We start from the raw sequence: 45,056 nt of genomic DNA on the forward strand, positions 1-45,056 counted from the left end.
GGCAGGGCCCGGGCCGGTGCCGACGGCGTCGCCGTGGGAACGGTCACCGGTGCTGCCCCGCGACCGCCGCGCGCGCCCGTTCCTGCTGCACGGCCTCGTCGATGGCCTTCTGCCACAGTCCCGCGACCCTGGTCCGCGCGGACCAGGTGGCGACGATCATGTGCTTCACCAGCTCACGCCCGCTCACCGCGTTGGTCAGCAGGACCGAGCCGACACCCGAGTGCACCCGCAGCCCGGTCATCGCCTGGTAGCCGTAGGCCTGACCGCCGTGGCCGAACTCCACGTCCCCACTGGTGGTGTCGACGATGGTGCTCCAGCCGTAGTTGCGGTCCGACTGCGGCGACAGCATCTGCCGCACCAGCTGCTGGTCGACCAGGCCGCCCGAGTACCCCAGGTAGCCGCGCCGGATCTCGACGGCGAACCTGGCCAGGTCCTCGGCGGTGCTCCACATCCCGGCCGCGGCCGGCTCCGGCTGGACGATGTAGCCGCCCCGTACCTGGGTGCCCACCACGTCGTGTCCCCGGGCGAAGGGCCGCCCGGAGGCGTGCGGGAACATCGGGTCGAAACTGCTGCCCGTCATGCCCAGCGGCGTGAACACCAGACGCTTCACCAGGTCGGGGAAGGCCTCACCGGTGAGGTCGGACATCACCTGCTGGAGCACCGAGTAGTGCACCGAGTTCTGTCGGAACACCTGGCCGGGCACGTCCTGGCGGCGCACCGGCGGTGTCTTGGCCGGCGCCCGCCCGTACAGCATGTCGAGCACCGTCGGCTGCTCGTCGTCGTCCGGGTAGTGGCCCTCGTTCACGGCCGGGTGCGGGGCGAACCCGGCCAGGTTCGCCATCAGCAGCCTCGCCGTGACCGGCTCCTGGAACTCCCCGGGGACCTGCCAGGACGTCAGATCGCGGTTGACGTCCCGGTCGAGGTCCAGCAGACCCTCCGAGACCAGCCGCAGTGCCGCGTAGGTCGTCACGTGCTTGCTGATCGACCCCACCGCGAACAGGGTGTCCGGGGTGACCGGCTCGCTCTGCCCTGCGCCGAGGACGCCGTAGCTGCGGACCGCCGTCACCTGACCGTCGTGGATCAGGGCGAGGCTGGCGCCCGGGATGGCGTGGTCGGCCATCACCTCCTCGGCCCGCAGGTCCGCGAGCACCGACTCGGCCGCGCTGCTCCGGCTCGACCGGCGCACCGGGCGGCGGCCCGACGCGGCGTCGGAACCGTCGTCCTCGCCGAGCAGCACCCGCAGCTCCGCCATCTGCTCGTCGACCAGCCGGCGGACGGTCGCCGCCTCGTGGACGTCCGTACTGTGGACCCACTCGACGTACAGCCGGCCCTCGTACACGTACGCGTCGATCTCCAGCAGGTGCGCCCGCGGGGCCTCGGGGGCGGCCGTGGCCACGACCCGCTCCGCGAGGTAGACCAGCGGCGGCGTCCCGTTCAGGGAGCGGGCCGTCGGCCTGCCGGCGGCGGACCGCGGCGCCGTGAAGGAGAACCGCACCTCCGGTGCCGGGAGGGCGGCCAGCTCCTCGGCCACCTCCGGGTCCGGCGCCAGGTGACGCAGCAGTCCGTATCCCTGCACCGGGTCGGGCAGGGTGCGCATCTGCCGGGCGACCGACTTCAGCGAGGACTGCGCGTCCCGGCCGAGCGGCAGCCGCAGGGTCACGGGGTAGCCGTGGTCCAGCGGGCCGACCGTCCGCGACGGGTCGCCGGCCGTGTCCGCCGTCGCGCCACCACGGGCGTCACCGGCGATCTCGACGGCGATCCGGTCGGCCTGCGCCCAGCGCGCGAGCGTACGGCCCACCGCCGTCAGCACCAGGTGCTCCGGGTTCGCGTCGGCCAGCAGGGACGCGGTCAGCTCGGACGGCAGGGTCGCCGTGACCGTGTTGGCCGTGGCGTGGGTGGTCTCCACCCGGGCACGGTCCACCGGGAGCGCGGCCCCCTTCGGCCGGTCCAGCCACAGCTCGGCCTGGTCCAGCAGCTCGTCGGAGTGCGCCTGCTTCAGCTTCTGCTCCGCCCACCAGTGCAGCGGGGACGCCACCGGCGGCAGCGTCGCCGGAAGGCCCTCGTTGAGCTGCCGGTACGCGGTGTTCAGGTCCTCGACGAGGACCGTCCAGGACGCCCGGTCGACCGCCAGCTCGTGGACGGTCAGCCAGATCTGGTCGGCCGCGCCGCTCTCCGCGCCGAAGCGGATCAGCGTCGCGTCCACCAGCGAACCGCCCCGCGTGTCCAGGCGCGCCCGGCCCTCGACGACCGCCCGCTCGATCCGCGCCGACCGCTCGGCGGCCGGCACCTCGCCGAGGTCCACGACATGGACCAGGGCCTCGGTGTTCGGCTCCGCCAGGTGGGCGCGGCCGTCGGCGGCCTCGTCGAACCGCAGACGCAGCGCCTGGTGGTGCTGCACCACGGCCCGCAGCGCTTCTTCGAGGACGTCCGCGTCGGCCTGCCCGTTCACCGGCAGCTGCACCGTGCGTCCGCCGGTGGCCTGCGCGCCGAGCAGCCGGTGCTGCTCCGCGAGCAGCGCGATCCCGTCCTGCTCCGGCGTCCGACCGCCGTCACCCTGCGCCAGGGCGGCGAGTTCACGCAGGTTCTTGGCCTGCATGACCATCCAGACCGCCAGCGGGAGACCCGCCTCCCGGCCCGCGGACAGCATCCGCAGAGCCCGGATGGAGTCGCCGCCGAGCTCGAAGAAGCTGTCCTCGACGCCGATGCGGTCGATGCCGAGGACATCGGACCAGATGGCCGCCAGCTGCTCCTCCACCATGGTGCGCGGGGCGACGTAGGCCGCCCGGGAGAGCGCGGTGGTGGCGGAGGCCGGGAGGGCCTTGTGGTCGACCTTGCCGCTGTTGGTCAGCGGGATGACGTCCAGGGCGACGAAGGCCGTGGGGAGCATGTACTCGGGCAGCGAGCGGGCCAGGAACTCCCGCAGCGCGACCGTGTCCAGGCCGGAGCCGCCGGCCGGGACCACGTAGGCAACCAGGGACTTGTCACCCTGGGCGTCTTCCTGGGCGGCCACGACGGCGTCGCGGACGGAGGTGTGCTCGCGCAGGGCGCTCTCGATCTCGCCCAGCTCGATGCGGTAACCGCGCATCTTCACCTGGCCGTCGGCGCGGCCCAGGCACTCCAGGGTGCCGTCGGCAAGAACGCGGGCCAGGTCACCGGTCGCGTACAGGCGTGAACCTGCGGGACCGAAGGGGTTCGGGACGAACTTCTCGGCCGTCAGGTCGGGGCGGCCCAGGTAGCCGCGGGCCAGACCGTCACCGCCGATGAACAGCTCGCCGGTCACACCCTGCGGTACCAACTCCAGAGCGCTGTCCAGGACGAAGAGCTGAGTATTGGCCAGCGGGCCGCCGATCGAGACCCGCTCCACCTCCGCCGGGACCTCGCCCCGCGCGGACCAGATCGTCGTCTCGGTCGGACCGTAGACGTTCACCAGGCGACCGACCTTCGGCAGCAGCTCCCGCGCCACACCCACGGTCAGCGCCTCACCACCCACCAGCGCGGTCACCGACACATCGTCGAAGCCCGCCGCCAGCAGCAGACGCCAACCCGACGGAGTCGCCTGGACATGCGTGACCTCGTTGCGGGCCACCAGCTCCACCAGCGCCGTCGCGTCCTTCGCCTGCTCGGCCGAGGCCAGCACGATCGTCCCGCCGGTGATCAACGGCAGGTGCAGCTCCAGGCCGGAGATGTCGAACGACACCGACGTCGAGGCCAGCCACGTGCCCGCATTGTCGCCCGTGACGTCGTCGCGGATCGAACCCAGCAGGTTCACCAGCGCACCCTGCCCGATCATCACGCCCTTGGGGCGACCGGTCGAACCCGAGGTGTAGAGCACGTAGGCGAGGTCGTCCGAGGCGGGAACGATGCCGTCCCAGCTCTCCTCGGAGCCGCCGTCCAGCGCCAGCCACGGACCGGCGTACTCACCCAGGCGCCCGGCCGGGTCGGCGTCGGTCAGGACGAGCGCGGCACCCGAGTCGGTGAGCATGTAACCCACCCGCTCGGCCGGAAGCGACGGATCGACCGGAACATACGCAGCCCCCGCCTTCCACACACCCAGCATCGCCGCCACAACACCCGGACCACGGTCGAGATACAGACCGACCACCGATCCGGACCCGACCCCGCGCCCGCGCAGCCGGCCCGCGATCCGCGAAGACTCGGCATCGAGTTCGCCATACGACACCCGCTCCTCACCGAACACCACCGCGACCGCATCCGGCGAAGCAACCGCACGAGCCCGGAACAGCTCCAGAGCCGAACCCGCACCCCACTCCACCGACGAACCACCACGCACCAGCGCGGCCCGCTCCGCCTCCGCCAGCACCACACCCGACGCGTCACCATCCGGATCCGCCGCCATCGCCTCCAGCACCAGCCGGTACATCCCCGCAAGACGCCCCAGCGCCTCACGGCCGACGACGTCCGACGTCGTGTTGAGCATGATCCGCTGGCCGATCGCCGCGACGTTGAGCGCGAACTCGTTGCCGCCGACGTTCAGGTTGCCGGCCATGTCGACCGTCTCGGTGTCGACCTGGTGGAAGTCGAGGTACTCGAAGAGCACCGCGATGAGCCGGCCACTCTGCCCCGAGTCCCGCTGAACGGCGGGCAGCGGGTACCGGCGGTGGGCCCAGGTCTCCGCTTCCTGCGCGAAGACCCGCTCCACCAGCTCACACCACGTGCCCGACGGGCGGGTGGCGGGGAACGGCAGCGTGTTCAGGTGCATGCCCAGCACCCGCTCCGCACCCGGCGCCTCCAGACGCCCGTGGTAGACCACACCCGCGTGAATGGCCTCCTCCGCACTGAGCATGCCCAGCACCTTCAGGTGCGCCGCCAGCAGCACGCTCTTCAGCGAGGTCCTGGCACGGGCGGCGAGGGTGCGCAGGCCGTCCTCGAGGTCGCCGAAGGCGACGTCCGTCCCCAGCGGCTCGCGGGCCCCGGCGGTCGCCGGGTCGGCCCAGGAGTCGGGCAGCTGCGCAGGAGCGTGGTTGTCCACGATCCCCTGCCAGAAGGCGCGGTCCTCCTCGGAGGCCAGCGACTCCAGCTCCGCCGCGACGAAGTCGGCGAACCGGACGGCCGGCGCCTCGTAGGCGGGCAGCTCACGGCCGTCGCGCAGGTGCTGGTAAGACGCCAGCAGCTCCATGAGCAGCGAGTGGTAGCTCCAGCCCTCGGCGATGGCGTGGTTGTAGGTGAAGGTCAGTCGCCAGGCCTCGTCCGACTCCAGGTGGATCGCGATCCGCAGCAGCGGCGCGGTCCCGAGGTCGAACGCGGCAGCGTGCTCCTTCACCGAGAAGGCCCGCAGCGCCTTGATCTGCTGAGTGGAGTCGAGACCCCGCAGGTCGTGCAGCGCCACCGGCACCTGGGTGTCGGCGTGCACCAGCTGCATCGGCTGCGAGTAGCCGCTCAGGTGCATCGAGGTGCGCAGGGCCTCGTGGCGGCCGGCCACGACGGCGGCGGCCTCCGTGAAGGCGGCGGCGTCGAAGGACTCGGCGTCCGGGATGCGGAAGGAGCTGATGTTCAGGTAGGCGGACTCGCCGCGCTCCTGAGCGGCCACCATCTCGACCAGCATGCCGGTCTGGATCTGCGACAGCGGGTAGGCGTCCACGACGCCCACCGGCAGCAGGGCCCGGTCCTCGGCGCCGATCAGCGCGAACGGCTCCACGGCTGTGACCAGGGACCCACCGACCTCCTGGCCGGAGATGTACGTGCCCAGTTCCGCGATCGTCCCGTGCTGGTAGACCGACCGGACATCCACGTCGTAGCCGGTGGCGCGCAGGGCGCCGACCAGGCGGACGACGCGGATGGAGTCGCCGCCGAGCTCGAAGAAGCTGTCCTCGACACCGACCCGGGCGACGCCCAGGACGTCCGACCAGACCGCCGCGAGCCGCTCCTCCAGCGGGGTGCGCGGGGCGACGATCTCGGCGGTGGCGAACGCGCTCTGGTCGACGGCCGGGAGGGCCTTGTGGTCGACCTTGCCGCTGTTGGTCAGCGGGATGGCCGCCAGCTCCATGAAAGCGGCCGGGACCATGTACTCGGGCAGCGAGCGGGACAGGAACTCCCGCAGCGCGACCGTGTCCAGGCCGGAACCGTCGGCACTGACGACGTAGGCGACCAGGGACTTGTCCCCGTGCGCGTCCTCCTGGGCCGTCACGACGGCGTCGCGGACCCAGGCGTGCTCGCGCAGGGCGCTCTCGATCTCGCCCAGCTCGATGCGGTAACCGCGGACCTTCACCTGGCCGTCGGCGCGGCCCAGGCACTCCAGCGTGCCGTCCGGGAGGACACGGGCCAGGTCACCGGTCGCGTACAGGCGTGAACCTGCGGGACCGAAGGGGTTGGGGACGAACTTCTCGGCCGTCAGGTCGGGGCGGCCCAGGTAGCCGCGGGCCAGACCGTCACCACCGATGAACAGCTCGCCCGTCACGCCCTGCGGCACCGGCTGAAGGCCACCGTCCAGAACGTGCAGCCGGGTGTTGGCCAGCGGACCACCGATCGAGACCCGCTCCACCCCCTCCGGGACCTCGCCCTGAGCGGACCAGATCGTCGTCTCGGTCGGACCGTAGACGTTCACCAGACGACCCACACTGGGCAGCAGCTCCCGCGCCACACCCACGGTCAGCGCCTCACCACCCACCAGCGCGGTCACCGACACATCGTCGAAGCCCGCCGCCAGCAGCAGACGCCAACCCGACGGAGTCGCCTGGACATGAGTGACCTCGTTACGGGTCACCAGCTCCACCAGCGCCGCGGCGTCCTTCGCCTGCTCGGCCGAGGCCAGCACGATCGTCCCACCGGTGATCAACGGCAGGTGCAGCTCCAGACCCGAGATGTCGAACGACACCGACGTCGAGGCCAGCCACGTGCCCGGAGCACCCGGAGTCACGTCGTCACGGATCGAACCCAGCAGGTTCACCAGCGCACCGTGGCCGATCATCACACCCTTGGGACGACCGGTGGATCCCGAGGTGTAGAGGACGTACGCCAGCTCATCGACAGCCGGGACGATGCCGTCCCAGCTCTCCTCGGAGCCGCCGTCCAGCTCCAGCCACGGACCGGCGTACTCTCCCAGGCGCCCGGCCGGGTCGGCGTCGGTCAGAACGAGCGCGGCACCCGAGTCGGTGAGCATGTAACCCACCCGCTCGGCCGGAAGCGACGGGTCCACCGGAAGGTAAGCGGCACCCGCCTTCCACACACCCAGCATCGCCGCCAGGACACCGGGGCCGCGGTCCAGGTACAGGCCCACCACCGAACCGGCGCCGATCCCCTGCCCGCGCAGCCGGCCCGCGATCCGCGACGACCACGCATCCAGCTCGCCATACGACACCCGCTCCTCACCGAACACCACCGCGACCGCATCCGGCGCAGCCGCCGCACGAGCCCGGAACAACTCCAGAGCCGAACCCGCACCCCACTCCACCGACGAACCACCACGCACCAACGCGGCCCGCTCCGCCTCCGCCAGCACCACACCCGACGCGTCACCGTCCGGATCCGCCGCCATCGCCTCCAGCACCAGCCGGTACATCCCCGCAAGACGCCCCAGCGCCTCACGACTCAGGAACTCACCGCTGGTCGCCATGTTGAGGTGGCCGTTGTTGGGGACCACGTTGAGCGCGAACTCGTTGAAGCCGTCGTTGAAGCCGGCGTCGGTGTCGACCGTCTCGCCGTCCACGTGGTGGAAGTCGAGGTACTCGAACATCACCGTGAGCAGGCGCTCGCGGGTGCCGCTGTCGCGCTGGACGGCGGGCAGCGGGTAGCGGCGGTGGGCCCAGATCTCCGCCTCTTGCGCGAAGACCCGCTCCACCAGCTCACGCCACGTCCCGGACGCGCGGGTGGCGGGGAACGGCAGCGTGTTCAGGTGCATGCCCAGCACCCGCTCGGCGCCCGGCGCCTCCAGACGCCCGTGGTAGACCACACCGGTGTGGAAGGCCTGGTCCGAGGTGACCGAGCCCAGCACCTTCAGGTGCGCCGCCAGCAGCACGCTCTTCAGCGAGGTGCCGGCACGGGCGGCGAGGGTGCGCAGGCCCTCCTCCAGGTCGTGGAAGGGGACGCGCAGACCGTGCCGGTCCTGCGGGTCGCGCTCCGGTGCGGCCCACGGCTCCGGCAGCCGCAGCGGCGCGTGCTCCGCCACCACGTCCTGCCAGAAGGCGCGGTCCTCCTCGGAGGCCAGCGACTCCAGCTCCGCCGCGACGAAGTCCGCGAACCGGACGGCCGGCGCCTCGTAGGCGGGCAGCTCACGGCCGTCGCGCAGGTGCTGGTAGGACGCCAGCAGCTCCATCATCAGGGCGTTGTAGCTCCAGCCCTCGGAGACGGCGTGGTGGTAGGTGAAGTTGAGCCGCCACGAGCCGTCCGACTCGACCAGGACGGACATCCGCAGCAGCGGTGCGGCCGTCAGGTCGAAGACCACGGCGCGTTCCTGTGTGAGGTAGGCGGCCTTGCGGCGCTCCTGCTCCTCGATGTCCAGGCCGCGCAGGTCCCACAGCGTCACGGGGTAGTCCGCCGTGGCGTGCACCAGCTGGAGCGGCAGCGCGTAGCCGCTCAGGTGCATCGAGGTGCGCAGGATGTCGTGCCGCTGGACGACGACGTCCACCGCCTGCTGGAAGACCGGCAGCGAGAACGGCTGGTCGTCGCGGATCCGGAAGGAGTTGAGGTTGTGGTAGACCGCCCGGTCCGCCGGGCCGGCGGCCATCGTCTCGACGAGCATGCCGGTCTGGATCTGCGACAGCGGGTAGGCGTCCACGACGCCCTCGGGCAGCGCGGCCCGGTCCTCTTCGCCGATCAGCGCGAACGGCTCCACGGCCGTGACGAGGGACTCGCCGCCCTGGCCGGTGAGGCCGGCCGCCATCGCGGCGATCGTCCGTGACTCGAACACGTCGCGGATCGAGACGTCGTACCCGGCGGTGCGCAGCGCGCCGACCAGCCGGACGGCACGGATGGAGTCGCCGCCGAGGTCGAAGAAGCTGTCCTCGACACCGACCCGGGCGACGCCCAGGACGTCCGACCAGATCACCGCGAGCCGCTCCTCCACCGGGGTGCGCGGCGCCACGTGCTCGACCGTGGCGAAGGACGCCTGGTCGGGCGCGGGCAGCGCGCGGTGGTCGAGCTTGCCGTTGCTGGTGAGCGGGATGGCGTCAATGGCGACGAACGCCGTCGGCACCATGTAGGCGGGCAGGTCGGCGGCGAGGTGCTCGCGGAGCTGTGCGGCAGCCGGTGCGGCGCCCTGCTGCGGCACGTAGTAGCCGACGAGCTGCTTGGCGCCCTGAGCCCCCTCGATGACGGTCACCACCGCGGCGCGGACGGCCGGGTGCCGGCGCAGCGCGGTCTCGATCTCGCCGAGCTCGATGCGGTAGCCGCGGATCTTCACCTGGGTGTCGACGCGACCGAGGAAGTCCAGCGAGCCGTCCGGCAGTCGCCGGGCCAGGTCGCCGGTGCGGTAGAGGCGCGAGCCCGCCGGACCGAAGGGGTTCGGGACGAACTTCTCCGCCGTCATCTCCGGCCGGTCGAGGTAGCCGAGGGCCAGTGCGGGGCCACCGACGTGGATCTCGCCGGGCACCCCGACCGGCACCAACTGGCCGTCGGCGTCGAGCAGGTGGACGGAGAGGTCGCGCAGCGGACGCCCGATGTTGCTGCGGCTCGGCCGCCGGAGGTCCTCGGCGCCGATCCGGTGGTAGGCGCAGTGCATGGTCGTCTCGGTCGGCCCGTACAGGTTGACCAGGGCGGGCCGGTCGAGGCCCATCCGGTCTACCCACGGCTGGAGTTCGGAGGTCTCCAGCTTCTCGCCGCCGAAGCCGACGAGCCGCAGGTCGAGCTGGTCGATGCGCGGGTCACCGTCGCCGGCCAGGGCCGCGAGGGCCCGGAATCCGGTCGGGGTCTGGAGCATCACGGTGACCTGCTCGGCGACCAGGAGGTCGAGCAGCTCGCCGGGCGAGCGGTTGACGTCGGTCGGGACGACGACGACCCGGCCGCCGTGCAGCAGGGCTCCCCACATCTCCCACACCGACACGTCGAAGGCGTACGAGTGCGCCTGGGTGAAGACGTCGTCGGCACCGAAGGCGAACTGCTCGCGTGTCGCGCTGTACAGGCGCAGGACGTTGGCGTGGGTGAGGCTGACGCCCTTGGGCTTTCCGGTGGAGCCGGAGGTGTAGATGACGTAGATCAGGTTGTCCGGGGTGACCGCGATGGCCGGCGCGGTGGCCGGGCGGGTCGCGATCTGCTCACGGCTGTCGCCGTCCAGCAGCACGATCCGGCCGTCGAACGAGTCGGTCACCCGCTCCGCCAGGTCGGCGGTGCTCACCAGGATCCGGGCGCCCGCGTCCTGGAGGATGTAGGACAGGCGCTCGTCCGGGTTCACCGGGTCCAGCGGCAGGTAGGCCGCACCCGACTTCATCACACCCAGCAGCGTCGGGACCAGGTCCAGACCGCGCTCCAGGCACACGCCCACGAGCCGGTCCGGGCCCGCACCCAGGCCCTGCAGGTGGTGCGCGAGCCGGTTGGCCCACGCATCCACCTCGGCGTAGGTCAGCGACTCACCCGCGAAGGTGATCGCGACGGCGTCCGGGGTACGGGCCGCCTGCTCCGCGAACACCTCGTGCAGGCAACCGTCGACCGGCACCTCCACCGTGGCGTTCCACTCACCCAGCAGCAGCCCCCGCTCCGCCTCCGGCAGCAGGACCACCGAAGCGTCCCCCTCCGGGTCGGCCGCCATCGCCTCCAGCACCAGCCGGTACATCGCACCGAAGCGCTCCAGGGCCGCACGGCCGAGCACATCGGTCGAAGTGCCGATGTTGAGGTGGCCGCCGGCGGCGATCACGCTGAGGAGAAACTCGTTGCCGCCCGCGTCGAGGTTGGACGCGGTGTCCACGGTGCCGGTGTCGACCTGGTGGAAGTCCTGGTAGTCGAAGACCATCGAAATCAGGCGCTCGCCGGTGCCGCTGTCGCGCTGGATGGCGGGCAGCGGGTAACGGCGGCGGGCCCAGATCTCCGACTCGCGGGCGTAGACCCGCTCGACCAGCTCACGCCAGGTCCCCGAGGCGCGCAGCGCCGGGAACGGCAGGGTGTTCAGGTGCATGCCGAGCACCCGCTCGGCGCCGGGGGCCTCCAGACGCCCGTGGTAGACCACACCGGTGTGGAAGGCGTCCTCGGTGCCGACCATGCCCAGCACCTTCAGGTGCGCGGCCAGCAGCACGGTCTTCAGCGAGGCCTTGGCGTCGTTCGCCAGGCGGTGCAGCTTCTCCTCGAGGTCGTGGAAGGGCACCCGCGCGCCGAGGTTCTCGGCCACCAGGTCGGCGTCGTCGGCCCAGGTGGCCGGCAGCTCGGCCGGGGCGTGGCCGGCGACGACGTCCCGCCAGTAGGCGCGGTCCTGCTCGGAGGCCAGCGACTCCAGCTCGGCCGCGATGAAGTCCGCGTACCGGACCGACGGCGCCTCGTACGCGGGCAGCTCACGGCCGTCGCGCAGGTACTGGTAGCACTCCATCAGCTCCATGAGGAGGCTGTTGACGCTCCAGCCCTCGGTGACGGCGTGGCAGTGGCTGAGCGTCAGCCGCCAGGCCTCGTCCGACTCCAGGTGGACGGCGAGCCGCATCAGCGGCGCGGCCGACAGCTCGAAGCCGGACGCCAGGTCCTGCTCGGCGAAGACGCGGGCACGCTCCTCGCGCTGCTCCTCGCTCAGGCCCCGCCAGTCGTGCACGGTCACCGGCAGCTGCGCGGCGGCGTGGACCAGCTGGAGCGGCTGGGAGTAGCCGCTGAGAGCCACGGAGGTGCGCAGCAGTTCGTGCCGCTGCGACAGCACGGCCACGGCTTCGCGCAGCGCCTCCGGGGAGAAGGCCTGCTCGTCCGGGATCCGGAAGGAGTTGATGTTGTGGTAGGCCGACTCGCCGCGCTCCTGGGCGGCCAGCATCTCGACCAGCATGCCGGTCTGCACCTGTGACAGCGGGTAGGCGTCCACGACGCCCTCGGGCAGCGCGGCCCGGTCCCCGTCGCCGATCAGCGCGAACGGCTCCACCGTGGTGACCAGCGACCCGTCGGTGGCCTGGCCGGTGAGGCCGGCCGCCATCGCGGCGATGGTGCGCGACTGGAACACGTCGCGGATCGACACCTCGAACCCGGCGGTGCGCAGCGCGCCGACCAGGCGGACCGCACGGATCGAGTCGCCGCCGAGGTCGAAGAAGCTGTCCTCGACACCGACCTTCTCCAGGCCCAGCACCTCACCCCACACCTCGGCGAAGCGCTCCTCCACCGGAGTGCGCGGCGCCACGTGCCGCGAGGCCGCGAACGCCGAGCGGCCCGGCGCGGGCAGCGCGCGGTGGTCGACCTTCCCGTTGGCGTTCACCGGGATGAAGCCGAGGGCGACGAAGGCCGACGGGATCATGTAGTCGGGCAGGATGCCGCCCAGGTGCCCGCGCAGCAGGCCGGCGTCGACGGCCGTGCCGCCGTCGGCGACGACGTAGGCGACGAGGGACTTCTCCCCCGCGGAGTTCTCGTGGACGGTCACCACGGCACTCTTGACGCCGGAATGCTTGTGCAGCGCGCTCTCGATCTCGCCGAGCTCGATGCGGTAGCCGCGCACCTTCACCTGGGTGTCGACACGGCCGAGCGTCTCCAGGGTGCCGTCGGCCAGCCGGCGGGCCAGGTCGCCACTGCGGTACAACCGCGAACCGGCCGGGCCGAACGGGTCCGGAATGAACTGCTCGGCGGTCAGCTCGGGACGGTCCAGGTAGCCGCGGGCCACGCCGGGGCCGCCGATGCACATCTCGCCGACCACGCCCACGGGCACCAACTGGCCGTCGGCGTCGAGCAGGTGGATCCGGACGTCGTGGAACTTGTGCCCGAGGAGACTGCGGGACGGGTGGTCGAAGTCCTCCGTCACGAGCCGGTGCGCGGTGGCGATCACCGTGGTCTCGGTCGGGCCGTAGACGTTGAGCAGCACCGGGTGGTCGAGGCCCATCCGGTCCGCCCACGGCTGGAGCTGGGGGACCTCGACACGCTCGCCGCCGACGGCGATCAGCCGCAGGGCGAGCCGGTCGATGCGCGGGTCGCCGGTGGCCGCCATGGCGGCCACCGCGCCGAACGCGGAGGGGACGTAGGACAGGAAGGTGACCTGCTCGGCGACCAGCAGGTCGACGAAGTCCTCCGGCGAGCGGGTGGTCTCGTTGGACACGACCACCAGACGGCCGCCGTTCAGCAGGACGGCCCACATCTCCCAGGTGGAGAAGTCGAAGGCGTACGAGTGCGAGAGCACGCCGACGTCGCTGCCGGTGAACCCGAAGTCGTCCTGGATCGCCGGGAAGAGCCGCAGGACGTTGGCGTGGCTCGCCATGACGCCCTTGGGCTTTCCGGTGGAGCCGGAGGTGTAGATGACGTAGATCAGGTTGTCCGGGGTGACCGCGGTGGCCGGCGCGGTGGCCGGGCGGGTCGCGATCTGCTCACGGCTGTCGCCGTCCAGCAGCACGATCCGGCCGTCGAACGAGTCGGTCACCCGCTCCGCCAGATCGGCGGTGCTCACCAGGATCCGGGCACCCGCGTCCTGGAGGATGTAGGACAGGCGCTCGTCCGGGTTCACCGGGTCCAGCGGCAGGTAGGCCGCACCCGACTTCATGACACCCAGCAGGGTCGGGACCAGGTCCAGACCGCGCTCCAGGCACACGCCCACGAGCCGGTCCGGGCCCGCGCCCAGGCCCTGCAGGTGGTGCGCGAGCCGGTTGGCCCACGCGTCCACCTCGGCGTAGGTCAGCGACTCACCCGCGAAGGTGATCGCGACGGCGTCCGGGGTACGGGCCGCCTGCTCCGCGAACACCTCGTGCAGGCAACCGTCGACCGGCACCTCCACCACAGCGTTCCACTCACCCAGCAGCAAAGCCCGCTCCGCCTCCGGCAGCGGAACGACCGACGCGTCCCCCTCCGGGTCGGCCGCCATCGCCTCCAGCACCAACCGGTACATCGCACCGAAGCGCTCCAGGGCCGCACGGCCGACGACGGCCGTGGAGGTCCCGATGTTGATGCGCCCGCCCGAGGCCACGACGCTGAGTGCGAACTCGTTGGTCGCGGACGTCAGGTTGGCGTCGACGTCGACCGTGTCGGTGTCGACCTGGTGGAAGTCCTGGTGCTCGAAGAGCATCGTGATCAGGCGCTCGCCGGTGCCGCTGTCGCGCTGGACGGCGGGCAGCGGGTAGCGGCGGTGGGCCCAGATCTCCGCTTCCTGGGCGTAGACCTGCTCCACCAGCTGGCGCCAGGTGCCGGACGGACGGGTGGCCGGGAACGGCAGGGTGTTCAGGTGCATGCCGAGCACCCGCTCGGCGCCGGGGGCCTCCAGACGGCCGTGGTAGACCACACCGGTGTGGAAGGCGTCCTCCGTACCGAGCGAGCCCAGCACCTTCAGGTGCGCGGCCAGCAGCACGCTCTTCAGCGAGGTCCGGGCCCGGGTCGCCAGTCGGCGCAGGTCCTCCTCCAGGTCCTGGTACCGGACGTACACCCGGTGGACGTCCTCGGCGCTGCCCTGGTCGTCGGCCCAGGTCTCGGGGAGCCGGGCCGGGGCGTGGCCGGCGACGACGTCCCGCCAGAAGGCGCGGTCCTCCTCGGAGGCCAGCGACTCCAGCTCCGCCGCGATGAAGTCGGCGTAGCGGACGGCCGGCGCCTCGTAGGCGGGCAGCTCACGGCCGTCGCGCAGGTGCTGGTAGGACGCCAGCAGCTCCATGAGCAGCGAGTGGTAGCTCCAGCCCTCGGTGACGGCGTGGTTGTGGCTGAGGGTCAGCCGCCAGGCCTCGTCCGACTCCAGGTGCACCGCGACGCGCATCAGCGGCCCCACGGCCAGGTCGAAGCCCTCGGCCCGGTCCCGCTCGGCGAACGCACGGCCGTGCTCCTCGCGCTGCTGCTCGTCCAGGCCGCGCCAGTCGTGCACGGTCACCGGCAGCTGCGCGGTGGCGTGCACCAGCTGCAGCGGCTGGGAGTAGCCGCTCAGGTGCATCGAGGTGCGCAGGATGTCGTGCCGCTCGACGACGGCCTCGACGGCCCGGAGCATCGCGGGCTCGTCGAACGGGCGCTCGTCGGGAATCCTGAAGGAGGTGAGGTTGTGGTAGGTGCCCAGGCCGTCGGCCCGGAGCATCTCGACCAGGATGCCGGTCTGGATCTGCGACAGCGGGTAGGCGTCCACGACGCCCTCGGGCAGCGCGGCCCGGTCCTCGGCGCCGATCAGCGCGAACGGCTCCACGGCCTTGACGAGGGACTCGCCGCCCTGGCCGGTGAGGCCGGCCGCCATCGCGGCGATGGTGCGCGACTGGAACACGTCGCGGATGGAGACGTCGTACCCGGCGGTGCGCACCGCGCCGACCAGGCGGACGGCGCGGATGGAGTCGCCGCCGAGGTCGAAGAAGCTGTCCTCGACACCGACCCGGGCGACGCCCAGGACGTCCGACCAGATCGCCGCGAGCCGCTCCTCCACCGGGGTGCGCGGCGCCACGTGCTCGACCGTGGCGAAGGACGCCTGGTCGGGCGCGGGCAGCGCGCGGTGGTCGAGCTTGCCGTTGGGGGTCAGCGGGATCTCCGCCAGCGGCACGTAGGCGGCCGGGACCATGTAGTCCGGCAGCGAGGTGCGCAGGTGGGCCCGCAGGTCGCTCAGGTCGGCACCCTGCTCCGTCAGGATCAGGTAGGCGACCAGGGACTTCTCGCCGAGGGCGGTGGTGTGGACGGTGACCGCGGCGTCCCGCACCAGCGGGTGCCGGCGCAGGGTCGCCTCGATCTCGCCGAGCTCGATGCGGTAGCCGCGGATCTTCACCTGGCCGTCGATGCGGCCGAGCGATTCCAGGGTGCCGTCGGCCAGTCGGCGGGCCAGGTCGCCACTGCGGTACAGCCGCGAGCCGGCCGGGCCGAACGGGTCCGGGGTGAACCGCTCGGCGGTCAGCTCCGGCCGGTCCAGGTAGCCGCGGGCCACGGCGGGCCCGCCGACGAAGATCTCACCCGGGACGCCGACCGGGACGAGCTGCCCCGCCGCGTCCAGGACGTGGATCACGGTGTCGTCGAGCGGGATGCCGACCGGGCTGTCCGCCGGGTGCGCCAGGTCCTCGTCGGTGATCTGGCGGAAGGTGGAGTGCACCGTGGTCTCGGTGATGCCGTACATGTTGATCAGCGCGGGGCGCTGCGCACCGACCCGGTCGGTCCACGGCAGCAGCTGGGCGAGGTCGAGCCGCTCGCCCGCGAAGACGACGGCGCGCAGGTTGAGCCGGTCGATGCGCGGGTCGCCGTCGGCGGCCATGGCCACCAGCGAGCGGAACGCGGTCGGGGTCTGGCACAGGATGGTGGCCCCGGTCCCGACCAGCAGGCTCAGGAACTCGTCGGGCGAGCGGGTGACCGTCGCGGGGACGACCACCAGGCGGCCGCCGTGCAGCAGGGCGCCCCACATCTCCCACACCGACACGTCGAAGGCGTAGGAGTGGAAGAGCGGCCAGACGTCCTGGGCGTCGAAGTGGTAGTGACGCTCACTGCTGGTGAACAGGCGCAGGACGTTGGCGTGGCTGAGGGCGACGCCCTTGGGCTTGCCGGTCGAGCCGGAGGTGTAGATGACGTAGATCAGGTTGTCCGGGGTGACCGCGGTGGCCGGCGCGACGGCCGGAAGCCCGGCGATCAGCGCCTGCTCCGCCTCGTCGTCCAGCACCACGACCCGGCCCTCGAACGAGCCCGTCAGCCGGCCGGCCAGCGAGGACTCGGTCACCAGGATCCGGGCACCCGCGTCCTGAAGGATGTAGGACAGGCGCTCGTCCGGGTTCACCGGGTCCAGCGGCAGGTAGGCCGCACCCGACTTCATCACACCCAGCAGGGTCGGAACCAGGTCCAGACCGCGCTCCAGCGAGACACCCACGAGGTCGTCCGGACCGGCACCCAGCGCGACCAGGCGCTGCGCCAGCCTGTTGGCCCGCTCGTCCACCTCGGCATACGTCAACGACTCGGCGCCGAAGACCACCGCGACCGCGTCCGGAGTACGGACCGCCTGCTCCGCGAACACCTCGTGCAGGCAACCGTCGACCGGCACCTCCACCGTGGCGTTCCACTCACCCACCAGCGAGGCCCGCTCCGCCCCCGGCAGGCACGCCACCGAGGCGTCCCCGTCGAAGTCCGCGACCATCGCCTCCAGCACCAGCCGGTACATCTCCGCCAGCCGCGCCAGGTTCCGCCCGCTCAGCACCTCGGTGGTGCTGCCGATGGAGATCCGGCCGCGGGCCGCGGTGACGTTGACCGCGAACTCGTTCACCCCGTCGCCGATGTTGGCGTCGACGTCGACGGTGTCGGTGTCGACCTGGTGGAAGTCCTGGTGGTCGAAGAGCATCGTGATCAGGCGCTCGCCGGTGCCGCTGTCGCGCTGGATGGCGGGCAGCGGGTAACGGCGGTGGGCCCAGATCTCCGACTCGCGGGCGTACACGCCCTCCACCAGTTCACGCCAGGTGCCGGACGGACGGGTGGCCGGGAACGGCAGCGTGTTCAGGTGCATGCCCAGCACCCGCTCCGCACCCGGCGCCTCCAGACGCCCGTGGTAGACCACACCGGTGTGGAAGGCCTCCTCCGAGGTCAGCGAACCCAGCACCTTCAGGTGCGCGGCCAGCAGCACACTCTTCAGCGAGGTGCGCGCGCGGGCGGCGAGTCGGCGCAGGTCCTCCTCCAGGTCCGCGAACGGTGCGTGGGCCCAGTGCCGCTCGACGGTGCCGGTGCTCTCGCCCCAGCCGGCGGGCACGAGCATGGGCGCGTGCCGGCCGATGACGTCCCGCCAGAAGGCGCGGTCCTGCTCGGAGGCCAGCGACTCCAGCTCGGCCGCGATGAAGTCGGCGTACCGGACGGCCGGCGCCTCCTCGTCAGTGGCCTCGCCCCGGTCGCGCAGCTGCTGGTAGGCGGCCACGATCTCGGTCATCAGGGAGTTGGCGGTCCAGCCCTCGGTCACCGCGTGGCAGTGGCTGAGGACCAGGCGCCAGGCCTCGTCCGACTCCAGGTGGACGGCGAGCCGGACCAGCGGGGCGGCGGTCACGTCGAACGGGGTGGCGCGGTCCAGCGCGGCGAACTCCGCGCGGGCGGCGTCGAGCCCGGCCGCGTCGAGCTCGCGCAGGTCGTGCAGCGAGAGCGGCAGCTCGGCGGTGGCGTGGACGAACTGGAGCGGCTGCGAGTAGCCGGTCATCTCGACCGAGGTGCGCAGGATGTCGTGCCGCTGCACGACGTGCGCGAGGGCGGCGCGCAGCGTCTCCGGCTGGAAGGGCCGGGTGTCCGGGATCAGGAAGGAGTTGAGGTTGTGGTAGACGGCGGTGCCCGGGTTCGCCATCATCTCGACGAGCATGCCGGTCTGGACCTGCGACAGCGGGTAGGCGTCCACGACGCCCTCGGGCAGCGCGGCCCGGTCCTCGTCACCGATCAGCGCGAACGGCTCCACCGTGGTGACCAGCGATGCGCCGGCCTCCTGACCGCTCAGCTTCTGAGCCAGGCGGGCGACGGTCCGCAGCTCGAAGACGTCCTGCACCGTCACGTCGTAGCCGGTGGCGCGCAGGGCGCCGACCAGGCGGACGACGCGGATGGAGTCGCCGCCGAGGTCGAAGAAGCTGTCCTCGATGCCGACCCGGGTGACGCCGAGGACGTCCGACCAGACGGCCGCCAGCCTCTCCTCCACCGGGGTACGCGGCGCCACGTACGCGGACTGCGCGAACGCGTCGGCGTCCGGGGCGGGCAGGGCCTTGTGGTCGACCTTGCCGCTGTTGGTCAGCGGGATGACGTCCAGGGCGACGAAGGCCGTGGGGACCATGTACTCCGGCAGCGAGCGGGCCAGGAACTCCCGCAGCGCGGCCGTGTCCGGAACCGAGTCGTCAGCCGGGACCACGTAGGCGACCAGGGACTTGTCACCCTGGGCGTCCTCGTGCGCGGCCACGACGGCGTCGCGGACGGAGGTGTGCTCGCGCAGGGCGCTCTCGATCTCGCCGAGCTCGATGCGGTAGCCGCGGATCTTCACCTGGCCGTCGATGCGGCCCAGGCACTCCAGAGTGCCGTCCGGGAGGACACGGGCCAGGTCACCGGTCGCGTAGAGGCGGGAGCCGGCCGGCCCGAAGGGGTTGGGGACGAACTTCTCGGCCGTCAGGTCCGGGCGGCCCAGGTAGCCGCGGGCCAGACCGTCACCGCCGATGAACAGCTCGCCGGTCACACCCTGCGGCACCGGGTTCAGGTCCACGTCCAGGACATGGAGCTGGGTGTTGGCCAGCGGGCCGCCGATCGAGACCTGCTCGACGCCGTCCGGGACCTCGCCCTGGGCGGACCAGATCGTCGTCTCGGTCGGACCGTAGACGTTGACCAGGCGGCCGACCTGCGGCAGCAGCTCCCGCGCCAGGCCGGCGGTCAGCGCCTCGCCGCCGACGAGCGCGGTGACGGCGTAGTTGTCGAAGCCGGCCTCGAGCAGCAGGCGCCAGCCCGACGGAGTCGCCTGGACGTGGGTGACCCGGTTTCGGGCCACCAGCTCGACGAGCGCGGCGGCGTCCTTGGCCTGTTCGGCCGAGGCCAGGACGATCTTCCCGCCGGTGATCAGCGGCAGGTGCAGCTCCAGACCCGAGATGTCGAACGACACCGAGGTCGAGGCCAGCCACGTGCCCGGGCGGCCGGGGGTCACGTCGTCGCGGATCGAACCCAGCAGGTTCACCAGCGCACCGTGGCCGATCATCACACCCTTGGGGCGACCGGTGGATCCGGAGGTGTAGAGCACGTACGCCAGTTCGTCGGCGGCCGGGGTGACGCCCTCCCAGCTCACCTCGGAACCGCCGGCCAGCTCCAGCCACGGACCGGCGTACTCACCGAGCCGGTCCGTCGGGTCGGCGTCGGTCAGGACGAGCGCGGCACCCGAGTCGGTGAGCATGTAACCCACCCGCTCGGCCGGAAGCGACGGGTCCACCGGAAGGTAAGCGGCACCCGCCTTCCACACACCCAGCATCGCCGCCAGGACACCGGGGCCGCGGTCCAGGTACAGGCCCACCACCGAACCGGACCCGACCCCCTGCCCACGCAGCCGGCCCGCGATCCGCGACGACCACGCATCCAGCTCGCCATACGACACCCGCTCCTCACCGAACACCACCGCAACCGCATCCGGCGAAGCAACCGCACGAGCGCGGAAGAGGTCGAGGGACAGCTCGCGCTGGTCTGGTTCCGTACGCATCCGAGGCACTGCGGTCTGCTCCAAGTGGGGTATGTAGGCGGCGGTGGCGTCGCCTTCGGGGTCCGAGGCCATGGCTTCGAGTACGAGCCGGTACATGGCGGAGAGCTGTTCGGCGCGATCCCGGCCGAGCTCGTCTGTGCTGGACTTGATCGCGAGGACACCGCCGGTGGCGATGACCGCGAGCGCGAACTCGTTGACGCCGACGCCCAGCCCCGCACCGGCGTCCACGGTGCCGGTGTCGACCTGGTGGAAGTTCTGGTGGTCGAACATCACCGTGAGCAGGCGCTCGCGGGTGCCGCTGTCGCGCTGGACGGCGGGCAGCGGGTAGCGGCGGTGGGCCCAGGTCTCCGCTTCCTGGGCGTAGACCTGCTCCACCAGCTGGCGCCAGGTGCCGGACGGGCGGGTGGCGGGGAACGGCAGCGTGTTCAGGTGCATGCCCAGCACCCGCTCGGCGCCCGGCGCCTCCAGACGCCCGTGGTAGACCACGCCGGTATGAAAGGCCCGCTCCGGGCTGAGCATGCTCAGCACCTTGAGGTGGGCGGCCAGCAGCACGCTCTTCAGCGAGGTGCTCGTGCGGCGCGCCAGCCGGCGCAGCCCGTCCTCCAGGTCGCGGTAGTCGACCTCCAGGCGGTAGGGCTCCTTCGCACCGCCCTGGGCGCGCCACCCCGACGGCAGCTCGAACGGCGTGTGGTCGGCGACGACGTTCCGCCAGAAGGCGCGGTCCTCCTCGGAGGCCAGCGACTCCAGCTCGGCCGCGATGAAGTCCGCGTAGCGGACCGATGGCGCCTCGTAGGCGGGCAGCTCACGGCCGTCGCGCAGGTGCTGGTAGGACGCCAGCAGCTCCATGAGCAGCGAGTGGTAGCTCCAGCCCTCGGCGATGGCGTGGTTGTAGGTGAAGGTCAGTCGCCAGGCCTCGTCCGACTCCAGGTGGATCGCGATCCGCAGCAGTGGAGCGGTCCCGAGGTCGAACGACTCGGCCTTCTCCCGGGCGGTGAAGGCCAGTAGTGCGGCACGCTGCCCGTCGACCGTCAGACCCCGCAGGTCCTCGATGCGGACGGGGATCGTCGCCTCCGCATGCACCAGTTGCAGGGGCTGGCTGTACGTCTCGAAGTCCAGCGAGGTGCGCAGGGCCTCGTGGCGGCCGGTCACGACGGCGGCGGCCTTCGTGAGGGCGTCGAGGTCGAAGGGCGTGGTGTCCGGGATGCGGAAGGAGTTGATGTTCAGGTAGGCGGACTCGCCCCGGCCCTGGGCGGCCATCATCTCGACGAGCATGCCGGTCTGGATCTGCGACAGCGGGTAGGCGTCCACGACACCCTCGGGCAGCGCGGCCCGGTCCCCGTCACTGATCAGCGCGAACGGCTCCACCGCGGTGACCAGCGATGCGCCGCCGTTCCCGGCGAGAACACCGGCGAGGCCGGCGATGGTGGTGTGGGTGAAGACCGTCCGGATGGAAGCCTCGTAGCCGGCGGCCCGCAGGGCGCCGACCAGACGGACGACGCGGATGGAGTCGCCGCCGAGCTCGAAGAAGCTGTCCTCGACACCGACCCGGGCGACGCCCAGGACGTCCGACCAGATGGCGGCCAGACGCTCCTCCAGCGGGGTGCGCGGGGCGACGATCTCGGCGCTGGCGAAAGCGGTCTGGTCGACAACCGGCAGGGCCTTGTGGTCGACCTTGCCGCTGTTGGTCAGCGGGATGACGTCCAGAGCAACGAAGGCGGTCGGCACCATGTACTCGGGCAGCGAGCGGGCCAGGAACTCCCGCAGCACGACCGTGTCCGGAGCCGAGTCGTCGGCACTGACGACGTAGGCGACCAGGGACTTGTCCCCGTGCGCGTCCTCCTGGGCCGTCACGACGGCGTCACGAACCCAGGCGTGCTCGCACAGGGCGCTCTCGATCTCGCCGAGCTCGATGCGGTAGCCGCGCACCTTCACCTGACCGTCGATGCGGCCCAGGCACTCCAGAGTGCCGTCCGCGAGGACACGGGCCAGGTCACCCGTCGCGTACAGGCGGGAGCCGGCCGGCCCGAAGGGGTTCGGAACGAACTTCTCCGCCGTCAGGTCCGGGCGGCCCAGGTAACCACGGGCCAGACCGTCACCACCGATGAACAGCTCACCCGTCACACCCTGCGGCACCAGCTGAAGGCCACCGTCCAGAACGTGCAGCCGGGTGTTGGCCAGCGGACCACCGATCGAGACCCGCTCCACCCCCTCCGGGACCTCGCCCTGCGCGGACCAGATCGTCGTCTCGGTCGGACCGTAGACGTTCACCAGACGATCGACCTTCGGCAGCAGCTCCCGCGCCAGGCCGGCGGTCAGCGCCTCACCACCGACGAGCGCGGTGACGGCGTAGTTGTCGAAGCCCGCCGCCAGCAGCAGACGCCAACCCGACGGAGTCGCCTGGACATGGGTGACCTCGTTGCGGGCCACCAGCTCCACCAGCGCCGTCGCGTCCTTGGCCTGTTCGGCCGAGGCCAGGACGATCTTCCCTCCGGTGATCAGCGGCAGGTGCAGCTCCAGACCCGAGATGTCGAACGACACCGACGTCGAAGCCAGCCACGTGCCCGGAGCACCCGGAGTCACGTCGTCACGGATCGAACCCAACAGGTTCACCAGCGCACCGTGCCCGATCATCACACCCTTGGGGCGACCGGTCGAACCCGAGGTGTAGAGGACGTACGCCAGCTCATCGACAGCCGGGACGATGCCGTCCCAGCTCACCTCGGAACCGCCGTCCAGCGCCAGCCACGGACCCGCGTACTCACCCAGACGACCAGCCGGGTCGGCGTCGGTCAGGACGAGCGCGGCACCCGAGTCGGCGAGCATGTAGCCCACCCGCTCGGCCGGAAGCGACGGATCGACCGGAACATACGCAGCCCCCGCCTTCCACACACCCAGCATCGCCGCCACAACACCCGGACCACGGTCCACAAACAGACCCACAACCGATCCGGACCCGACCCCCCGCCCGCGCAGCCGGCCCGCGATCCGCGAGGACCACGTGTCCAGCTCGCCGTACGAAACCCGCTCCTCACCGAACACCACCGCGACCGCATCCGGCGAAGCAACCGCACGAGCCCGGAACAACTCCAGAGCCGAACCCGCACCCCACTCCACGACCGAACCACCACGCAGCAGAACAGCACGCTCCGCCTCCGGCAACACCACACCCGACGCGTCACCGTCCGGATCCGCCGCCATCGCCTCCAGCACCAGCCGGTACAGCGCACCCAGCCGCTCGAGTGCGGCCCGGCTCACGACGTCCGACGTCGTGTTGAGGGCGATGTGCCCGTCGGAGGCGGTCACGTTGAGCGCGAACTCGTTGCCGCCGATGTCCTGCTGGACCGAGGTGCCGACGCTCGCGGTGCCGAGCTGGCCGAAGTCCTGGTACTCGAAGAGGACGGAGACGAGCCGCTCGCGGGTGCCGCTGTCGCGCTGGATGGCGGGCAGCGGGTAGCGGCGGTGGGCCCAGATCTCCGACTCCTGCGCGAAGATCCGCTCCACCACCTCGCGCCAGGTGCCCGACGCACGGGTGGCGGGGAACGGCAGGGTGTTCAGGTGCATGCCCAGCACCCGCTCCGCACCCGGCGCCTCCAGACGCCCGTGGTAGACCACGCCCGCGTGAATGGCCTCCTCCGCGCTGAGCATGCCCAGCACCTTGAGGTGCGCCGCCAGCAGCACGCTCTTCACCGAGGCCTTGGCGTCGTTGGCGAGCCGGTGCAGCTCCTCCTCCAGGTCGAGGAAGGGCACCCGTACGCCGTGCCGGTCGCGCGTACCGCCCTGCGGGTCGGCCCACGACTCCGGCAGTCGCAGCGGCGCGTGCTCCGCCACCACGTCCTGCCAGAAGGCGCGGTCCTCCTCGGAGGCCAGCGACTCCAGCTCCGCCGCGACGAAGTCCGCGAACCGGACGGCCGGCGCCTCGTAGGCGGGCAGCTCACGGCCGTCGCGCAGCTCCCGGTAGCACTCCACCAGCTCCATCAGCAGCGTGTTCAGGGTCCAGCCGTCGGTGACGGCGTGGCAGTGGCTGAGGGTGAGCGACCAGGCGTCGTCCGACTCGATGTTCACGCCGACGCGCAGCAGCGGGGCGACGGTCAGGTCGAAGGCGCTGTCGCGCTCGTGGGCGAGGCCGGCGGCCTCGCGGCGTTCCTGCTCCGCGGTGTCCAGGCCGCGCAGGTCCTCGACGCGCAGCGGGAGGTCACCGGTCTCGGCGTGGACGAGCTGGAGCGGCTGGGAGTAGCCGTTGAGGTGGATGGACGTGCGCAGCGCCTGGTGGCGGTTCAGGACCTCCCGCAGGGCTCCGCGCAGCGCGTCCTGGTCGAGCGGGCGACCGTCGGCCATCCGGAAGAGGTTGACGTTGTGGTAGACGTCCTTGCCCGCGCCGTCGTCCTGGGCGGCCAGCATCTCGGCCAGCATGCCGGTCTGGATCTGCGACAGCGGGTAGGCGTCCACGACGCCCTCGGGCAGCGCGGCGCGGTCCTCGTCGCCGATCAGTGCGAACGGCTCCACCGCGGTGACCAGCGACCCGTCGGTGGCCTGGCCGGTGAGGTGCTCGGCGAGGGACGCGACGGTGCGGTGCTGGAAGACGTCCCGGACGGTGAGGTCGTAGCCGGCGGTGCGCAGGGCGCCGACCAGGCGGACGACGCCGATGGAGTCGCCGCCGAGCTCGAAGAAGCTGTCGAGGACGCTGATGCGCTGCAGGCCGAGCACCTCGCCCCAGATCCCGGTCAGCTCCTCCTCGAGGGCGGTGGCCGGCGCGCGGTGGCCGCCGGCGGCCGCTTCGCCCGGGGCGGGCAGCGCGCGGTGGTCGACCTTGCCGTTTCCGGTCAGCGGGATGCTGTCGATGGCGACGAAGGCGGTCGGCACCATGTACTCGGGCAGCGCGGCGGCCAGGTGGGCGCGCAGCACCTCCGGGTCGAAGGTGTCGCCGTCGGCGGCGACCACGTAGGCGGTGAGCCGCTTGTTGCCGGGGCTGGGTTCGCGCACGCTGACGACGGTGTCCCCGACGGTCGGGTGCAGGCGCAGGCGGGCCTCGATCTCGCCGAGTTCGATGCGGTAGCCGCGGATCTTGACCTGGTTGTCGATGCGGCCGAGGAAGTCCAGCGAGCCGTCCGCGAGCCAGCGGGCCAGGTCGCCGGCGCGGTAGAGGCGGGACCCGGCCGGGCCGAAGGGGTTGGGGACGAACTTCTCCGCCGTCAGGTCCGGGCGGCCCAGGTACCCGCGGGCCAGACCGTCGCCGCCGATGTAGATCTCGCCCGGCACCCCGACGGGGACGGGGGCGAGGTCGTCGGTGAGGACGTACATGGTGCTGTTGGGGATGGGCTCCCCGAGCGGGATGAGCTCGGCCGCGGGCAGGTCGGTGATCGGGCTGCCGGAGTTGCCGATGGTGATCTCGGTCGGGCCGTACTCCGAGCCGACCATGGTGCCGCCGGGGCCGGCGAGCCGCTGCCAGCGGTCGGCGAGCGAGGTGGGGAAGGTGTCGCCGGCCGCGATCACCAGGCCGGCGAGGCCGTGGGCCTGCTCGGGGGTGAGCTGGTGGGTGAGCAGGTCGAGGTGGCCGGGGGTGAGCTTGATGAAGCTGAACGGGCCGGCCGCCGCGAGGGCGGGGCCGAGGGTGGCGGTGTCGAGGTCCATCGGCATGAGGTGGACCGACTGGCCGGTGATCAGCGGGGTGAAGAGGTCGGGGATGCCGAGGTCGAAGGAGATGGAGGAGAACAGCGGCGCGCCGGCGTTCCCGTGGGCGGCGTACGAACCGACGGTCCACCGCAGGTAGTTGGCGAGGCCGTGCTGGTGGATCATGACGCCCTTGGGGCGCCCGGTGGAGCCGGAGGTGTAGATGACGTAGGCCAGCGCCTGCGGGTCGAGCGGGACGAGGGGGTCGGTGTCCGGCTGCTCGTCGACGAGGTACTGGTCCTGGTCCAGCACGAGGAAGGTGCCGTAGTGGATGCCGGCCAGGGTGGGGATGTGCTGGCCGGTGGTGACCACGATCGACGCCTGGGTGTCCTCCAGCATGAAGCGGAGGCGGTCGATGGGGACGCTCGGGTCCAGCGGGAGGTAGGCGGCGCCGGCCTTCCAGATGCCGACCAGGGTGGGGACGAGGTGGACGTCGCGGTTCAGGCAGACGCCGATGAGCATGTCGGGGCGGGCGCCCAGTTCGAGCACGCACCGGGCGATCCGGTTGGACTGCTCGTCCAGCTCGCGGTAGGTGAGGTGCTCCTCGCCGACGACGACGGCGACCGCGTCGGGGGTGGCGGCGGCCTGGGCGCGGATCAGGTCGACGGTGAGCTGCGGCCGCTCGGCGGCTCCGCCGTCGGCCCAGGTGCCGAGCACCAGGCGGCGCTCCTCCTCGGGGAGGATCTCCAGGGTGGACAGCGGCGCCCCGGGGTCGGCGGTGGCGCTCTCCAGCACCTGGACGTACTGGCGGGCGAAGCGCTCGGCGGTGGTCCGGTCGAACAGCGCGGTGGCGAAGTCCAGCCGGGCGTTGAGCGGGCCGTCCTGGACGTCCTCGACGTCCAGGGTGAGGTCGACCTTGGCGATGCCCTCACCGGATTCGCGCCGCACGGAGACGCCGGGCAGCTCCAGGCCGGCGTCGCGCTGCTCGCGCATGATGAAGTCGACCTGGTAGAGCGGGGTGCGGGAGAGGTCGCGCTCGGGCTGCAGCTCGTCCACGAGGCGGGCGAACGGCACGGCCTGGTGTTCGTACGCGTCGAGGACGGTGCCGCGGCCGGCGGTGACCAGTTCGGCGAAGGACGGGTCGCCGGTCCAGGCGGCGCGGGCCACCAGGACGTTGATGCCGTAGCCGACGAGTTCCTGCAGCTCGGGGCGGTTGCGTCCGGAGACGGTCACGCCGACCGGGATGTCGGTGCTGCGGGTGTAGCGGGAGAGCAGCACCTGGTAGGCGGTGAGCAGGACGACGAAGCGGGTGACGCCGTGCCGGCGGGCGAGTTCGCCGACGCGCCCGGCCAGGTCGGCCGGGATGCTGAACGGCACCGAGGCGCCGCTCGGGTCGCGCAGGGCGGGCCGCTGACGGTCGGTGGGCAGGTCCAGTACCGGCAGACCGGCGAGCTGCTCGCGCCAGTAGGAGAGCTGGCGCTCCAGGGCGGGGCCGCTCAGTTCGCCGCGCTGCCAGGCCGCATAGTCGGCGTACTGGAGGGGCAGCGGGGCCGGCTGGTCGTCCTGGCCGGTGACGGCCGCGCGGTAGAACCGGTCCAGCTCCCGCGTGACGATGCCCACCGACCAGGCGTCGCAGGCGATGTGGTGGAGGGTGACGACGAGCAGGTGGTCGTCGTCGGCCAGGGTGAACAGCTTCGCCCGCACCGGCCACTCGCGCTCCAGGTCGAAGGGGGCGGTGGCCTCCTCCTCCGCCAGGGCGCGGGCCCGCACCTCCCGGTCGTCGGCCGGGAGGTGCGACAGGTCGACGACGGCGATGTCCAGCGGCCGGGCCGCGTCGACCCGCTGCACCGGGCGCTCGCCCACCAGCGCGTACCGGGTGCGCAGGATCTCGTGCCGTGCCACGATCCGGTCCCAGGCGGTGCGCAGGGCGCCGACGTCCAGCGCGCCGGTCAGCCGCAGCGCCAGCGGGACGAGGTACTCAGGGCTCTCGGGGTCCATCCGGTTGAGGACCCACATCTGCTCCTGACCGAACGAGAGCGGCAGCGGCTGCTCGCGGTCGGCGGCGGTGATGGCTGGCCGGTGGTTGCCGCGCTTGCCCGCCAGGCGGCGGCGCAGCAGCTCCTCCCGCAGGTTGGCCGCGTTCTGCTTGGTGGACGACTTGTCGCCGGTGTTCATGATCCCTGGTCTCCCGCCAGCGCTAGTTGTCGATGAGCTCGGAGTCGGCAAGCCGCTCGATCTCCGCCTTGATCTCGTTCTCGATCGCCTCGGCCAGTCCGCGGACCGTAGGCATGTCGAACACCGTTCGAATGGTGAGGTTGACGTCGAACTCGTCCTGGAGCTGCGCGGTCATGCGGATCGCGAGGATCGAGTGGCCGCCGATCTCGAAGAAGCTGTCCAGGACGCTGACCCGTTCCAGGCCGAGGATGTCCGCCCAGATCTCGGCGATGCGCTCCTCGGTGGGGGTGGCCGGCGCGCAGTGGTCGCCGGCCGGAGCCTCGACGGCGGGCAGGGCCCGGTGGTCCAGCTTCCCGTTCGAGGTCAGCGGGATGGCCAGCAGCTCCGAGACGGTGGCGGGGACCATGTACTCCGGCAGCGCCCCGGCCAGGTGGGCGCGGATGGCCTGCGGGTCGGCGGTGCCGCTCTCGGGGACGACGTAGGCGGCGAGGGACTTCTCCCCCCGGTCGTCCGTGCGCAGCACGACCACGGCGTCCCTGATGCCCGGAATCGCGGTCAACTGGGCCTGGATCTCGCCGAGTTCGATCCGGTAGCCGCGCAGCTTGACCTGATCGTCGATGCGGCCGAGGAACTCGATGGCGCCGTCGGGGAGCCGGCGGGTCAGGTCGCCGGTGCGGTACAGCCGGGAGCCGGCCGGGCCGAACGGGTCCGGAACGAACTTCTCCGCGGTCAGGTCCGGCCGGCCGAGGTAGCCGCGGGCCACTCCGTCGCCGCCGATGTGGAGCTCGCCGGCGACCCCGACCGGGGCGAGCCGGCCGTTGCCGTCCAGGACGTAGCCGGTGGTGTTGGGCAGGGAGCCGCCCAGCGGCACCGGCTGGTCGTAGGCGGTGACCACCGGGTGGGCGGTGGAGCCGATCGACGCCTCGGTCGGCCCGTACTCGTTGATGAGCCGGCCTGCGCCGAGGATCTCCCGCCAGTGGTTGGCGGTGCGGGCGGTCAGCGCCTCACCGGCGACCAGGATCAGCCGGGCGAGCCGCTCGCACTGTTCGGCGGTGAGCTGGTGGCTGAGCAGTTCCAGGTGACCGGGGGTGAGCTTGACGAAGCTGAACGGGCCGGCCGCCGCGAGGGCGGGGCCGAGGCCGGACAGGTCCAGGTCGGCCGGCAGGACGTGCACCGGCTGCCCCGTGATCAGGGGGACGTAGAGATTGGTCGCCGGGAGGTCGAAGGCGACGGAGGAGAACAGCGGGGCGCCGCCCTCGCCGGTGACCAGGTCGCGGGCCGCCCAGCGCAGGTGGTTGACCAGGCCGTGCTGGGTGACCATGACGCCCTTGGGCTTGCCGGTCGAGCCCGAGGTGTAGATGACGTAGGCGAGGTGGTCCGGGTCGCCGGGACGCGCCGGGGCGTCGGCGCGGCGGGCCGCAATGGCCTGCTCGTCCCGGTCGACGAAGACCCGGGCGCCGGCGAAGGACTCGGTGAGGGCGGTGAGCGGGGACTCGGTGACCAGGACGGGGGCGCCGCAGTCGGCCAGGACGTGGCTCAGCCGCTCGGCCGGGTTGGCCGGGTCCAGCGGGACGTAGCCGGCCCCGGCCTTCCAGACGCCGAGCAGTGCGGTGACCAGCCCGGGGCCCCGCTCCAGGCAGACGCCGACCAGGGTGTCCGGGCGGGCACCGTTGGCGATGAGGTGGTGGGCCATCCGGTTGGCCTGCTCGTCGAGCTCCCGGTAGGTGAGCACCTGTCCGCCGCTGATCAGGGCGGGGGCGTCGGGGGTCTCGGCGGCACGGGCCTCGAACAGGTCGATGACCGAGCCGGGCTCCCACGTCTGCCGGGTGTCGTTCCAGCCGGTCGACAGCTCCTCTCGCTCGGCGTCGGTGAGGATGTCCAGCTCGGCGAGCGCCGAACCGGGGTCGGTGACGGCGGACTCCAGCAGCCGCAGGAAGTGGTCGGCCAGCCGCTCGATCGTGGCGTGCTCGAACAGCGAACTGGCGTACTCGAAGGCGCCGGTCCAGCTGCCGTCGGCCTCCGCGCGGACGTACAGGGTCAGGTCGGTCTTGGCGACCCGGCGGGCGTCGCGCAGGAAGCCGATGTCCTCGCGGTCGGGCATGCCCGCGGCCAGCTGCTCGTCGTGCATGTTGAACGCGACCTGGTACAGCGGGGTCCGGGAGAGGTCGCGCTCGGGCCGCAGCTCCTCGACCAGGTGCTCGAACGGCAGGTCCTGGTGGGCGAAGGCGGACAGGCAGGAGGTGCGGACGTCCTGCAGGGCGGTGGCGAAGGACTGCCGGTCGTCGAGGCGGCAGCGCAGCACCAGGGAGTTGAGGAAGAAGCCGACCATGGGCTCGGTCTCGGCGCGGGTGCGGCCGGCGACCGGCGCGCCCACCACGACGTCCCACTGCCCGGTGTGCCGGGCGAGCAGGGTGCCGAAGGTGGTGAGCAGGGTCATGAACGGGGTGGCCTCGTGCCGGCGGCCGAACGCCTTGGCCGCGGCGGCCAGCGGGCCGGGGACGGTGAAGGTGACGACGCCGCCGCGCCCGTCGCGCTCGGCCGGGCGGGGGTGGTCGACGGGCAGTTCCAGCGGGGCGGCCCCGGCCAGGGCGGTCCGCCAGTGGTCGAGGCTCTCGGCGAGCCTCTCCTTGCTGCGCCACTCCTGCTGCCAGGCGGCGAAGTCGGCGTACTGCAGGTGGAGTTCGGGCAGATCGGCGCTGCGGCCCGCGCGGTGCGCCTCGACCAGCTCGCGGAACTCGCTCTCCAGGACCGCGGTGGACCAGCCGTCGCAGGCGATGTGGTGGAAGGTGATCAGGAGCAGCCGGTCGCCGTCGCCCTCACCGCAGAGCAGGGCCCGCCACAGGCGCCCGGAGGAGAGGTCGAAGCCGGTGTCGAACTGCTCCTGGCAGGCCATGAGCAGCTCCTCGCGGGTGCCCTCGACGACCTTCAGCTCGATCGGCCGGTGGGCCTCGACGACCTGCAGCGGCTCGCCGTCCTGGCTCAGGTAGCGGGTGCGCAGGGCCTCGTGGCGCTCGCCGAGGGCGTCGAGGGCGGCCCGGACGGCCTCCGGCCCGGTGTCCGCGGCCACCCGCAGGGACAGCGAGGAGACCCATTCCGGGCTCTGCGGCTGCATCGAGTCCATGAACCACAGGCGGCGCTGGCCGTAGGACAGCGGCAGCGCGGTGTCGCGCGGCACGGCGGTGACGGCGGGCGGGGTCGCCCGGTCGGCGCCGCCGTCGGGATCGATCAGGCGGGCCTGCTCGCGCACGGTCACCGCGGTGAACAGGTCGGCGAGGGCGATCTGACGGCCGGTCGCCGCGCGCAGCTGCTCGGCGAGCTGGGTGATGACCAGCGAGTAGCCGCCGAGCTGGAAGAAGTTGTCGTCGGCACCGACCCGCTCCACCTCCAGGAGGCGGGACCACGCCTGGGCGACGATCTGCTCGGCCTCGGTGGCGGGGGCCGTGTAGGGCGGGCGCCCCGCGGTGCGCGGTGCCTGCCGGTCGTCACCGGCGGTGGCGGTGACCTCTCCGGTGCGACCCAGGTACTCCAGGGCGCCGTCGGTGCGCCAGCGGGCCAGGTCGCCGGTGCGGTGGAGGCGGGAGCCGGGGGGACCGTACTGGGCGGGGACGAAGGCCGCCGCGGTCAGGGCGGGGGCGCCCAGGTAGCCGTGGGCGGCACCGAGGCCGGCGACGTGGATCTCGCCGGGGACACCCGGCGGGACCGGGCTGCCCTCCTCGTCCAGGACGAGGACGCGGACGTTGTCGATCGGACGCCCGAGGACGGCGTGGGGCGCGTCCTGCCCGGCGTCGAAGGGGTGGGCGGTGACGGCGAGGGCGCCCGGTCCGTAGACGTGCCAGAGCGCGGCCCCGGGCAGGGCCTTGAGAACCGACCGGCCGAGGTCCGCCTCCAGCGGGGTGCCCACGGCGAGCACGAGCCTGACGGCGGAGCGGTCCGCCGTCTCCTGGCCGCCCGCCAGGTCGGCGAGCAGGTCGGGAGTGGCCGGCAGGACGGTCACCCGCTGTCCGGCGACGAGGTGCGCCAGCCGTCCCGGCTCGGCGGCCTCCTCCGGCGTCGCCAGCACCGCGGTCGCGCCGGCGGCCAGTGCGGTGAACACCGGCCACGGGGCGTCGACGGCGCGGTCCAGGTGGAGGATCCGGTCGGCGGCGCCGATCCCGTGCCGGCGCGCCGTCCAGCGGACCTGGTTGGCCAGGGCCGCGTGCTCGACGACCAGAGCCGTGCCGTCCGGGCCCCGGCTCACCCAGGCGCTCTCCGAGGTCGCCCCGGGGTCGGTCGCCGGGAAGAACGAGATGTCCTCCTCGTCCGCGTCCAGGAGCACCACCCGCACGCCCTCGCCCGCCACCTCGGCCGCGAACCGCTCCAGGGTGAGGACGACGCCGACGGCGCTGCCCTGCTGGATCCGGCGCAGGTGCGCGGCCGGCCCGTCGGCGTCCAGCGGCACGGCGACCGCGCCGGCCCGCCAGACGCCGAGGACGGCCGACGGCAGCTCGGCACTGTGCGGCAGGTGGGTGCCGACCAGGCTCTCCGGGCGGACACCGGCGTCGCGCAGGTAGTGCGCGAGCCGGTTGGCCGCCTCGTCGAGCGCCGCGTAGGTGATCTCCTGGTTGCCGTGGCGAACGGCGACCGTGTCCGGAGCCTGGGCTGCCAGGTCCGCGATGAGACGGGTGAGGGGCGTCTGACGTGCCACGAGTGCTCCGAGCGTGGTCAGGAGGGACGGGGAAAGGGGGTGGGGAGGGGGGAGGGTCAGGCGGCGTTCTCGGCCATGCGCTGACGCAGGCTCAGCGGGCGCATGTCGGTCCACACCGTGCCGATGTGGGACAGGCATTCCTCCTTGGTGCCGCGGGTACCTTCGGCGCGCCAGCCGGCGGGCAGCTCACGCTCGGCCCGCCAGATCGAGTACTGCTCCTCGTCGTTGAGCACGACCAGGTACTCCTGCGCGTTCTGCTCGGACATTTCGCTCCCAATACGTGTCTTCGTCCGCCTGGTGACGGACGGCGGCAATGCTTGAATACCTACTCTCCGAGTGGCCCTATAGGTGGTCTATATCTCACCCCGAGCGGCGCGGACGAGCCCTCAGATATGTGACATGAACACTCAGAATTTACGCATATGCCCAGGTCAGAGCGATTGGATCGGCCCTATATTCAACGGATTGAATTTTGTAGACGGAATATAGAAAAGCGAAAGATCCTCTCTACTCAGTGATTCCGTGCGCTGCCCGCGGCGGAGGTGCCGCCGATGGCGGAGAAAGGGAAAAGGCTGTGATGACGGATCGCCTGGCGTGGAAGCCCCTGGAGATCGGCCCGGAGAGTTCGGGCGTGGCCGGCGACGCGGAGGGACTCCTCGCCGAGCTCCGGCGAACGGATGTCGCCGCGCTGCTGACCGAACGGAAGGCACTGGTGTTCCGGGGCTTCGGCGTCACCGAGGAGACGCTCGGCACCGTCATGGACGAACTGCTGCCGAACCGGGCGGCCTACGTCCACGGGAACTCACCGCGGACCAAGGTCGGCCGGAACGTGTACACCTCGACGGAGTACCCGGCCGAGTTCGTCATCTCGATGCACAACGAGCTCTCGTACGCCCATGCCTGGCCGGAGCGGCTGCTGTTCTTCTGCGCCGTCCAGCCCGGAACCGGCGGGGCCACCCCGGTGGTCGACGCCGCGCTGTGGCTGGAGTCGCTGGACGCCGAGGTGCGCGAGGCCTTCGCGGGCGGCGTCCGCTACACCCAGAACCTGCACGGCGGCCGCGGTCTCGGCAAGAGCTGGCAGGAAACCTTCGAGACCGACGACCCGGCGGAGGTCGAGCGGTTCCTGGCCGGCGCCGAGGCCGAGTGGCAGTGGCGTCCCGGCAACGCCCTGCGCGTGGTCCAGAACCGCCCCGCCACCGTGAGGCACCCGGTCACCGGCGCGGAGGTCTGGTTCAACCAGGCCGACCAGTGGCACCCGGCGATGCTCGGCGCGGACGCCGCCGCCCTGGCCAGGGTGATGCCCGCCGACGAGCTGCCGCAGTCGGTGAGCTTCGCCGACGGCGGCGCCATCCCGCCCGAGTACGTCACCCAGATCCGCGACCGCGGTCTGGAGGCCGCGGTCGACGTGGACTGGCGCACCGGCGACCTGCTGCTGATCGACAACCTCCTGGTCGCCCACGGCCGCCGGCCCTTCACCGGCGACCGCCGCGTCCTGGTGGCGATGTCCAGCTGAGGCCCTGACCGCCCGTACGGCCCCTAGAAGATCGGGAGAAGAGGAAACCCCATGACCACACTGCTGCCTGAACCGGTTCTGGCGCCCGCCGACAACCGGCTCACGCTGACGCTGTCCGAGCAGGAGCGGCGCGAGGTCGCGCTGCTGGCGACGCAACTGGCCTACACCGCGCCGCGGCTGATCGACGACCCCGTGTGGGTGGAAGCGGCACGGGAGCTCTCGTGCCGCCTGCCGCACCGCGTGCAGGAGGTGATCCGCGCCTACCGCCACGACCCCGGCGAGGACGGCATCCTCGCGCTGCGCAACCTGCCGGTCGTCGAGGAGGAGCTGCCGTTCACCCCGGCCGTACCGGACTCGGTCGAGCGCGAGGCAGCCGTGCCGGCCGCGATCGCCGCGCTCGTCGCGCTGAACCTCGGGGAGATCGTCGCCTACCGCGAGGAGAAGTTCGGCGCCCTCGTCCAGAACGTCGTGCCCGTCCCCGGCCGGGAGACCTCGCAGAGCAACGCCGGCTCCGTGCCGCTCGAACTCCACGTGGAGAACGCGTTCCACCCGCACCGCCCCGACTTCGTCGGACTGCTGTGCCTGCGCAACGACCGCACCCGCACCGCCGGCACGCTCGTCACCTCGGTGCGCAACACCCTGGGCCTGCTGCCCGAGCACGTCGTCGAGGTGCTGGGCCAGCCGCGCTTCCGCACGTCCCCGCCGCCGTCCTTCGGCAGCGGGGACTCCGGCCCGGTGCACCCGGTGTTCAGCGGCAGCCCGGCGGACCCCAACGTCCGCGTCGACTTCCACGCCACCGAGGCGCTGGACGAGGAGGCCGGGTCCGCCCTGACCGCGCTGCGCGACGCCTTCCTGCGGACCGCGCGCACGCTCGTCCTCCAGCAGGGCGAGATGGCCTTCGTCGACAACCGGGTCACCCTCCACGGACGCACCGCGTTCGAGCCGAGCTACGACGGCTTCGACCGCTGGCTGCACCGCACCTTCGTGAACCTGGACAACCGCCGCACCCGCGGACGGCGGCCCGGCAACGGCAGCGTCCTGGTGTGAGCGGCGGCGCGCTGGTCGCGGACCTGTTCTCCCCGCCGGTCGAGGTCGCGGAGGCGTTCGCCGACCTCGACGGGGTCCCGCTCTTCCCCGAGGAGCGGGCGGTGCTCACGCACGCCGTGCGGCGCCGGCGCCGGGAGTTCGCCACCGTCCGCGCCTGCGCCCGAACCGCGCTGGCACGGCTTGGGACGCCCCCGGCGGCTCTGGTGCCGGGGCCGTCCGGCGCCCCGTCCTGGCCGCCCGGCTTTGTCGGCTCCATGACCCACTGCCCCGGGTACCGGGCCGCCGCGGTGGCACCCGCGGCCACGGTGGCCTCCCTGGGCCTGGACGCCGAACCCGACGAACCGCTGCCCTTCAAGCTGGGGATGGTGGCGGTCGAGGAGGAGCGGTCGATGGTGGCGGTCCTCCTCGACCGCCGCCCCGACGTGCGCTGGGACCGACTGCTCTTCAGCGCCAAGGAGAGCGTCTACAAGGCCTGGTACCCACTGACCGGCAGCTGGCTGGACTTCGACCAGGCCGTCATCACCTTCGAGGCCGACTCCCCGGTCTTCACGGCCCGTCTGCTGGTACCGGGCCCCGTCGTGTCGGGTGTGCGGCTGGCCGGCTTCGAGGGGGCCTGGTCCGCCTGCCGCGGACTCCTGGTGACGGCGGTCACCGTCCCCGCCGACCCGGCGCTCGCCGGGAGCGGTTGAACACCCACTGCTCGACGCCCACTGCTCGACACCCTGCCCGTCACGACGCCTCCGGCCGCCGCTCCCCGCGCGGACCGGGGGCGTCCGTGCGTCCCCGGGAAGGGTGGTGACGGAGCCCAGACCACCGGGGGTAATGGTCTGGGCTCCGTCCGAACCGCCACCGGCTCCGGCGGCCGCGAGAACGGCGGTCGCCGTGCTGCTCACCGGTGGCGGTGGTCTCTCAGCGGTGGATGTCGATACCGCCGCTGTTGGTCTTCACCATGACGCTGTGCTTGGAGTTCCGGTCGATCGGCAGGTCGATCTTCGGGGAGCTGTTCGCGCTCTGCGCCTGGATGTAGTAGTCCGAGGACGGCAGGGTGATGTCCACGCCACCGTCGTGGGTGGTCACGTTCGCCGTGGTCGGGGCGGCGCGGAAGGCGGCCCGGACCTCGCCGTCCTTCGACGTCGCGTCCATCGTGTCCGAGCCCGCGCCTGCCACCTTGATCTGGCCGCTGCCGCTCTTCAGGGTCAGCGGGCCGGAGGGGTTGGTGAGGTCGATGGCGCCCGAGCGGGTGGTGATGTCGAGGCTGCCGGCCAGGTCGTGCCCGGTGGTCCAGGAGTCACCGGAGGACACCTTCGCCGCGAGCTGGGCGGGCAGCGTGATGTCGAGCTTGATGTCGCAGTCGCCCGAGCACGACTGCGAGACGGTGATGGTCCCGCCGGACGTACTGGTGGTGACGGTCGGCGGGCTGTCGGTGTACTTGCCGGTCGCCGTGACGTGCACCGCGGAGTCGTTGCTGGGGCTCAGTGAGACGCCCGCGTTGGCCGTGTTGACGGTCAGCAGCGTGACGGAGGCGGCGTCGGCCTGGTCGGTCTGGGAAAAGTCCTTTTGACCGGGCAGCACCTTGAGCATCGTCCAGGCGCCCGCCCCGATGACGACGAGCAGGACGAGCAGCGCGGTACCCGTGATGAGCGACTTGTTGTTCTTGCCAGAGGACATGCTTTCAAGCTCCCAAGTAGCGTAGGACAGCCAGGACCCGGCGGTTCTCGCCGTCCTCCGGGTGCAGGCCGAACTTCGTGAAGATGTTGCTGATGTGCTTTTCGACTGCGGCGGGCCCGACGACCAGCTGGGCGGCGATCCCCGAGTTGGAGCGGCCTTCCGCCATGGCGGACAGCACGTCCTTCTCCCGGGGGGACAGCGAGCTCAGCGGGTCCTTCCTGCGGCTGCGGGCCAGCATCTGCTTGACGACCTCGGGGTCCAGCACGGTGTCCCCCAACAGCACCCGCTTCAGCGCGCCGACGAACTCGTCGACGTCCGAGACGCGGTCCTTCAGGAGGTAGCCGACTCCCTGCCCGTCGTCGCCGATCAGGTCGACGGCATAGCTCTGCTCGACGTACGCGGACAGCACGAGCACCCCGACATCCGGCCACCGGTTGCGGATCACCAGCGCGGCGCGCAGGCCCTCGTCCACGAAGGTCGGCGGCATCCGCACGTCGACCACGCACACGTCGGGCCGGTGTGTGGCCACCGCCCGCAGCAGGGCCTCTCCGTCACCGACCGCCGCCAGGACCTCGATGCCCTGTTCCTCGAGGAGAAGCACCATGCCCTGCCGCAGCAGTGCGGAATCCTCGGCGATCACTACACGCATTGCATTTCCACCTCGATCGTGGTCGGTCCGCCCACCGGGCTCGTGACCGTCAGCTTTCCGTCCAGCCCGGCCACCCGGTCCGCCAGACCGGTGAGGCCGCTGCCCCGGGCGGGATCGGCACCGCCGATCCCGTCGTCGCCGATCGCGACCATCAGCCGGTCGCCGATCCGCCGCACCAGCACCCAGGCGCTGGTCGCCGCGGAGTGCTTGCCGACGTTGGCCAGTGCCTCGGTCACCACGAAGTACGCGGCTCCCTCGACGGTGGCGGACGGCCTGGGCTCCACCTCGACGTCGACCGTCACCGGGATCGGCGAGCGGGCGGCCACCGCGGAGAGCGCGGCGTCCAGGCCCCGGTCGGTGAGCACCGGCGGGTGCAGGCCCCGGGTCAGGTCCCGCAGCTCGACGATGGCCTGGCGGGCCTCGTCGCGAGCACTGTCGACCAGTTCCGCAGTGGCCTCCTGGCCGGAACCCTTGAGCCGGGAGCTGACCCGTCCCAGGGTCATCGCCATGGCGACCAGCCGCTGCTGCGCACCGTCGTGCAGATCCCGCTCGATGCGCCGGCGTTCGGCCTCCGCCGCGTCCATGGCCCTGGCCCGGCTCTGCGTCAGGTACTCGACCCGGCGGGTGAGCTCCACGTCCCGACCCGGGGCGAGCAGGGACCGGGCGATGCCCGTGTCCAGGGCCAGCAGGGCGCGCACCGCGACCGGTGACACCGTAGCACCGAGGATCAGGCCCGCCGTCGCGACCGCCAGGGCGGTCAGCGGATTGTCGACGACCAGCGGGCCGATCGCCGCCTGTCCGTTCGGCAGGCCGAAGTAGTAGAAGGGCAGCAGCGCCAGCATCACCGGGCCGGCCCACAGGAGCGCCACCGCGAAGAAGTTCAGCAGCGACACCGGCATCAGCAGGGTGAAGTACGCGGCCTGCCGCCAGACCGGCTCGCTGCCGAGGACCGAGGCCGTGGACTGCAGCGGACGCATCGACAGCTCGGGGGCCTGCTGCCCGGCGATCTCCACTCCGGTGAGCATGGCGAACCTGCTGCGTTCGACCCGCGCCAACCGGTGCAGCGCCCATCCGGCGCCGACCACGAGGGGGATTCCGGTGAGGGCGACGGGCAGCAGCATGATGCCGGTCGCCAGCAGCGCCAGGACGGCGAAGCCGGCCAGCGCCATGACCCCGTCGGTGGCCAGGTGCGCGGACGCCAGCCACAGTTCGGGGGTGCGCAGTGCCCTGAGGGGGTTGTGCGACAGGCCCCGGCTCCCGGGTACGGCCGTCGGCCTCGGGTTGTCCATCATCAGTTCTCAGCCCCGTCGTCCGTCGGGGCCGGCCCATCGGCGCTTCTGCTCGTCCACGGCCGGCCCACGCTCCTTGCTCATCCATCTGCTGAACTCCGGGAAACAGTAGGTGTGGGGGCCGCGTCGGCGGCACAGGGGCAACCCACGGACATGGGGTAGGGAAAACCCACCGCGGGCCCGTGGGTCTCCATGACTGCCCGCAGTGACCGCGACCGGCAGAGTTGTGGACGTACCGACCAACCAGCCGAGAACGGGAAACAGGCCGATGATGACGACCGCTCAGACGTCGCGTGGTGATCTCAACGACAAGTTCGGCGACCTGATCGACGACCGCGTCGCGGAGGCGGTCGACGCGCTGCTCGACGACAGCCTCGACGCGGCGGTCGCCGGGCGGCTCGGCCGGTACCGCCGCCGGTCCTGGCTGCTGATGGTCGTGCTGGTCGCGATCGTGTCCGGGCTGTCCGTGGCACTGGTGGACAGCCCCGGCCCGCTGGCGGCGATGTGGGTGGCGGCCGCGGTCATCTGCGCCTGCCAGGCGCACGTCTGCCGGCCGTACGGTTCGTGGCGGTAGGCGGTCATCAGGCCGCGTCGCCGAGTTCGGGGCGGCCCATCAGGATCCCCTGGTAGACCTCGCGCAGTTGGATGCCCGGGTCCACGCCGAGTTCCTCGGCCAGGAGCCGGCGTCCCTGGTGGTAGAGGGCGATGGCTTCCGACTGGCGGCCGCAGCGGTGCAGGACGAGCATCAGCTGCGCCCTCACCCGTTCTCGGAACGGGTACTTGGCCACCAGCCGGAACAGGTCGGGCACCACGTCCTCGTAGAGTCCCAGGGCCAGGTTCGCCTCGATCTGCCCCTCCATGCTCACCACCCTCGCCTCCGTCAGCGCGGCGGCCTCCTCGCTGAGCAGGTACTCGGTGGTGTCGGTGAGCACCGGTCCGCTCTGCAGGTCGAGGGCATCGGTGAAGTACCGCGAGGCCAGCCGGTACCGGCGGTTGGCAAGGGCGGACCGCCCCTGTGCGGAGAGCTGGGTGAACTGCTTCCAGTCGAACATCGCCGCGCCGATGGACATCGCGTAACCCTGGCCCTGGCGGGCGATGTTGGCGTGTCCGGCGAAGGCCTTCCGCAACCGCGATATGTACGTGTAGATCTGCGCGTCGCTGGTTCTCGGCGGCCGGTCGCGCCACAGCACGTAGCTCAGCCTGTCATCGCTGACGACCTGCTCCCCGGCCAGCAGCAGCGCGCTGAGCACGGTCTTGGGCTTGGTCCCTCCGAGATGGACCTCCTGCCCGCCGACGCGGACGCCCACTGGTCCCAGGATGCGGAATTCCACTGCCGTTGACACGCAACGTCCCCCATGCCGTAGCGACGGGTCTCGTGGACCCGTGATCCTGACCGGGCGGTCGTGCGCCCGACCCTCAAATCATAAAGAACATTCGCTATGTTTTCAGAGCCCGGAGGCGCACATCCCGCGACTTCGGGAAGTCACCGGGCCCCGGCCGCACCCGCCGGCTCACCCTGCCGCTGCCAGCGCCTGCGCGGCGACGCCCCGGCCGAGCCGCTGGTAGGCGTAGGAGGCGGACACCATCGTCATGTGGTGGTGCCAGCCCGGGAACGAGCGCCCCTCGAAGTCGGTCAGCCCGAAGTCGGCCTCCAGCCGGGCCGTCGTGCGCTGCGCCACCGCGTGATGGAGCGTCAGGTCGCAGAGGTTCTCCGGCCGGGCGTGGGTCAGGTTGGTCAGCCACAGCCGTGCCGGGCCGCGCGAGCCGGGGGTGCGGACGCTGAAGAGCCGGTACTGCCGCGGGCTCCCGGGTGCGTCGGCCAGTCCGACGGTGCCGCCCAGGACGGTCACCACGCGGGCCTGCCCGGCCGGGGAGACCACGGCGCTGCGCCCCGCCGCGTCCGCCCACCCGCCGAACGGCAGGGAGCGGACCTCCGCCACGGCGGGCTGCACCGCGCCCGCGCGCTGCGACTGGACGCCACTGCGGCCGCCGACCGTGACCCGCAGGCCGGCCGGGACCGCGACCACGAAGTCCCGCTTGCGCAGCCCGAGTCCGTGCACCAGCGCCTCGGCCCCGCCCTCGCCGCTGAAGTCGGCCACCACCGGCACCGGAACGACCCCGGCTGCCGCCACCGCGTCGACCAGTTCGAGCGCCTGCCGCGCCGCCGAGCAGCGGCCCACGTCGTCGGGGATCCTCGTGCGCTCCCTGCGCTCGGCGTCCTCGGTCCACGAGGACGGCAGCAGCAGTCTCCAGTCGACCGGAACGGCCTCGTCGAGCGTTGCCAGGAAGGCCCCGAGGCCGACCTGGCAGGTGACCGAGCGGCCGCTGGCGGGCACGAAGCGGCGGTGCACTCCGCAGGAGTGCTCGCCCCGCTTGCGGAGCACGGCGGTGTCGATCACCAGCGCCCGGGCGGCAAGGCCCTGCCCCGTCCACCTGGCCAGTTCCGCACGGACCGGGGCCCATTCCCAGGGGCTGCCGTTGATGAACTGGTGCAGCGACTGGAGCACCCTGGGCGCGTCCTCGGCCCCGGCCGCGAGGCGCCGCACCGACTTGCGCCCCGGGGTTTCGAGCATGCCGCGCAGGTAGACGTGCGCCCAGCGGCGCTGGTCCACGCGCGGCAGCGCGTCGAAGATCCTCTCGGCGAACCCCAGGACCGAGACACCGGAGCCCGGCAGTGCGGTTGTGAGCATGACATGACCTCCCCGTGCTCGCACTAGACTGGCGCGCACGGCAAAATAATAGCGAACACCCTCTTTTTTTTGTTGGGGGTACCTTGTCGTACTGACGCATCGTCGGGTGGAGCGCGCCTCCGCGGGCAGCGGCGGTCGGCCGAACCGGCCGGGTTTCCATCGAACCCCGGCGCATCTTCGGCAACTCGCGCTTGCCGGGAGGCTCGTACGCTGCGCAGTCTTGCTACTGGCTAACGGTCTTGGGCTCGGAGAGAGCATGGTGAAGCAGGAGAGGGCGATGCGTACCCGCAACGTCCTTGTACGGGCGGCGGCGTCGCGGTTCGCCGACAACGGTTACGAGGGCACGTCCCTGGTGCAGATCAAGCAGGCGGCCGACCTGTCGATGGGAGCGCTGACGTTCCACTTCAAGACCAAGGGCGAACTGGCCGACGCGGTGGCGGAGAGAGGCAGGTTCGCGGTGCAGGGCACCCTGGAGCGGGTGACAGCGCTGCCGGCCCCGCCACTGGACCTGCTCACCAACCTGACGGTCGAACTGTCCCGCCTCCTGGAGAAGGACGTCTTCGTCCAGGCGACAGCGCGACTGGGACGCGAGCGGTCGGACTCGCCCAACTGGTCGACGTTCTGGCTTCCCGAGATCAAGCGGCTGGCCGAACTGGCGCACGAGAACGTGGAGTTGCTCCCTCCCGCGGCACCCGACGACGTCACGGCCCTGGCCCGGATGCTCGTCGCGGGCGCCGAGACCCTGATCCGGGACGACGGGCCCGACGCGTCCCCCGAGGCCGTCACCGCCGAGCTGACGCGGGTGTGGCGCCTCGTCCGGCCGCGGATCTCCGACCCCGGCCGGTGAGGCGCCCTCCCGGGTACCCGGGAGGGCGGGAGGACGGGATCAACCCGATCGGAGCGCCGCCAGGTGCGAGCGGTACCACCGCGCCGCCTCCCCGATCCGGACCAGGGGGCCCGGGCCCGGCCGGCATCCGGCCGTGGTCCACACCTCCTCGGACCGGTACCAGTGATCGCTTGCCAGCAGCGCGAACTGACGCTCGCTCACGCGCCCGGGTACCTCCTCCAGGCGCCGCACGCACTCGGCCCAGCCGAGGTCCCGCTCGACCTCCGGCAGGACCCCGTGTCCGGCCAGCACCGCCATCAGGTCCCGGTTGCGCACCGGCACCGGATGACTGGCGTGGAACACCTCGCCGGCCCCTGGGGCGGGCCGGGCGGCGAGGTCGGTGACCAGCCGGGCGAGGTCGGTCACGCCGACCATCGACAGCAGGCCGCGCCCGCCGTCCCAGCGCGCGGGCACCCGCTCGACGAGCTCGGCCAGCGCGGCCACCACCCAGCGGTCCCCCGGGCCCACGATCAGTCCCGGCCGCAGCACCGTCGCCCCGGCGGCCAACGCGGGCCGCTCGGCGGCGAGTCGGGTCCGGCTGGCCGCCGAGACCGGAGCGGGATCGAGTTCACCGATCGCGGCGCCCCGGTGCGGCCCCGGCCCGTAGACCGCCGCCGTGGAGAGGTGCACGATCCGCCCGACACCGGCCCGTACGGCCTCGGCCATCAGCGCCTCGGTCCCGGCGACGTTGACCGCGGCGCACTCGGACTCGTCCGGGCTCAGCGACGCGGCCAGGTGCAGCAGCACGTCCGCCCCCTCGCAGGCCCCGCGCAGCGAGGCCGGGTCCGCCAGGTCCGCGGCGAACCACTCGCCGTCGGCCTCGGCCGCAGGGCGCCTGCCGACCGTCCGGACGACCGTCCGTGACGCGGCGGCATCCGACCGGTCCCCCGCGCGCCGGCCCCGGAGTTCGCGCAGCACCGCCGAACCGACGAAGCCGGTGGCACCGGTCAGCACGACGCGACGCGCCGTTACGCCTTGGCCCACTCGGCCTCCTCCACCCGGGCCCGAAGGCGCGCATGCGCCTCCGGGGTGGCGACCGCCGGCAGCAGGTAGCGCCACAGCGCGGCCACGCGGTGGGCGAGGTCCTCCCGCCCGGTCGCGATCTGCGAGAAGAGCTGGGTGCCGCTGTAGGAGCCCACGACCACCTGGGCGAACTCCTTCTCGTCCACGTCGGGCAGCAGCTCGCCGCGGCCTCGCGCCACCAGCAGCTGCTCGTGGAACTGGTCCACCCACTGCTCGTACGGGGTCGCGTCCTGCAGGCCGATCTCCCCCTGCTCGACGGCGAGCCGGACACCGGCCCGGAACACGACGTTGCGCCGCAGCTCCCGGGCGACGTGGAAGGTGATGTCGATGATCCGCTGCAGCCCCTCCTCCCCCGCCGGGATCTCCACGTGGTCCTGCTGGCTGTTCATCACGGCCAGGGCGAGGCCCTGCTTCGACTTGAAGTGGAAGTACATCCCGCCCTGGGTCACGCCGGCGCGATCCATGATCTTGCTGATGCTCGCACCGCTGAAGCCGCACTCGTCGAACACCTCCGCCGCCGAACGCAGGATCACCTCCCGCGTCCTCAGCGCCCGTTCCTGCTTGGGTTCCGCCATCAGTCCTCCCGCCCTCGGTCGACAAACATAACGAACACCCTTTATTTTACATCCGGCCCTGGTCATTGCCGTCCGGAGGCCTTGGTTTGCTTAGGGGGAGGCAATCATGCTGCTCGAACACGTTCGTCCGGTCACGGCCACAGGTCCGGTCCTCACGACCACGGTGGCCCGCGAGTACGTCCACCGTGCCGCGCTCTCCGAGGTGTTCCTCAGCGGCTGGCGCAGCACCGGCCAGGACACCTTCGTCGTCACCGCCCAGTGGCCGCGCAGCCACAGCTTCTACCTCTCGGAGCACGGACTGCACGATCCGTTGATGCTCTGCGAGACGGTCCGGCAGACCCTGCTGCTCCTGACGCACACCGCCTACGGCGTCCCCTTCGGACACCAGATGAGCTGGTCGCACTTCTCCTACGAGCTCAGCCCCGGCGCCCTGGCCATGTCCGTCACGAACGCCCCCGCCGAGATCGAGCTCCACGTGACGGCCTCGGAGATCAGCTACCGCCGCTCGGTCCCGGTGGCCCTGACCATGGACTTCCAGGTCCTTCGCGACGGCGTCCCGCTGGCCACGGCCAGCACCCGTTTCGGCAACCACGCGCCCGCGCTCTACCAGCGGCTGCGCACCGGCCGCGGCGACGTCGAGCGCATGTTCGCCGACGCGCCCGCCCCCACCACGCCCGTCACCCCGAGCATCGTCGGCCGCGACCGGGCCCGGGACGTCGTGCTCACCCCCACCGACCAGTCCGGCAGGTGGCAGCTCAGGGTCGACACCGCGCACCCCGTGCTGTTCGACCACCCCGTCGACCACGTCCCCGGCATGGTCCTGCTGGAGGCCGCGCGCCAGGCCCTCCACTCGCTGGAGCCGGGCAGGAGCGGAACCGTCCCCGTCTCGATGGACGCCGTGTTCCACCGCTACGTCGAGTTCGACAGCCCCTGCTGGATCAAGACCACTTCCAACGCCCCGCATTCCGGCGAAGGGCGCTGTGTGAACGTCACGGCCTGGCAGGACGAGCGTCTCGCGTTCTTCGCCAAGGTCGCGACCGCCCCGCTCGCCTGACAGTCCGCAGAAACGGGGCGGCGGCGGCCCCCGCCACGGGTGGCCGC

At 72.1% G+C, this 45,056-nt stretch carries 16 protein-coding genes; 6 read left to right on the top strand and 10 right to left on the bottom strand.

All coding sequences use genetic code 11. The annotated features are described in order from the left end of the window. Positions 1 to 43: 43 nt before the first annotated feature. The 3 genes from ACFU6K_RS00480 to ACFU6K_RS00490 are packed head-to-tail and all read right to left on the bottom strand — an operon-like array spanning position 44 to position 32,881. A complete protein-coding gene (locus ACFU6K_RS00480; RefSeq protein WP_380660039.1) occupies positions 44 to 27,931 on the bottom strand; it encodes a non-ribosomal peptide synthase/polyketide synthase in 27,888 nt (9,295 codons plus the stop codon). A 22-nt stretch (positions 27,932 to 27,953) separates the two neighbouring features. Then, on the bottom strand, positions 27,954 to 32,615 hold the full coding sequence (locus tag ACFU6K_RS00485; RefSeq protein WP_380660040.1) for an amino acid adenylation domain-containing protein: 4,662 nt from the start codon (positions 32,613 to 32,615) through the stop codon (positions 27,954 to 27,956). Positions 32,616 to 32,671: 56 nt separating this feature from the next. After that, positions 32,672 to 32,881, bottom strand: coding sequence for an MbtH family protein (locus tag ACFU6K_RS00490; protein WP_375875770.1), 210 nt, complete (start codon positions 32,879 to 32,881; stop codon positions 32,672 to 32,674). A 311-nt stretch (positions 32,882 to 33,192) separates the two neighbouring features. Here ACFU6K_RS00490 and ACFU6K_RS00495 point away from each other — a divergent pair, with 311 nt between their 5' ends. From ACFU6K_RS00495 to ACFU6K_RS00505, 3 genes are read left to right on the top strand one after another with little or no spacing between them, the layout of a single operon-like run. Next, a complete protein-coding gene (locus ACFU6K_RS00495; protein ID WP_380660041.1) occupies positions 33,193 to 34,128 on the top strand; it encodes a TauD/TfdA family dioxygenase in 936 nt (311 codons plus the stop codon). A 51-nt stretch (positions 34,129 to 34,179) separates the two neighbouring features. Further along, the gene (locus ACFU6K_RS00500) at positions 34,180 to 35,175 is read left to right on the top strand and encodes a TauD/TfdA family dioxygenase (protein WP_380660042.1); all 996 of its coding nucleotides are present in this window, start codon (positions 34,180 to 34,182) and stop codon (positions 35,173 to 35,175) included. Continuing rightward, positions 35,172 to 35,864 (top strand): 4'-phosphopantetheinyl transferase, encoded by a 693-nt coding sequence (locus tag ACFU6K_RS00505; RefSeq protein WP_380660043.1) that lies wholly within the window; start codon positions 35,172 to 35,174, stop codon positions 35,862 to 35,864. Before ACFU6K_RS00500 ends, ACFU6K_RS00505 begins: the two co-directional genes overlap by 4 nt. Positions 35,865 to 36,084: 220 nt before the next feature. Here the strand turns inward: ACFU6K_RS00505 and ACFU6K_RS00510 are convergent, their stop codons facing one another. Genes ACFU6K_RS00510 through ACFU6K_RS00520 form a run of 3 tightly spaced genes read right to left on the bottom strand, consistent with a single transcriptional unit; the run spans position 36,085 to position 38,784 of the window. Next, complete coding sequence (locus tag ACFU6K_RS00510) at positions 36,085 to 36,843, bottom strand: DUF4097 family beta strand repeat-containing protein (RefSeq protein WP_380660044.1); 759 nt, start codon at positions 36,841 to 36,843, stop codon at positions 36,085 to 36,087. Between the two features lie 4 nt (positions 36,844 to 36,847). After that, positions 36,848 to 37,492 (bottom strand): response regulator, encoded by a 645-nt coding sequence (locus ACFU6K_RS00515; RefSeq protein WP_380660045.1) that lies wholly within the window; start codon positions 37,490 to 37,492, stop codon positions 36,848 to 36,850. Then, entirely contained in the window at positions 37,483 to 38,784 is a 1,302-nt protein-coding gene (locus ACFU6K_RS00520) for a sensor histidine kinase (RefSeq protein WP_380660046.1), read from the bottom strand. The genes ACFU6K_RS00515 and ACFU6K_RS00520 overlap by 10 nt, the downstream gene beginning before the upstream one ends. 265 nt (positions 38,785 to 39,049) lie before the next feature. On the opposite strand from ACFU6K_RS00520, the gene ACFU6K_RS00525 reads away from it, so the two are divergent. Next, a complete protein-coding gene (locus ACFU6K_RS00525) occupies positions 39,050 to 39,355 on the top strand; it encodes a hypothetical protein (protein WP_375875778.1) in 306 nt (101 codons plus the stop codon). Positions 39,356 to 39,362: 7 nt separating this feature from the next. Here ACFU6K_RS00525 and ACFU6K_RS00530 read toward each other — a convergent pair whose 3' ends face one another. Together ACFU6K_RS00530 and ACFU6K_RS00535 are read right to left on the bottom strand one after the other, a co-directional pair. After that, positions 39,363 to 40,088 (bottom strand): BTAD domain-containing putative transcriptional regulator, encoded by a 726-nt coding sequence (locus ACFU6K_RS00530; protein WP_375875779.1) that lies wholly within the window; start codon positions 40,086 to 40,088, stop codon positions 39,363 to 39,365. A 204-nt stretch (positions 40,089 to 40,292) separates the two neighbouring features. Further along, positions 40,293 to 41,471 carry an IS701 family transposase gene (locus tag ACFU6K_RS00535; protein ID WP_380660047.1) on the bottom strand — a complete coding sequence of 393 codons (1,179 nt, stop codon included), beginning with the start codon at positions 41,469 to 41,471 and terminating at the stop codon, positions 40,293 to 40,295. 277 nt (positions 41,472 to 41,748) lie between these two features. On the opposite strand from ACFU6K_RS00535, the gene ACFU6K_RS00540 reads away from it, so the two are divergent. After that, positions 41,749 to 42,318 (top strand): TetR family transcriptional regulator, encoded by a 570-nt coding sequence (locus ACFU6K_RS00540; RefSeq protein WP_380660048.1) that lies wholly within the window; start codon positions 41,749 to 41,751, stop codon positions 42,316 to 42,318. Positions 42,319 to 42,357: 39 nt separating this feature from the next. Here ACFU6K_RS00540 and ACFU6K_RS00545 read toward each other — a convergent pair whose 3' ends face one another. Then, positions 42,358 to 43,341 carry an NAD-dependent epimerase/dehydratase family protein gene (locus ACFU6K_RS00545; RefSeq protein ID WP_380660049.1) on the bottom strand — a complete coding sequence of 328 codons (984 nt, stop codon included), beginning with the start codon at positions 43,339 to 43,341 and terminating at the stop codon, positions 42,358 to 42,360. Then, positions 43,326 to 43,955: a ScbR family autoregulator-binding transcription factor gene (locus ACFU6K_RS00550; protein WP_375875783.1), complete on the bottom strand. Its 630-nt coding sequence runs from the start codon at positions 43,953 to 43,955 to the stop codon at positions 43,326 to 43,328. Before ACFU6K_RS00550 ends, ACFU6K_RS00545 begins: the two co-directional genes overlap by 16 nt. Positions 43,956 to 44,061: 106 nt before the next feature. Between ACFU6K_RS00550 and ACFU6K_RS00555 the strand changes: the two genes are divergently transcribed. Further along, positions 44,062 to 45,009 (top strand): ScbA/BarX family gamma-butyrolactone biosynthesis protein, encoded by a 948-nt coding sequence (locus ACFU6K_RS00555; protein WP_380660050.1) that lies wholly within the window; start codon positions 44,062 to 44,064, stop codon positions 45,007 to 45,009. The last annotated feature ends 47 nt before the right edge of the window (positions 45,010 to 45,056 follow it).

Origin of the sequence: Kitasatospora sp. NPDC057512 (genome assembly GCF_042802135.1) — a bacterium.
Taxonomy (GTDB): Bacteria; Actinomycetota; Actinomycetes; order Streptomycetales; family Streptomycetaceae; genus Kitasatospora.

Excerpts from the sequence above, each read along its gene's own strand:
- ACFU6K_RS00480 (WP_380660039.1), bottom strand. The coding sequence starts at position 27,931 with ATGAACACCGGCGACAAGTCGTCCACCAAGCAGAACGCGGCCAACCTG.
- ACFU6K_RS00490 (WP_375875770.1), bottom strand. The coding sequence starts at position 32,881 with ATGTCCGAGCAGAACGCGCAGGAGTACCTGGTCGTGCTCAACGACGAG.
- ACFU6K_RS00495 (WP_380660041.1), top strand. The coding sequence starts at position 33,193 with ATGACGGATCGCCTGGCGTGGAAGCCCCTGGAGATCGGCCCGGAGAGT.
- ACFU6K_RS00500 (WP_380660042.1), top strand. The coding sequence starts at position 34,180 with ATGACCACACTGCTGCCTGAACCGGTTCTGGCGCCCGCCGACAACCGG.
- ACFU6K_RS00510 (WP_380660044.1), bottom strand. The coding sequence starts at position 36,843 with ATGTCCTCTGGCAAGAACAACAAGTCGCTCATCACGGGTACCGCGCTG.
- ACFU6K_RS00515 (WP_380660045.1), bottom strand. The coding sequence starts at position 37,492 with ATGCGTGTAGTGATCGCCGAGGATTCCGCACTGCTGCGGCAGGGCATG.
- ACFU6K_RS00520 (WP_380660046.1), bottom strand. The coding sequence starts at position 38,784 with ATGATGGACAACCCGAGGCCGACGGCCGTACCCGGGAGCCGGGGCCTG.
- ACFU6K_RS00525 (WP_375875778.1), top strand. The coding sequence starts at position 39,050 with ATGATGACGACCGCTCAGACGTCGCGTGGTGATCTCAACGACAAGTTC.
- ACFU6K_RS00535 (WP_380660047.1), bottom strand. The coding sequence starts at position 41,471 with ATGCTCACAACCGCACTGCCGGGCTCCGGTGTCTCGGTCCTGGGGTTC.
- ACFU6K_RS00540 (WP_380660048.1), top strand. The coding sequence starts at position 41,749 with ATGCGTACCCGCAACGTCCTTGTACGGGCGGCGGCGTCGCGGTTCGCC.
- ACFU6K_RS00550 (WP_375875783.1), bottom strand. The coding sequence starts at position 43,955 with ATGGCGGAACCCAAGCAGGAACGGGCGCTGAGGACGCGGGAGGTGATC.
- ACFU6K_RS00555 (WP_380660050.1), top strand. The coding sequence starts at position 44,062 with ATGCTGCTCGAACACGTTCGTCCGGTCACGGCCACAGGTCCGGTCCTC.